General features: G+C 57.2%; 43 protein-coding genes and 1 pseudogene. 20 read left to right on the top strand and 24 right to left on the bottom strand.

Translation table 11 applies throughout. The features are described 5' to 3' along the window. Window positions 1-439 precede the first annotated feature (439 nt). Entirely contained in the window at window positions 440-1,930 is a 1,491-nt protein-coding gene (locus EC9_RS23430) for an SGNH/GDSL hydrolase family protein (RefSeq protein ID WP_145348459.1), read from the top strand. Between the two features lie 243 nt (window positions 1,931-2,173). On the opposite strand, the gene EC9_RS23425 is transcribed toward EC9_RS23430, so the two are convergent. Further along, window positions 2,174-2,569 carry a VOC family protein gene (locus EC9_RS23425; protein WP_145348458.1) on the bottom strand — a complete coding sequence of 132 codons (396 nt, stop codon included), beginning with the start codon at window positions 2,567-2,569 and terminating at the stop codon, window positions 2,174-2,176. A 485-nt stretch (window positions 2,570-3,054) separates the two neighbouring features. Next, window positions 3,055-3,366: pseudogene (locus tag EC9_RS27415) on the bottom strand (VOC family protein); the annotation flags it as partial. A gap of 1,038 nt (window positions 3,367-4,404) precedes the next feature. On the opposite strand from EC9_RS27415, the gene EC9_RS23415 reads away from it, so the two are divergent. Continuing rightward, window positions 4,405-5,241 (top strand): 3-keto-disaccharide hydrolase, encoded by an 837-nt coding sequence (locus tag EC9_RS23415; protein ID WP_246105842.1) that lies wholly within the window; start codon window positions 4,405-4,407, stop codon window positions 5,239-5,241. Between the two features lie 56 nt (window positions 5,242-5,297). Here the strand turns inward: EC9_RS23415 and EC9_RS23410 are convergent, their stop codons facing one another. Together EC9_RS23410 and EC9_RS23405 are read right to left on the bottom strand one after the other, a co-directional pair. Continuing rightward, window positions 5,298-6,107, bottom strand: coding sequence for a HugZ family pyridoxamine 5'-phosphate oxidase (locus EC9_RS23410; RefSeq protein ID WP_145348457.1), 810 nt, complete (start codon window positions 6,105-6,107; stop codon window positions 5,298-5,300). Between the two features lie 492 nt (window positions 6,108-6,599). Further along, window positions 6,600-7,556, bottom strand: coding sequence for a Gfo/Idh/MocA family protein (locus tag EC9_RS23405; protein ID WP_145348456.1), 957 nt, complete (start codon window positions 7,554-7,556; stop codon window positions 6,600-6,602). A 396-nt stretch (window positions 7,557-7,952) separates the two neighbouring features. Here EC9_RS23405 and EC9_RS23400 point away from each other — a divergent pair, with 396 nt between their 5' ends. The 4 genes from EC9_RS23400 to EC9_RS23390 all read left to right on the top strand — a co-directional run bounded on the left by EC9_RS23400 (window position 7,953) and on the right by EC9_RS23390 (window position 12,419). Next, complete coding sequence (locus EC9_RS23400; protein WP_145348455.1) at window positions 7,953-10,076, top strand: FAD-dependent oxidoreductase; 2,124 nt, start codon at window positions 7,953-7,955, stop codon at window positions 10,074-10,076. 163 nt (window positions 10,077-10,239) lie between these two features. Next, window positions 10,240-10,413 (top strand): hypothetical protein, encoded by a 174-nt coding sequence (locus EC9_RS26750; RefSeq protein ID WP_218934378.1) that lies wholly within the window; start codon window positions 10,240-10,242, stop codon window positions 10,411-10,413. 185 nt (window positions 10,414-10,598) lie between these two features. After that, window positions 10,599-11,141, top strand: coding sequence for an SGNH/GDSL hydrolase family protein (locus EC9_RS23395; protein ID WP_246105841.1), 543 nt, complete (start codon window positions 10,599-10,601; stop codon window positions 11,139-11,141). A 402-nt stretch (window positions 11,142-11,543) separates the two neighbouring features. Then, window positions 11,544-12,419 carry a transposase gene (locus EC9_RS23390; protein ID WP_145348453.1) on the top strand — a complete coding sequence of 292 codons (876 nt, stop codon included), beginning with the start codon at window positions 11,544-11,546 and terminating at the stop codon, window positions 12,417-12,419. Window positions 12,420-12,445: 26 nt separating this feature from the next. On the opposite strand, the gene EC9_RS23385 is transcribed toward EC9_RS23390, so the two are convergent. Further along, on the bottom strand, window positions 12,446-14,017 hold the full coding sequence (locus tag EC9_RS23385) for a peptide MFS transporter (RefSeq protein ID WP_145348452.1): 1,572 nt from the start codon (window positions 14,015-14,017) through the stop codon (window positions 12,446-12,448). Between the two features lie 134 nt (window positions 14,018-14,151). On the opposite strand from EC9_RS23385, the gene EC9_RS23380 reads away from it, so the two are divergent. After that, the gene (locus EC9_RS23380; RefSeq protein ID WP_145348451.1) at window positions 14,152-14,895 is read left to right on the top strand and encodes an IclR family transcriptional regulator; all 744 of its coding nucleotides are present in this window, start codon (window positions 14,152-14,154) and stop codon (window positions 14,893-14,895) included. A gap of 45 nt (window positions 14,896-14,940) precedes the next feature. On the opposite strand, the gene EC9_RS23375 is transcribed toward EC9_RS23380, so the two are convergent. From EC9_RS23375 to EC9_RS23345, 6 genes are all read right to left on the bottom strand, one after another. Beyond that, window positions 14,941-16,155: a mandelate racemase/muconate lactonizing enzyme family protein gene (locus EC9_RS23375; RefSeq protein ID WP_145348450.1), complete on the bottom strand. Its 1,215-nt coding sequence runs from the start codon at window positions 16,153-16,155 to the stop codon at window positions 14,941-14,943. Between the two features lie 31 nt (window positions 16,156-16,186). Next, window positions 16,187-17,578, bottom strand: a complete 1,392-nt coding sequence (locus tag EC9_RS23370; RefSeq protein WP_246105840.1) for a DUF1501 domain-containing protein — start codon at window positions 17,576-17,578, stop codon at window positions 16,187-16,189. A gap of 33 nt (window positions 17,579-17,611) precedes the next feature. After that, entirely contained in the window at window positions 17,612-20,701 is a 3,090-nt protein-coding gene (locus EC9_RS23365) for a DUF1549 domain-containing protein (RefSeq protein ID WP_145348449.1), read from the bottom strand. Between the two features lie 21 nt (window positions 20,702-20,722). Beyond that, window positions 20,723-21,106 carry a hypothetical protein gene (locus EC9_RS23360; RefSeq protein WP_145348448.1) on the bottom strand — a complete coding sequence of 128 codons (384 nt, stop codon included), beginning with the start codon at window positions 21,104-21,106 and terminating at the stop codon, window positions 20,723-20,725. Between the two features lie 117 nt (window positions 21,107-21,223). Beyond that, entirely contained in the window at window positions 21,224-22,192 is a 969-nt protein-coding gene (locus tag EC9_RS23355) for a DUF1559 domain-containing protein (protein ID WP_145348447.1), read from the bottom strand. A 1,161-nt stretch (window positions 22,193-23,353) separates the two neighbouring features. Beyond that, entirely contained in the window at window positions 23,354-24,238 is an 885-nt protein-coding gene (locus EC9_RS23345) for an MYG1 family protein (protein WP_145348446.1), read from the bottom strand. Between the two features lie 467 nt (window positions 24,239-24,705). Between EC9_RS23345 and EC9_RS23340 the strand changes: the two genes are divergently transcribed. Further along, window positions 24,706-25,698 (top strand): YncE family protein, encoded by a 993-nt coding sequence (locus EC9_RS23340; protein ID WP_145348445.1) that lies wholly within the window; start codon window positions 24,706-24,708, stop codon window positions 25,696-25,698. Window positions 25,699-25,707: 9 nt separating this feature from the next. On the opposite strand, the gene EC9_RS23335 is transcribed toward EC9_RS23340, so the two are convergent. Together EC9_RS23335 and EC9_RS23330 are read right to left on the bottom strand one after the other, a co-directional pair. After that, the gene (locus EC9_RS23335; RefSeq protein ID WP_145348444.1) at window positions 25,708-25,923 is read right to left on the bottom strand and encodes a hypothetical protein; all 216 of its coding nucleotides are present in this window, start codon (window positions 25,921-25,923) and stop codon (window positions 25,708-25,710) included. 74 nt (window positions 25,924-25,997) lie between these two features. After that, a complete protein-coding gene (locus EC9_RS23330) occupies window positions 25,998-27,479 on the bottom strand; it encodes a TMEM43 family protein (protein WP_145348443.1) in 1,482 nt (493 codons plus the stop codon). Between the two features lie 458 nt (window positions 27,480-27,937). Between EC9_RS23330 and EC9_RS23325 the strand changes: the two genes are divergently transcribed. Further along, on the top strand, window positions 27,938-29,509 hold the full coding sequence (locus EC9_RS23325) for a TMEM43 family protein (RefSeq protein WP_145348442.1): 1,572 nt from the start codon (window positions 27,938-27,940) through the stop codon (window positions 29,507-29,509). 317 nt (window positions 29,510-29,826) lie between these two features. On the opposite strand, the gene EC9_RS23320 is transcribed toward EC9_RS23325, so the two are convergent. Further along, on the bottom strand, window positions 29,827-30,702 hold the full coding sequence (locus tag EC9_RS23320; protein WP_246105839.1) for a phosphatidylinositol-specific phospholipase C/glycerophosphodiester phosphodiesterase family protein: 876 nt from the start codon (window positions 30,700-30,702) through the stop codon (window positions 29,827-29,829). A 363-nt stretch (window positions 30,703-31,065) separates the two neighbouring features. Here EC9_RS23320 and EC9_RS26745 point away from each other — a divergent pair, with 363 nt between their 5' ends. From EC9_RS26745 to EC9_RS23295, 5 genes are all read left to right on the top strand, one after another. Then, entirely contained in the window at window positions 31,066-32,019 is a 954-nt protein-coding gene (locus tag EC9_RS26745; RefSeq protein WP_218934377.1) for a MotA/TolQ/ExbB proton channel family protein, read from the top strand. After that, window positions 32,012-33,013 carry a hypothetical protein gene (locus EC9_RS23310; protein WP_145348439.1) on the top strand — a complete coding sequence of 334 codons (1,002 nt, stop codon included), beginning with the start codon at window positions 32,012-32,014 and terminating at the stop codon, window positions 33,011-33,013. Before EC9_RS26745 ends, EC9_RS23310 begins: the two co-directional genes overlap by 8 nt. A 778-nt stretch (window positions 33,014-33,791) precedes the next feature. Continuing rightward, window positions 33,792-34,727, top strand: coding sequence for a DUF1559 domain-containing protein (locus EC9_RS23305; protein WP_246105838.1), 936 nt, complete (start codon window positions 33,792-33,794; stop codon window positions 34,725-34,727). Window positions 34,728-35,290: 563 nt separating this feature from the next. Then, window positions 35,291-36,226: a DUF1559 domain-containing protein gene (locus tag EC9_RS23300; RefSeq protein ID WP_145348437.1), complete on the top strand. Its 936-nt coding sequence runs from the start codon at window positions 35,291-35,293 to the stop codon at window positions 36,224-36,226. A gap of 40 nt (window positions 36,227-36,266) precedes the next feature. Next, complete coding sequence (locus EC9_RS23295; protein ID WP_145348436.1) at window positions 36,267-36,728, top strand: hypothetical protein; 462 nt, start codon at window positions 36,267-36,269, stop codon at window positions 36,726-36,728. A gap of 382 nt (window positions 36,729-37,110) precedes the next feature. Here EC9_RS23295 and hisA read toward each other — a convergent pair whose 3' ends face one another. The 3 genes from hisA to trxA all read right to left on the bottom strand — a co-directional run bounded on the left by hisA (window position 37,111) and on the right by trxA (window position 39,896). Then, window positions 37,111-37,872, bottom strand: coding sequence for a 1-(5-phosphoribosyl)-5-[(5-phosphoribosylamino)methylideneamino]imidazole-4-carboxamide isomerase (gene hisA, locus EC9_RS23290; RefSeq protein ID WP_145348435.1), 762 nt, complete (start codon window positions 37,870-37,872; stop codon window positions 37,111-37,113). A 172-nt stretch (window positions 37,873-38,044) separates the two neighbouring features. Continuing rightward, a complete protein-coding gene (locus EC9_RS23285; RefSeq protein WP_145348434.1) occupies window positions 38,045-39,253 on the bottom strand; it encodes a right-handed parallel beta-helix repeat-containing protein in 1,209 nt (402 codons plus the stop codon). A gap of 316 nt (window positions 39,254-39,569) precedes the next feature. Further along, complete coding sequence (gene trxA / locus EC9_RS23280; RefSeq protein ID WP_145101349.1) at window positions 39,570-39,896, bottom strand: thioredoxin; 327 nt, start codon at window positions 39,894-39,896, stop codon at window positions 39,570-39,572. Window positions 39,897-40,158: 262 nt separating this feature from the next. Here trxA and EC9_RS23275 point away from each other — a divergent pair, with 262 nt between their 5' ends. Beyond that, window positions 40,159-40,509 (top strand): 4a-hydroxytetrahydrobiopterin dehydratase, encoded by a 351-nt coding sequence (locus tag EC9_RS23275; RefSeq protein WP_145348433.1) that lies wholly within the window; start codon window positions 40,159-40,161, stop codon window positions 40,507-40,509. 58 nt (window positions 40,510-40,567) lie between these two features. On the opposite strand, the gene EC9_RS23270 is transcribed toward EC9_RS23275, so the two are convergent. Continuing rightward, window positions 40,568-42,220, bottom strand: a complete 1,653-nt coding sequence (locus tag EC9_RS23270; RefSeq protein ID WP_145348432.1) for a hypothetical protein — start codon at window positions 42,218-42,220, stop codon at window positions 40,568-40,570. A 510-nt stretch (window positions 42,221-42,730) separates the two neighbouring features. Between EC9_RS23270 and EC9_RS26740 the strand changes: the two genes are divergently transcribed. After that, a complete protein-coding gene (locus EC9_RS26740; RefSeq protein WP_218934376.1) occupies window positions 42,731-46,870 on the top strand; it encodes an alpha-amylase family protein in 4,140 nt (1,379 codons plus the stop codon). Between the two features lie 80 nt (window positions 46,871-46,950). Here the strand turns inward: EC9_RS26740 and EC9_RS23260 are convergent, their stop codons facing one another. Together EC9_RS23260 and EC9_RS23255 are read right to left on the bottom strand one after the other, a co-directional pair. Continuing rightward, window positions 46,951-47,799 carry a rhomboid family intramembrane serine protease gene (locus tag EC9_RS23260; RefSeq protein WP_145348431.1) on the bottom strand — a complete coding sequence of 283 codons (849 nt, stop codon included), beginning with the start codon at window positions 47,797-47,799 and terminating at the stop codon, window positions 46,951-46,953. Between the two features lie 96 nt (window positions 47,800-47,895). Further along, window positions 47,896-49,344 carry a DUF1501 domain-containing protein gene (locus EC9_RS23255; RefSeq protein WP_218934375.1) on the bottom strand — a complete coding sequence of 483 codons (1,449 nt, stop codon included), beginning with the start codon at window positions 49,342-49,344 and terminating at the stop codon, window positions 47,896-47,898. A 394-nt stretch (window positions 49,345-49,738) separates the two neighbouring features. Between EC9_RS23255 and EC9_RS23250 the strand changes: the two genes are divergently transcribed. Beyond that, window positions 49,739-50,341: a metallophosphoesterase family protein gene (locus tag EC9_RS23250; RefSeq protein WP_145348429.1), complete on the top strand. Its 603-nt coding sequence runs from the start codon at window positions 49,739-49,741 to the stop codon at window positions 50,339-50,341. A gap of 63 nt (window positions 50,342-50,404) precedes the next feature. Here EC9_RS23250 and EC9_RS23245 read toward each other — a convergent pair whose 3' ends face one another. The 3 genes from EC9_RS23245 to EC9_RS27410 form a co-directional block, all read right to left on the bottom strand. Further along, window positions 50,405-51,895, bottom strand: a complete 1,491-nt coding sequence (locus EC9_RS23245; protein WP_145348428.1) for a Do family serine endopeptidase — start codon at window positions 51,893-51,895, stop codon at window positions 50,405-50,407. Window positions 51,896-52,271: 376 nt separating this feature from the next. Further along, window positions 52,272-52,799 carry a 3-hydroxyacyl-ACP dehydratase FabZ family protein gene (locus tag EC9_RS23240; RefSeq protein ID WP_145348427.1) on the bottom strand — a complete coding sequence of 176 codons (528 nt, stop codon included), beginning with the start codon at window positions 52,797-52,799 and terminating at the stop codon, window positions 52,272-52,274. 69 nt (window positions 52,800-52,868) lie between these two features. Continuing rightward, the gene (locus EC9_RS27410; RefSeq protein ID WP_391556736.1) at window positions 52,869-52,967 is read right to left on the bottom strand and encodes a 50S ribosomal protein bL37; all 99 of its coding nucleotides are present in this window, start codon (window positions 52,965-52,967) and stop codon (window positions 52,869-52,871) included. Window positions 52,968-53,300: 333 nt separating this feature from the next. Between EC9_RS27410 and EC9_RS23230 the strand changes: the two genes are divergently transcribed. After that, window positions 53,301-54,392 (top strand): iron-containing alcohol dehydrogenase, encoded by a 1,092-nt coding sequence (locus EC9_RS23230; protein WP_246105837.1) that lies wholly within the window; start codon window positions 53,301-53,303, stop codon window positions 54,390-54,392. A gap of 11 nt (window positions 54,393-54,403) precedes the next feature. Here EC9_RS23230 and EC9_RS23225 read toward each other — a convergent pair whose 3' ends face one another. Beyond that, window positions 54,404-55,273 (bottom strand): DUF1559 family PulG-like putative transporter, encoded by an 870-nt coding sequence (locus EC9_RS23225; protein WP_218934374.1) that lies wholly within the window; start codon window positions 55,271-55,273, stop codon window positions 54,404-54,406. Between the two features lie 336 nt (window positions 55,274-55,609). On the opposite strand from EC9_RS23225, the gene EC9_RS23220 reads away from it, so the two are divergent. Together EC9_RS23220 and EC9_RS23215 are read left to right on the top strand one after the other, a co-directional pair. After that, entirely contained in the window at window positions 55,610-55,918 is a 309-nt protein-coding gene (locus EC9_RS23220; RefSeq protein WP_145348423.1) for a hypothetical protein, read from the top strand. A 193-nt stretch (window positions 55,919-56,111) separates the two neighbouring features. After that, window positions 56,112-57,566, top strand: a complete 1,455-nt coding sequence (locus tag EC9_RS23215; RefSeq protein ID WP_145348422.1) for a hypothetical protein — start codon at window positions 56,112-56,114, stop codon at window positions 57,564-57,566. The last annotated feature ends 105 nt before the right edge of the window (window positions 57,567-57,671 follow it).

Raw genomic sequence — 57,671 nt, 5'->3', positions numbered from 1 at the left:
GCATCCTTTTGCCCGGGTTGAAAGTCCACAAATGATCGCCGCCAGCATGGCAGCTAAAGAATGGCGTCGTCCCTTTCGCCCGCGATAGTCGGGATTGCTGCCGAAACAGACAGCAAACTCTCTGCAGCGGGAACTTTCACAGTCGTCTCTCCGTAGGTTGAGTCCAACTCCGTTAACCTCGACGGAGACTACTACGCTGCAAGTCCTACGAATTCAAACACTTTGTAGGTCTGCTCAAGCTCGGGAACGCGTCACCCGCTCCGAATGAAAACCGTCAAAAAATAGTTCTCCCCGGGAATTACTATATATTGGGTAATTCGAAACTCGCAACTTGAATGATGGTTACAGCTAGCTGCCAAAACCGCCGTCGCCAGTCCGTCGCAAATATCCCAAGCAATCGCACAGGTTCCACGCAAGAGACAATCACCTAGGGCAAATAATGAAGAATACAGTTATCGTTTTCACAACATTGCTTTGCATGTCATCGCTACTGTCGGATGTGCATGCAGACGAGTATGCCAACGAACCCAGTAGCCAAAAACAGCTCGATGCCGGGAGTAAATCTAGCGTCGATGATTCGATTGTCGGTGAAATGTCAGTCGAGCAACGGAAGTGGGAAAACGTCCTGAAGGACAATCTGGGCGGCTTCTATTATCCGCGTTACTTGGCTGACAAGAAAGCGGGGAGATCAACAGCATGGGACTACGTCGAAGACGTCCCTGGATTGCCGCGAGTGCTCATTATTGGGGATTCAGTGTCTCGGGGTTGCACGATGCCTGTACGTCGTATATTGGACGGTAAAGTCAACGTGCATCGTGCACCCGCCAATTGCGGACCAACGAAGGTGGGGGTCGACAAACTCAACACTTGGCTGGGGGACGGGCATTGGGATTTGATCACGTTCAATTTCGGCATTCATGATCGAGGAACGCCCGACGAGGAGTATCGAAAACGTTTAACACAAATCACCACGCGACTTGAGCAGACAGACGCTAAGATTGTCTGGGTCAATACCACGCCCGTGCCGCCTGGTGCAAATGAATACGTCAAAGGTGCTTCGGAACGAACCAACGCGATTGCGGCGAAACTGATGCAACAACGCGAGATTCCGATCGTCGATTTGTACGCAGGCGTGTTTCCAGAACTAGGGAAGTACCAGCTTCCGAAAAACTGTCACTTTAATAACGAAGGCTATGAATTTCTGGGCGGGATCGTAGCGGACGCAATACTTGCACATCTCAAGCAGGAGCAAGAGTTCACTCGCGTCTTCTTCGCAGGTGGTCAGTCGAACGCAAAGCCACGATGGGCTGCGAAGATTCAGCAGGAACTAGAGAAGGCTTATGGTGATCGGGCATTGTTGGTACACAGCTACCATCCAGGAGCTTGGTTGAGCGGCTGGATTAAGGATGGCCAGGTGCAGAACAACTATCGGGTGGACTTTTTGAATCCCGAGGGCACGGGCGCTTTGCAGAAAGCGATCAATCGTTTGGAAGCGAACGGAAAGGCATGGAAGTTCGGCGGGTTCTTCTGGTTCCAAGGAGAAGGTGATTCTGGATCTGTGGCAGCGATGGACCAGTACACTGATTCTTTCAATGCGATGCTAGGGAAGATTAAGAATGACTTTGGAATCGTGGATGACTTTCCTCAGGTCATCGCTGTAATTGACGGGAATCATGCGGCGAAGTACGACGATCCAAAGAACCTCGCCGGCCGCAGTCGGGCGGCGGTGGATCAAATGCGAGGTGTTCTGATTTCGCTCGGATCTGCGGATGGATGCGGTTATGTTGATACACGCGGGATGCCACGGGGCGATGCCTGGCATCTAAGCCAGCCAGCACTTGCCGAGCTTGGTGCGGCGATGGGCACAAAATGTGTCGAGCTTGGTGCGTCGCCTTCCGTCTCGTCAAACGTAGATGCCGAAGCGAAGTAGCCGCTTGCCATGGTCGTGTCCATGTGTTGGGAGTTGTGGGGCTGTCGACCAACTCGGGAAGTAAAAAACGGTCAGGAGCGAATGGCACGGGCATCGTTCCTGAGCTGCCGTGGCGTGGCGTGACGGTTTCGGTTTGGTATTCCTCATTTCTACTCGCCGACTTCTGTAGCCGAATGGCGAGAACAAAACTTTCATTGCAAATCCGGCGGCCAGCACAATGCCGGTGCATGGCAGGGTTGGAGACTATTCCATCGAGTGGAAACCAATTGTGTTGCCTTCGGTGTCTTGGACAAGAGTGAAGAATCCATGTTCACCGATAGAGGTTTTTTCCTTGCTTACGCTTCCACCAAGTTGAGCGGCACGTGCGGCGTTTACAGCGCAGTCTTCACAACCAAAATAGACAAGAGTGCCGCTCCCGCCAGAGGGCATGCCTTCCATTCTTACCAGCATGCCGCCTGCACCATACGTGCTCATCCCTGATTCTTCGTCCATGGGGAAAAGACACATGTCGATGTCCGTTTCCGATGTCGGAGATGGCATATTTTCCAGCTTGCTTCCCAGTATCGCTTCGTAGAATGCTTTGGCGCGGTCCATGTCTTGGACATAAATTTCGAAATGAACGACGGGATTACTATTCAATTTATTGCTCCAATTGCAAGTCAGTTTTTATTGATTCGAACGCCCGGGTCATCGGGCAAGCGGCGTAAACTTAACCGTTGCAAAGCCGCCTGCAAACCTCGCGAGGGTGCATCTCGTGGTTGCCAAGCCTTCAGCGCTCGCGTCACGATTGCAGAGGAGGGGCTTTGCAACAGTTGTCGCAAACCGCCTGCCTTCACGGAATCTGCCCATCTGCCCATCTGCCCATCTGCCCATCTGCCCGATGCGAAGGCCGGGTAGTTCCTGGAGATCCCGAGTTCTGCGGATCTTGATTTCAGCCTTGAATTGCCGCCTCAATTTTCGCGATGTCGATCTTCTGCATCGTCATCATCGCGTCGAAGGCACGTTTGGCGGCGGCACGGTCCGGGCCGATGAACGCTTTTGTCAAAGCAGGCGGCGTAATCTGCCCAGCTCACACCCCACTTGTCCTTGCGCCAGCCGCACTGGCTCACCTCGCCGCCGTTGCCGACGATTGCGTTCCAGTAGCGGTCGGTTTCGGATTGGTCTTCCGTTGCGACCTGAAACGAAAATGCCCAGTTGTGTTCGACACCGGCCCCGCCGTTTAAACCGATGCAGGGAATTCCCATCAAGGTAAATTCGACGGTCAACACGTCACCTTCTTTGCGCGATGGGTTGTCGGTCGGTGCTCGATGGACCGCCCCGACGGAAGACTTAGGAAAAGTCTCGGCGCCCCGCCGGAGTTTTCCAGTTGTGCGTAGACAAAAGCTTTTCCAGTGGGATAACGCCAGGATCGACGGGCATCGGCGTTTGACTAACAATTACGAAACGGTGGCCAACAATGCTCGGTTGGATTCAGTCGTTATCTGATTCTACACGGACCGTGCGGGGGCAGCGCATGTTTTCATTGAACGGACGCAAGCGGGGGGCGGGCCTTGCAGTGCCATGAGGTTGGGAGCGGAATGATGGTGTGCGAATCATTGTTCTGCCTCCCATCATTCTGCTAATCCACCAAACGAGGCCAGAGCATGTCTTCAGGCGGTGCCAGCATCGCTTGCTGGATGTGGATGGTGGGTATCAACCTCGCCGGGAATTGTGCCTGTCCCCGATTGGCTCTGTCGCAAAGCCCATCGCCCCAAGTGGGGCAGTTCTACGTCAGCCCAGGGCAACGCCCTGGGGACGCGAATGCGGTGCGCGGTAACAAAGCCCCAACGGGGCGGCCCTACATCGCCTTGAGGTTGAGACGCAATGATGGCGCGCGAAGCCTATGATTCTGCCATTTGAATGATTGTCGTTGATGCCTGGTGCTCGTCGACCGCCGCCAGCGCGAACTGTGGTCGCGGCATGTGTTTAGGTGATTCTAGCACTTCATGTTGGGGGGGCGGTGATGGTGGAGGTCGTCCTACCAGGGAAAGTTGAAAAGTGCCTGTCCCCGAGTTGCTCCCGAAAAGTGCCTGTCCCCGAGTTGCTCTGTGGCCACTCAACTCCGTCGAGTGAGCGTGCTCCGCTGTGCCAGCCCGCTATATCCCGCAACGTCCATCGCCCCAAGTGGGGCAGTTCTACGTCAGCCCAGGGCAACGCCCTGGGGACGCGAATGCGGTGCGCGGCAACAAAGCCCCAACGGGGCGGCCCTACATCGCGTCGTTATTGAGGCGGAATTGGCCGCGCGCAACATCATTCTGCCAATCCACTGAACGGCGCTACGGCATGTCCTCGGCGCGGAAGCTCCGAGATGAATGCATGACCGGTGAAACAGCTGCTTCGTTGCCACACCTGTCCTGTTGGCTGTCGCGCGTCCAGGCGTGGTACAATCTCACGCTGTCGAGAGCTGCCAGGCTCCATGGAATCGACGATTGTGCTTGCCTCCGATCGTTCTATCGATCGCTAATTTAACTCCTAGAACTTACGAGCCACCAATGAGAATGACTTCACGAATTGACGTTTTGGGAATGATCCCTTGTATGATTGCGGGGCTGCTTGTGTCGCTGGTAGGCGTGTCCGACTTGGGGGCCGAGCCACCCGCTGCGGAAGCGTCTTCCGAAATCCCACAGTGGGTCGATCTGTTTAACGGCCGCGATTTGTCGGGATGGGCGAACGTCAACACCGATCCAGATACCTGGTCGGTCAAGGACGGGCTGCTGGTATGCAGCGGTAAGCCTATCGGTGTGATGCGGTCGGAGAAGCAGTACGAGAACTTTGTTCTGCATATCGAGTGGCGGCACATGCAGGCTGGGGGCAATTCCGGGGTCTTTGCGTGGAGCGAAGGATTCGTCCCGGAGGGGAGCCGGCTTCCCAAAGGAATGGAAGTCCAGATGCTCGAGTTGGATTGGGTCAATCGGCATCCATTGAAGAATGGTGAGCCGAACCATATCGGCTACGTTTCCGGCGAATTGTTTGGTGCCGGCGGGCTCACCGCCACGCCCGACAACCCGCGTGGCAGACGCAGCATGTCGGTGGAACTGCGTTGCAAGGGTGTGGGGCAATGGAATGTCTACGATGTTGTTTGCGTCGACGGCACGGTCAAGCTGGCGATCAATGGTAAGTTCGTCAATTCCATTCGCGATTCGTCGGTCCGCAAGGGCTATCTTTGCCTGGAGTCCGAAGGCTCGGAAATTCACTTCCGCAATATCCGAATCCTCGAACTGCCCCCAGGCATCACCACGCCAGAACAGACGGCAAAAGTTATCGAGGAGTAGAATCCTCTGCACCGGTGTCGATCGCACGCGGGGGCGCTCATCACGCCCCCGAGCGATCAACCGTCGTTTCTGGATTCCTTGTCGCTGCGCGCCTGCTTCACCATCGCAACAAGCGCTTGACGGCATTCATCGTAACTCCGGACTTCGTGTGGGAATCCAATCCGAACCGATTGGACACGCTCGGGTGTTTTGAGCCGCAAATGAAAACCGAGGCGGTCGACTGCTGTCATCTTTGCTTCGGAGGCGACGATCTCTTTTTCCGCGTAAGCGATATCGAGCATCGCAGCGGCATGGTCGTCGTTCATGTGTTGCAGGATACCCGCCGCAGCTTCAGCCAGTGGATCCGCAACTGCGTGCTGGAAATCATCCGCCTGAATCCAGCCCATCACTCCAAATCCTCCGACATAATAGAGCTCACTAGGATTGAGACGCCAGAACGAGAAATCGGCAAAGTCGACGTAGTAACTCGCGTTCTCATGGCGGCTGAGATACAGAGCACGGGCTTCATCGAGATCTTCCTCGGGCACCGGTTCGGCGCTTCCGACCAGCGTTAAACGCCCTGCACCCAGCGGATCGAAAGCCGCTGTCGGATCGGTGACAAATAACGAAGCGCGAGGATCCTCACGCAGGTTCTTGGTGTGCATCGCCATCGCGCTGATCAGAAACAGCGGCCGCCCGATCGCATCCAATGCGTACGGCATCGTCGACCCAAACGGAAACCCTTCGCAGTGGACCGAGTGAGTGGAGATGACACCCACCTGACTCAGCGACAGCATCGTTCGAGCTCGCTCGGCAAACGTCGTCTCCGCCGCAGGATTGGGATCTTGGGGAGCTGTTGTGTAAGCGTGTTTTCGCGGTTGAGCCATTGCCTGAATGCTTTCTGTTGACTGAGATGCAAGAGATGAAAATGCGATCCCGACCGCATCGCTTGATCAAGCATCCTAACGCAAAACCAACCACCCCCGAAACGCTAGGCAGATTCCGAATCAGAGCAAAGGTGGAAGCAGTCTTAACGAAACGACCGATCACCCCAAACACAAGTCGGGGCCAGAGTATGTTTTCAGGTGGTGTCGGCATCGCCTGCTAGACGTGGACGGTGGGAAGCGGCCTCCCCGGAAATGGTGACTGTCCCCGTTTTGCGTAACGAAACGACCGATCACCCCAAACACAAGTCGGGGCCAGAGTATGTTTTCAGGTGGTGTCGGCATCGCCTGCTAGACGTGGATGGTGGGAAGCGGCCTCCCCGGAAATGGTGACTGTCCCCGATTTGCGCTCTGGACTTCAATTATCGTTCCTTGATTTAAGTCCGTACGTTAGAACCTCAGATTCAACTGTGAGGCAAAACGCATCACCTGTCGCTACTGGGCGTCCTCGTATGCCAGACGGATGAGATCGTTGGTTCGTTTCCCGACGGGGCCGCTGATTGTGGGCGAGCGATGCTCCAGCACCGCTGCGGAAAAATCGGAGATCAGTGGAGCGTGCAGGTTGTCTGCCGGTGGATGCGATTCCAACTGTTGCCCTTCGGACGTGGAGAGCATTAGGTCGCCATGGTTCAGGTCTTCGACGGTGATCCGTCCTTCGGTTCCGATGATCTCCAATCGATCTGGCGTCTCCACGGTGCCGAAGTAGCACTGCAGGATTCCATGGGCGCCCGACTTGAATTGCACCAGCAGCGTTGCCGCCTGTTCAGCTTCGTAGTCGGGTGAATCGATCACGCTCGCTTTGACTGTCGCGACATCTCCCAGTAGTTGCAGGAAGACATCCAATCGATGACTTCCGATATCCATCAACGGCCCTCCGCCTCCGCGCGTTCGGATCACTCGCCAATCATCCGCCGGGAATCGGTTGGGATTCCCGGTCACACACCCGATGGAAAGGATTCGGCCCAATTGCTTCGCTTCGATCAGTTGCTGGATTCGCAGCACGACGGGATAGAATCGTCGGTAATAAGCGACACCAAGAGAGACGCCTGCCTGGTCGCACGCGGAGATCATCCGATCGCACTCGGCGGGATTGAGAGCCATTGGCTTTTCGACGAGAACGTGCTTGCCAGCTCGGGCAGCCGCGATCGTTTGAGGGCAATGGCAGTCGACTGGTGTTGCGATGTAGACGGCATCCAAATTGGGTGAAGCGATCAAGTCATCTGCATTGGTAAATCGGCGCGGCACACCAAATTGATCCGCAAACTGATCTAATTGCGGTTCACTGCGACGGCAAACCGCGACTAGTTCCGAATTTGGATCACTCTGAATCGCCGCGGCAACACGTTTATTGGCAATGTCACCGACACCTACCAGTCCCCATCGAATCGTCAAATTTGCTACTCCATCGTTGTGAAAGGGGGCCAGAGCATGTTTTCAGGTTGTGACAGCATCCCCTGCCTCAAAAGTTGTGCCTGTCCCCAATTGGCATCGATGGATTTGCACCTCACCCCAGCGGCCGCGACGCAAACAGATCGCGTTAGCTCCGAATCGGAAACCGCCGCCGTGTCTCGCACTTTGCCCCCAGGCAAATCCCGTATTTGAGTTTAAACGAATCAGCCGCCACGCTCCAGTGTCCGGTTCCCTTGGACAACCGGACGCCGGCGCGTAGCGGCTGATGACTCAGTTTGAAAAACGGAATCGTCCTGCACCTCGCCTGATGAACAATGGCGTCGCGATAGGTTAATATTTATACAACAACGCTCGATAGTTCCCTGTTCAGGATCCCCCATGAATCGCCGTCGCTTACTGCCGCTACTTGCTGTTTTTGCCCTTATTAGTCTTCCGTTTCCATCGACCTCCGCCGCGGAGCCGGAGGAGAAATCGTACGACGTTGTGATCTATGGCGGTTCGTCGGCGGGGATCGCTGCGGCGGTGCAGGTGCGGCGGATGGGAGGATCGGTCATCGTGATCGAACCGAGTCGCAGGATCGGCGGTTTGACGACCGGCGGACTGGGGCAGACCGACATCGGCAACAAAGCCGCGATCGGCGGCATCGCGCGGGAGTTCTATCAACGAGTGCGCGCCTATTACGATCAACCCAAGGCTTGGAAATGGCAAGAACCGACCTCCTATCGAGACAGCGGACAAACGCGTACGAGTTCCGCTGAAGCAACCATGTGGACCTTCGAGCCCTCGGCGGCGCTGGCGATCATGCGCGATCTGGTTCGCGAGTACGAGATCCCCGTCGTCTTTGAACAGCGACTGGATCGGACCCCGTTGGCAGATGCCGGTCATCGTGCCCGCGGCGCGACGCTTGAGAACGGACGGATCGTGGCAATCGCGATGGAAGGGGGCCAGAGTTATCGAGGCCGGATGTTCATCGATGCTACTTATGAAGGAGACCTGTTGGCCGCCGCTGGCGTCTCGTTCACCGTCGGCCGTGAAGCGAATGCGGTCTATGACGAAACGCTCAACGGCGTCCAGACACGGCATGCGAAGTACCATCAATTTGTGCCGGGAGTCGATCCGTTTGTGGTCCCAGGGGACAAGTCCAGCGGCTTGTTGCCAGGCATCGATGCCGACGGCCCCGGCGAAGAGGGGAGCGGCGACGCCCGCGCACAAGCTTTCTGTTTTCGGATGTGCCTGACAGATCACCCGGAAAATCGTATCCCGTTTGCGAAACCCGACGGCTATGACCCCCTCGTCTTCGAATTGCTGCTACGCAATTTCGAAGCGGGCGAGAAGGGGATGCCTTGGATCAATTCCAGCATGCCCAATCGTAAAACCGATACCAACAACCGAACCGCCTTCTCGACCGATTTTATCGGCCAGAACTACGACTATGCCGAGGCGAGCTATGACCAGCGGGAATCGATTGTCGCACGCCACCGGACCTATCAACAGGGATTGATGTGGACGCTAGCCAATCACCCCCGCGTGCCCGATCACATTCGGAACGAAGTTGCGCGATGGGGCATGTGCCGGGATGAGTTTGAGCGCGCCGATGGTTGGCAACAGCAGCTGTATATTCGCGAAGCCCGGCGGATGGTGGGCCCTACCGTGATGACGCAACATCACTGCCAAGGACGCCAGACGGTCGACGACGCCATCGGATTGGCCGCCTACACGATGGATTCCCACAACACCCAACGGTATGTCGACGCCAACGGACACGTCCGCAACGAAGGCGATGTCGAAGTCGGAGGTTTCTCGCCTTATGCGATCTCGTATGGCGCGTTGACTCCGAAAGCGGAGCAATGCGAAAACCTGCTCGTTCCGGTTTGCTTGAGCGCATCGCACATCGCCTTTGGCTCCATCCGCATGGAACCTGTCTTTATGGTTCTGGGCCAGTCGTCGGCCACGGCCGCGATGCAAGCGATTAGGACCGATCGCGCCGTGCAAGCGATCGACTACGACGCGCTGCGGCAGAAACTACTGGACGACAGCCAAGTGCTAACGTGGACGGGGCCAGCAAAGAAGCCGGCGGCATCGATTGATCCCAAGGCGTTAAAGGGAATCGTCGTCGACGATGAAGCGGCTGCTCGCACCGGCTTTGACGCAATCAGCCAAGTTGTTGGTCCGTTTGTTGGAACCGGCTATCGTCATGACGGCGACAACGACAAGGGATATCAGAGCATTCGCTTTCCGGTGAAGATCAAAACACCAGGCAGCTATGACGTGCGAATCGCATATACCGCAAACGCCAATCGAGCGACCAATGTCCCGATCACGATTCGTGCGGGTGGGAAAACCCACTCAGCCACCTGCAACCAAAAGAAAGCTCCCCCGCACGGATCATTCACTTCCGTCGGCGAGTTTGAATTTCCCGCGGGCGACGCCACCATCGAGATCGGCAACAAGGGAACCGACGGCCATGTGATCGTCGACGCGATCCAGTTGTTGCCACAATAAAATGCCTGGCCCTGTCGTCTGGCATTTTTACAAAGCAGCAGTTATTGCAGCGTCTCGGTTTGGCAAAAAACAAAAGCTGGGATGTCATCGGATCGCGAGTCCGGCGAAACGGATGCCAGACAGCAAGTGCCTGCGAGGGTAAAACCTTTTTTCAAGAAGTGCTATGGACACCGTTGCAGCGACCCAATGGCTGATGGGCTTTACACGGCTGCTGTTTGCTTTTGCCTGGCAAATTGACTTCGACAATCCGGTCTACGAGACTGGGGGCGTCGTGGAATTCGAAGAAGCGGTTTCGCGATACCCTCTCGCTCTGTCTCTGCTCAGGATCTCACCATGAAATATCTTTGCTCGCTCGTCTTATTTACTTTCGCTGTTGTCGTTGGCCCTGTCGCGGCCGCAGCGGATTCGGATGTTGTGAAGCCAACGGTTGGTTCGTTGACGGTGGGCAGGGTGTTGTACCTTGGGAACAGCATCACACTGCACGGACCCGCTCCCAAGATCGGCTGGACCGGGAACTGGGGAATGGCCGCCAGTGCTGCGGAGCTGGACTACGTTCATTTATTGACCGCAGACATTGCCAAGGCGAGTGGTTCGCAGCCGGAGATCAAGGTTCGCAACCTCGCTTCGTTTGAACGCGAGTACGAAACGTTCGAGCTCGCAAAAGGACTCAAGGACGTGCTGGACTTTCAGGCTGACTTGGTGATCGTAGCGATCGGGGAAAATGTGACCACACCAGCTACCGATGCCGCCAAAGCTGCGTTTGCGGCAGCGTTCGGGCAGTTGCTCGCAACCCTTCAGCAGGCTGGCGATCCGGTGATCTTCGTGCGCAGTTCGTTCTGGCCGAGTCCGGTCAAGGATGGCATCATGCGCCAGGTCAGCTCAGATGCCGGGGCGAAGTTCGTCGACATTTCTGCGCTGGGGAATGACAAGTCGTATCAAGCGAGTGCGGAGCAGGATTTCCAGCACGCCGGAGTCGCAGCCCATCCGGGCGACAAAGGGATGCGTGCGATTGCCGATGCGATCTTTGCCGCCATGAAAGCGAAGGCTGGCCTGGCAGGAAAGTGAACCGACAAAATTAAAATTACGGTCCCAATAGCCCGAGATAGAGCCAGCATATTTTTAGTTTTAGGTGGTGCAAGCATCGCCAGTTGGACGTGGAGGGTGAGTGGCGACCCGCTCGGCAATGATGGCCTGTCCCCGATTTGGGTTCGGAATGAAGGGAACAGAATGAAATGGTGCCTGTACCGAATGGCACTGCCGGACCTTTATGACATTTTCGCCTCAGCATCGAAAACCACGAGACCCTCGTGGGATCGAAATGCAAAAATTTTGTCTCGCCAATTCATTTTGATATTTTGACGTGGCTACTGTGCCTATATCATTCGTCTCGACGTGGCCTTCCTTGGCATCGGTCCTTGTAAAACTTTGGTCAAGGAAGGCCCATGTCGTTCTACTCGACGTGTCCGCGTGACGCATCGTCATTTCGCGTCTTCAGCGATTCCATGCTGCAAGATTCATCGCTTCCGCTTAGAGATGATTGATCAATCCGTTTTCGACGAGGCGTTTGAACTCTTCGAGGTCGATTTCTCTTGCGGCGAAGATGCCGTCTATACACCCGCGCTGGTGCTGTGGGCCTTGCTCTCGCAATCGCTGTTCAAAGAGGAACTGCGAAGCTGCAACGCCGCCGTGACACGAATCGCTGCTTGGTGGGTGGCTCAGGGTCGTGTCGTTGACAACAACAGTGGTGCGTATTGTCGCGCGAGACAGAAGGTCCCCGACGAGCTCGTCGCGCACTTGGTCCGCACCATCGCGGGGCGTGCCGAGCAGTCAAGCGACCTTGCCGAATCACTCGATGACGAGCAAGCTGAAGAGATGCTCACACCAAGAGCGATCGCCGAAGTGAAGTCAAAGCCTGTCACGGGCCGCGTCTTGATGGTTGATGGCTTTACCGTCGATGCCGCTGACACGCCAGAGAACCAACAAGAGTATCCTCAGAATCCGGCTCAAGAGGAGGGACTTGGCTTTCCAATCTTCCGATGCGTTTCGCTCATTTCAATGGCAACGGGCATGTTGGTAGATTTGGCGATCACGCCGTACTGTGGCAAAGAAACTAGAGAGACAGCACTCCTGCGACAGATGATTGATTCTCTTCGACCCGGTGACATCTTGGTGGCCGACTCGTACTACTGCACGTACTGGCTACTGGCGATGTGCAAGGCTCGAGGTGTTGAGGTCGTGATGAAGAACCATCACAAGCGTGAGGGTCACCCAGACGATGCGGTGCGAATTTGTAGAGGTCAGCGCAAGGTGGTTTGGTCGAGACCGCAGCACCAAAGTTGGTGATCGAAGCGACAAAGACTCACTGGCAATTAATGGACGCCATGCATGCGTCGGGCCATCAAGGGAGTTGCCGCAAATAGCGCGAGTGCAAATAGGATGGCTGCGACCGATAACCCGAAGAACAACTGGTGGTAGGCTGCGAGTGAGTCTTGCATCGAATAGGCACTGAGATCGGCATTCTTATTGGCGACAGTAACCACCGCAGCCACTTGAGCGGCCAAATAGTTTGCCGCTGAGATTGCGAGCATCGATGTCCCCATCATCATCCCAACAATCCTGGGGATCGATAATGCGGTGACCGTTGAATAGCTGACTGAAACGATCAGCAGGTCGGCCACTCCAAACAACACGTATGCCGACACGAGCCAGGCTAGGTCGATCTGCCCATCCCGATCGAATGCAAAGGTGGCCCAAGCCAACAGGCCGAAGCCAAGTCCCATGAAGACCATCGTTAATCCATATTTCACTGGCGATCGAGGATCGCGTCCCACGCGCGACAGCGCGGGCCAAAGCCACGCAAATAATGGGGCCAGCAGCACAATCGTCATCGGCATGATGCTTTGCAACTGGGACGCACGCACTTCGCTCCCCCAGAATTGTCGATCGACATTCCGGTCGGCAAATAAGTTCAGCGCACCACCAGCTTGTTCGAACAGTGTTGCAAAGAAGGTCATCGCCAACTGGAACGCTAACAAAACAAGCATGCGATCGCGTTGGACGGGAGTGCATTGGTAAAAGGAAACGAACAAGACGTATCCAACAACAGCGATCGAAAACGCCGCCAGCATGTAACCGACCAGCGTCGTTTGTTGCACAAAGAACCAGAACATTCCCACTGCGGCAAGCGATCCGACATAGATAACGGGGGCGGCAGTGATCGGTCCCAGCAATGGTTTCCGGTAGGCGGGCGGCGGTTCAGCCACGCCGTGCAAGTGTTTTTGGCCCGTCAAAAACACGATCAATCCAACGAGCATCCCGATGCCAGCGGTTCCAAAGCCATAGGCCCATCCGTAGGTTTCGCCCAGGTAGCCACAGATCCCCGCTGAAAGGGCAGCGCCCAACATGATCCCCATCTGGAACAGTGTATAAGCAGACGCGCGTCGCGGATCTTCTGGCGGATACAGTGAGCTGACAATCGTGGCGATGTTCGGCTTCAGAAAACCAATCCCAACGATCAACAGCGCTAACGAAAAATAGAAGATTTGCAGCGCGGGTTCATCGCGAACGATGGTGGAGGTGCCATCGGCGTTCTCCAACACTTGGGCGCCTGCGCCTTCGACCGCCATTCCAAGATGACCCAAGCACATCAAGATCGCACCAAACGTGACCGAGACTCGTTGGCCGAGATAGCGATCGGCGATCAGGCCGCCGATGACTGGGGTTGCGTAGCCCAATGCAACATAGGCGCCGTAGATCCCCAGCGCCACCTGATCGCCGAAGAGAAAGTGCTTTGTTAGATAGAAGACCAGCAAAGCACGCATGCCATAGAAACTGAACCGTTCCCACATCTCGGTTAGGAACAGAACATAAAGTCCCTTGGGATGTCCGAAGAGCTCGTCCGGCGCGGCCAACGTCGAGGGCGTTTTGAGGGGCTGATGCATCGTAGCGTTGTGTCCTTAGTTGAGATCCCCCCTCCGCCAAGGGACTGATCGAAAGTCTATGCGTTTGTGGCTAGAATGGGGTCTACCCGGCAGGCGATACAGGATGTGCCGGCACTCGAATTACGTAGGCAAACATGCAAACATCTTCTTTGGGAAAAGCATTTCACGTGCTCGAAGTTTTGGCAGGAACCGACGGCGCGATGCCGCTGGTCGAAATTGTTGGTGAACTCGGGTACCACAAACCGACCGTGCATCGGTTGTTGCAAGATCTTTCGGAACTGGGGTATGTCGCTCGCGTTGGGAAAGGCAGGTATCAGCTGACGCATAAGTTACGTCGCATGACCATGGGTAAATTGCATGATCGGTTGCTCGACATCGCCGCCCCCTTTCTGCATGAGCTACACAAACAGACCGGCGAAACAGTGAACCTGGGGTGCGTACGAGGCACATCGGTTCGCTATCTGAAAGTCCTGGAAAGTCGGCATCCGTTTCGACGCGTTGTCGATGGCAACAGCCGAGATCCGCTTTACTCCACCGCCCTGGGGCGCGCTCTGACGTGCCAGTGGTCGGACAAGGATTGGGAAGCGTTGATCGAACGAACCAAGTTGGTGGCATTGACGCCACAAACAACGGTTGATCCGCAACAGTTGCTTGCGATTCATCAGCGTGCCAAACAGGAAGGGTATGTGGTGGAACAGGATCAGACCGATATCGGGATCACGTGTATCGGTGCTCCTGTTTACGAGCGGGAGGATGTCGTTGCAGCGGTCAGTGTCAGTCTGCCGACAGCTCGCGTGGATGTGGATTCGAAGCGGGACCTCATCGATGCGGTGGTACAGACGGCAAAGCAGGTGTCCGCCAAGTTGGCGGCTGAATAGCGGTCCGGTTCCAGCGTTCCTTACGCCGTTCCCAAAAAGCACTTCTTAAAGGTTCGTCACCCGATAATTGCGTCCGTCGGCTCGAAACAACTCGGGCAACCACGCCGCGCCGATTCCGGGCTGCGTAGGAATCGGGATCGCTCCGCCTGCGACCTCAACCTGGGCATCGATCAGTTTGGGGTACAGCATGGTGATATGAGCGCGAACGCTTTCTTGCCAAGGGACGTTGCCTGACGCGGCAGCGACTTGAACGCCTGAAAGCAATGTTAGCGGTCCAGTGCAATCGTGCATCACGACTGGGATGTTGTACAGTTGGGCCAGGCGCGTGAAGTTCTTGGTTTGCGTGATCCCGCCAACCCAAGTGGGATCGATCATCACATAGTCGGCCGCCCGCTTTTCCAACGTCAATCGGAAGTCGTCGGGGCCGGAGAACATCTCGCTGACCGCGACGGGAATTCCCGCCTTATCGCGGAAGTCGGCTAACGTATCGATCGAATCGACACGCAGCAGATCTTCGGCCCACAACAGGTCGCACTCCTGCAACCGCTTGGCGATCCGCAGGGCCACGGGCAATTGGAAGAAACCGTGCCCATCGAGCATCAGTTCCATTTTATTGCCAAGCGCTTCGCGAATTGCCACGAATGGCGCGACGCCTTTTTCCACATCGGCGTGGGAAACGTAAACCGGTCCGTTTTGTTTGTGGGCGGCGAAGTCAAACGACCAAGTTTTCATCGCCTTGTAGCCAGCTTCCAGTAATTCTTGAGCCAGTTCGACAGGTCGATGGATGACCGACCAATAATCGTTCATCGGTCCCGGGTTGCCCATCGGGCCATGCCCAGGCCAGATATGGCCCGACGCTGTATCAGTCTTCGCGCCGTACGATGGGCCGCCGCAACTGTTGTATGTGGGAATCGACTCCTGAACCGCTCCGCCTAATAATTGCCAAACCGGCACCTTCATAGCTTGGCCAAACAGATCCCACAGCGCTAGATCGATCGCTGAAATCGCCCGCAGTTCCGCACCACGAGAACCAAAGTTGGTAGTCCGTTCGTAGAGAAAACGCCAATGCTTTTCAATGTCCAGCGGATTCTTGCCCAGCAGGTAGTGATGCATCCAATCGTGCACCAACCCGGCGACAGCTTCTGGGGCGTAATAGGTTTCGCCACAACCGACGAGACCTTCATCGGTGTGGATCCGCAACAACAACAAACCCGGCATGATTTCGTCGGGAATGGCGGTTTCAATTTTTACAATTTTCATGGGACTTCTAAGGCTTCGGTCGGTTTGGCGATCACGCTAAGATATTCTGCACCACGCGCCCATGTACATCGGTCAAGCGGAAGTCGCGACCGGAGTAGTTGTAGGTCAACTGCTGGTGATCGATTCCCATCTGATGCAGGATCGTTGCGTGCAAATCATGAATGTGCACTTTGTCTTCGACGGCGCGGAAGCCAAATTCATCGGTCGCTCCGTGGATTGTGCCCCCTTTGATCCCACCGCCAGCCATCCACATCGAGAACCCAAACGGATTGTGATCGCGTCCGCTGCCCCCTTCCAAAGTCGGCGTGCGGCCAAATTCACCACCCCAAACGACAAGCGTTTCGTCCAACATGCCGGTCGATTTCAGATCGGTCAGCAATTGAGCGATCGGTTGATCGATGTCGCGGCACAACTTTTCATTTTGCTTGTGGTGATTGGAATGCGTATCCCAAGGCTGCCGATTTCCGTAATAGATCTGGACCATTCGCACGCCATGTTCGGTTAGCCGTCGCGCCAACAAACACGAATGCGCAAATTCGGTGGATCCGTAGGCGTCTCGAACATGCTGTGGCTCACGCGAAACATCGAACGCTTCCATCGCTTCGAACTGCATACGGTAGGCTAGCTCCATCGAATTGATGCGAGTTTCCAGAGCCATGTCGTTTGCATTAGCCGCTAAGTGCTGCTGGTTGATCGAGGTGATGAGTTCCAGTTGACGTTTCTGTTGGGCTGGGGAGAGCGCACTGTTGCGCAGATGGGGAATCATCGACTCAGGCGTGTTTTGTCGCGTATCGATGTAGGTACCCTGGTATTTTCCAGGTAGAAACGCATTCCCCCAAAGCTTCGGTCCAACCACAGGATTGCCTGGGCACAAGGCCAGATATCCAGGCAGATTGCTGTTCTCTGTGCCCAGCCCATAGGTTAACCACGACCCCATGCTAGGACGCGTTGGCGTCAACGTCCCCAGATTCATCATGCAAAGGGCGGGAGCATGGTTAGGAAAATCGGTGTGCATCGACCGAATGATCGCCATCTCGTCGGCATGCTGGGACAGCTTCGGCAGAAACTCAGGGAACGGAATCCCCGATTCGCCAGCCGGTTTAAATTTGACTGGTGACGCGGCCAGTCCCGAAGTCTTCCGTTCGGTCCGAATATCGACCATCGCAGGACGCTGACCCTCATACTTGGCCAGATCCGGCTTGGGGTCAAAAGTGTCGATCTGCGAAGGACCGCCGCTCATGAACAGGAAGATGATGTGTTTGGCCTTCGCAGGGAAATGGCCTGCCAAACCGCCAGCCTTGTCTCCCGCAGCTATCGCGTTTTCCGCCAACAGACTGTTCAGCCCCAGCAAGCCGAAACCGCTGCCAACCTGTTGCAGCATGTCGCGTCGCGACCACGACGGCATCGTGTTTGTACTGGACATCGAATTGCCTCTTGAAGGAACCATCTGGGGATTTCAGTTAACGAACAACAGTTCATTGCTGCATAGCAACGCGTGGCAATAGGCAACCCAATTCGAGAATTCGTCGTCCAACGACACCTTCCCTTCATAGGTCGCATGTCTTTCGTTCCCTGAACGATCCTGTAACTGCGTCGGAAGACTTGCGTGTTCATGTAAGGCCCAAGCAGCCACAGGTTGCGATTGAAGCATGGCGGCAAAGTGATCCGCAAATTGGACGCTATCGCCTTGCTGACCGGAGAGTTGAAAGTGTTGCGCAATTTCGGATATCGACAGTTTGCGATCGTAAACTGCCACGCCGCCGATCTTGCCCAGGAAATTTGCGAAGCGATCATTCCGTCCCCCCACAAACAACTGGCTTGCCGCCGGATCGAATGAAACCGAAGCGTTGCCGGTCACTTCGGGTTCGCCCTGACCGTCCAAGTGCAACCGTACTTCGGATCCGTCTCTGACGAACACCAAGTGATGCCAATGATCCAATTGCAACGTCGTGCGGCCGACCAGCGATGTAGGCTGCCTTGCACCGTTGAAAAACAACAACCGACCGGCTTGTTCGCTGCGGTAACTGCCAACGATCCCAATGTGATCACCACCAATCGGTATCGAGCTGTCCACGCCACGGGAAAACAGATATCCAGCGACGGGGCGTTTTGCGTACGGCACGGTATTTCGAAACCAAAACTCCACGGAATAGGACTCGCCCAGCTTGGCGGTATCGGCATGAATGCGATCACCTACAAAGCTTGGCAGCGCTGCGATCTGCTCCTTCTGCGGTGCGCCGGCCTTCTGGCTCAGATAGGCGATGCCGGCGCTGAGTTCGTTGGTCGTCGGCTCACGAGCGAACAACAACCGATAGACTTCCACGATACGTTTGCGGTCTGAACTCGCTTGGACGCGTTTTGATAAACGCTGAGCTTGTTTTAGGACGAACGGTGAATTCATCGTAAACAACTGTTGCAGCGCCGTGGTCGTGTTTCCCCGTCGTTCAGCGTGGATCGTTGGGTCGGGGAAATCGTGCACTTGCAGGTATTGGCTGGGCGATTGCCGAGAGATGGTGGCGTACACCGCGCGGCGATCGTAATCCGCGTTGTCGATGTCCTTCGACCGACCTCCCAGCTGCGGATCCAAACTTCCGCCTGCCACCAGTAATGCGTCGTGATAGGCTTCCGCATCCAATCGCATCCGTCGGAAATGGCTCAACAACCGATTGCCCGGATCCAATTGCCGAACGTTGTCGGGAGCGGAAGGGAAAGAGGATTGGCGGTAGGTTGCCGATAACATCATTTCACGATGGAGGTCTTTGATCGACCAGCCGTCACGCATGAACCGTGCGGCCAAATCATCCAATAGCAGAGGATGGCTAGCAGCGGAGCCTGTGGCGCCAAAATTGCTTGGCGTGTCGACCAGTCCTTCACCGAAATGGAGCAACCAAACGCGGTTAACAAAAACCCGCGAGGTCAATGGATTTTCGGTTGAGGCGATGGCATCGGCTAGGTCCAATCGACCACTTCCGGTTTGGAAAGGCTGCGGTTCTCCGGTCGATAACACTTCCAAAAATCGACGCGGAACAATCTCGCCAGGTGTGGTGACGTTGCCGCGAATGAACACTGGCAAATCACGCGGCTTATTGTCGTGGTAGACGATTTTTTGGTGGGTCTCTGTCTTTGGCTCGATTCGAACCTGAGCTTCCGTTACCGCTGCCGCCATGGGAATGTCGATGTTCGGCGTTGCGGCGCGAATTTGTGCGATCTTTTGCACGAACGAACGGCGTTTCTTCTGCAACGACGCAATCGCTGCTCGGTCGCCTTTGTTCGCTTTTAATTCCGCATCGATCTCCGCCATCTGCTTTTTCAACGCCGCGATTTCGTCGCGTGCAGGTTGCGAAGCGAGAATTGCTTCCTGCGAGATGATTGGCACATCGGTTTGTCGGGTCGATGCAAAGACGCCCGCCAGGGCATAATAGTCTTTGGCCGAGATGGGATCGTATTTATGGTCGTGACAGCGAGCACAGCTGACCGTTATCCCCATCAACCCACGCCCGATAACGTCGACGCGATCTTCCCATTCATCGGCGTAAACCGCTTCGAGCGCCGATGTCGAAAGCATCAATTCCTTGTGATACTCAGGCGACAGGCCCAGCAGTCCCAGTGCAGGAAGGTCTTCGGGACCGGTATGGTCCAGGAAGTCGGTGGCCAATTGACGTCGGATGAATTCATCGTAAGGGACGTTGGTATTCAAAGCCCCGATCACCCAATCACGGTACCGAAAAGCGTTGGGATAGGGACCGTTGTGCGGTCCCATATTTACGTTGTCTTCAGCGTAACGCACGATGTCTAACCAGTGCCGCCCCCATCGCTCGCCGTAGTGTGGTGACGCCAGCAGACGATCGATCAGTTTTTCATACGCCTGTGGATCCGGATCCGCGGCAAATTGCTCGACTTGCTCGTAGCTCGGCGGCAAACCTATCAGGTCCAAACTGGCCCGGCGAATCAAGGTCCTGCGGTCAGCTTCGGCCGCAGGCTGAAAGCCCGCTTTTTCCAGAGCGGCAAGAATGAAATAATCGATCTTTTGACGTGGCCAATCGCTTTGTTGAACCCGCGGCGCTGTGGACTCTTTTGGAGCTTGAAACGACCAAAACGAACGCCTCGAATCGATGTCGAAGCTTTGCTTGCCCGGCTTTGGATTGGTTTCGGTGCGTGGATCGGGCGCTCCGTCTCGAATCCATTGTTCGAAGTCAGCGATCACCGCGACGGGCAGCTTCCCATTCGGAGGCATCTGGTAGCCGTAGGGATCGTATCGCAGCGACTCCAACAGCAGGCTCTCATCTGGCTTGCCCGGAACGATCGCTGCTCCCGAGTCGCCGCCTTCTAACAGACCCTGCTGGGAATCGACCATCAGCCCCGCACTGAGCGACGCCGAATCGGCCGAATGGCATTCATAGCAATGCTCCACCAAGATCGGACGAATCTTCTGCTCGAAGAATCGAATGCCTTCGGCACTCGGATCGGCATTCGCTGCATTGCCGCTCAGGAACGCGATTGCAGCGAATGGAACGATCGCTATCGAGATTTTCAGTTGGTCGCTCATGAGCCGCATTCTGGTTTCGCCCTACGCGTCGGTTAGCTGGTATGTTAAAGGCTCCGCCAGCGGAAAAGTGACCGTGGACTTCAATTCCGATTCCGTATTGTACTTGGGAGGAATAAACGCCTCTTTGGCGGGAACCTTTTCACCGCTGGGGCCAATGCCAAACTTGCCGGGGACATCGCGTTCAGCTGTAATCTCGACAATCTTTTCGCCTGGTTGAATGTTCACGGTGAATGAACCGTCGCTGATCTGCGCTGCGACGTTTTTCGAAGAACTATCAGCAGCACGAAAAACAATCCAGCCGGTCTGCAGCGGTTCCCCATTCCATTGGACCGATCCTTCCGCATCGAAGAAGCCGTCCGGACTAACGTTCCCACCGCACCCGGAAAATAACAATGCCACGAACATCACAGTCGCTGAGCAATACCGCATCAAGTGGACCCTTAAGTGAATCATAACGAATTCAATCATTGAGAGAAAATGCCGAGATCGGATCCCGGCAAGGCAACGTTCATTCCGTTCGGGTTACCATTCCCCGACGACATTTCCGTCGGCTCGGTCGCCTAGATTGCGGAACACCGCGGTGTTGATCGTTTCGCCGACAAAGCGAACCGACGCGTCGCCGAGCACGACCTGCACGCCGCCGGGATGGTAGCTGCGGGTAAAGTTGTATTGCTCGCCGCGAGTCGACGATGTCGATTGGCAGGGAGCCTGCTTGACGGTCGTCGATTTGCAACTGTGCGGTCGATCGGGCAGGGAGGTATTGGGAGATTCGAAGGTCGTGAACCCCGAGCCACCCCAAGAAGCGCCGCCCCAGTATTGGCCCAAGTCGCCGTGAGCACCTACGTTGTCCATTGGCCGCGCGATCCCTTCACCTGCCATGATCGTGTTGGAGGTGCCATCGAGAATGTCGCGGAATTGAATCTTCGATTCCAAGAAGAACATTCCTGTTCCTTGCGTCGTGGATGTGGTCCACAACGTTTCCGATCCGCTGAGACAAACGCCGTAGGTCCCCTGGAATCCTTCGGCTTGGTTGGCCCCCGCACCGCCGTATCCAGGATTCGATGGGCAGACAAAAGCGCTGACCGTCGTCTTGATCAATGGTGTCAAAATCGGGCTATTGTTGATGAATAGTGCGTGATCGCTTTCGTAGACGTTCGACATCGCGTCCTGTTCGATGTACGGCAACAGGCGATGGAACCACGTGTCGCGGCAATGCGTCTGGCCAGCGGGGACCGTACCGGGAGTCGAGTCGAAGGTGCGCCAAGCATAAGGGAAGCGACGGTGCGTGTCGTGATAGTTATGCATCGCCAGCCCAATCTGCCTCATGTTGTTCGAACACTGCATCCGGCGAGCCGCTTCGCGTGCGGCCTGAACTGCGGGCAGCAGCAGCCCAACCAGGATGCCGATGATGGCGATCACAACAAGCAGTTCCACCAACGTGAAACCGCGACGGCGGAGATCGGGAGACTTGGATTTACGTAATCGATTCATGTAGCTCTCCAGGAGCAAAAAGATCTGTAAACAACGAGATAAAAAACAAACGTGTCAAAGTGAGCCGCAAAGTCTGAGGCCGTTCCCGCCTGCTCCGCAACATCCAGCAGACTGCACTTCCCAATCCGGATTCCTGCAGCCTGCATCGTTCCGGATTGCGGAACAATGCGTTCGCGTATTTAAAACAATCCTAATTGGAGAGGTGTTAACTGTCAATGAAAATTTTGCTTTATACGTTTCATGTTTGTCGGGTATGTATTGACTTGCGTGCTAAGCGGTGCTAGGACATGTTTTCAGGTGGTGCTAACATCGCCTGCTGGACGTGGAGGGTAGGTATCGAACTGTTCGGAATTGGTGTCTGTCCTCGATTTGCGAATCAACGCCCTGGGAGCACGAATGCGTTTCGCTGCACCACAGCCTCGACGGGGCGGTCCCTAATGACCGAGACAGAATGATGGTGCAAAACGGGGTCAGAGCATGTTTTCAGGTGGTGTCAGCATTGCCTGATGGACATGGATGGTGGGTATCGATCTACTCGCCAATGGTGCCTGTCCCCGAATTGCTCTGTTCGTTTTGGCCGAGTCCAGCCAAGGATGACATCATGCGTCGTGCGAGCGCCGACGCGGGGGCCACGTTCATCGACATTTCAGCTCTGGGGAGTGACAAGTCGAATCAGGCGAGTGCCGAACGGGAATTCTAGCACACCGGAGTCGCAGCCCCTCCGGGCGACAAAGGGATGCAGGCGATTGCCGATGCGATCTTTGCCGCCATGAAAGTGAAGGCTGGCCTGGCAGGAAAGTGAACCGACAACATTAATTTGCGTTCGGAATGACGTTGGCAGGATGATGGAGGCAGTGCGGGATGATGGTGTGGGAAAAACATAATTCTGCCCCCGTCATTCTGCCAGTCCTCGAGACCACAAGACCGAGGCAGAGCACGTTTTCGGGTGGTGCCAAAATCGCCTGCTGGATGTGGAGGGTTGGGATGGGCCTACTCGGAAATGATGTCTGCGCCGATTTGCGAGTCGTCACCTGTCGTGCCTTCGGCGCTTGCGCTGTTCGATTGGATTGTCACCATGGACTTGCGTCGATGGCTATCGTATGCCGTGCTTGCGGCACTGAGCAGACCAATGCGGAGCCAGGGTGTGAGTACAGCTGACGCCTACATCGCTTCGCTTTTCACGATCGCGTCTTTCAAAAGTTCCTTCAGCCGCGTCGGATCGTTGGTGGTGACTTTTGCGACGAAGCCACGTTTGTGGGCGAAGCGAACTTCTTCGTGGGTTTCAATTTGCGAAAAGTCCAACCGTTGGCTGTCGTTGTATCGCGACAGCCCGTATCCCTCGCCGCGACGGTCGGGAGTTACCATCGCCTGGATCGCGTCCTGTTTTCCTTCGCTCTCGATGAACGCGTAGACTCCAAACGACGGGTCGTTGGCAAGCGTGTCGCTCTTTTCAAGGAAGAGAGCTTGGATCGATTCGCCCTTGCCCTCGCTTTCGATCGTCCAGTACTGAGCGTGCGACTTCAGGTAGTCCAACCGTTGGCGCAGCGAGCGCAAGTAGTTGACGATATCCTCCCCGACCATGCACATGACCTGGTAGATCGGGTTTTCGGGCCGGAGCTCGGTTTGGCTGGAAAATCGGTTCAGCAGCGTGATGTCCAGCGGCGAGTTGAGCGCTCCCAGTGCCGCGCGTGGAATTCCGATCAGCTTGGCAGCTTCGTTGGGGCCAAGCGTATCGAGCCATTCCGCCGGACGCAGCCAGGCGCAGAACGAGAGGGCGTCGTCGTAGAGTCCCATACTCTGCAGCACCAGCGAGAGGGCGCACAGCGGCGGCGCATCTCGCGGGAACTGGTGGTGGTCGAAGTTGTTTTGTTCGGGATCGTGCACCTCGCCGACATCGACGACGCAGATCGAAGGGTCGGCCAAATCCTCCTCCGTCGGCTCGCGGCGTTGGATCGGAACACCGTGCAGATGAGCCAGCAGGCTGCAAGCAAGGAAGTCGTCTTTGTGGGCTCCGCCCGGATGGGTCACGATCAGCTGTATCGCCATAAGGTCGCGCTATTCAAGTCGTTTTGGGGAATGCAAATTGGAAATCAATAAGCAGATCACAAAACATACAGGCAAAGCCGACGGATGGAACCTGGTAGCTCGAGGAAGTAAGTCGGGCACGAGGCAGCGGCAGTCTTTGCCGTAGCGGAAGTCGTCAAGACTTTCGATCCATGGCGGTGGCGACGAAACTCTTGACGAGTTCCGCCACGCGGTATTGGACCTTGCTGGCAACCGGATGCTATCGCGTGGCGGCTGATTGGTGTGGAGACGAAGCGTTTGAATCTCTGCCGTAGCGGAAGTCGTCAAGACTTTCGATTCGCGGCAATTACCGGTTCCACGAAACTCTTGACGAGTTCCGCTACCGGATGCCTCTCCAATTTCCGTGTTTTTGTGGGGCATTGGCTTTGGGGTATGATGTCGATCTGTACGTCTGATTCCAATCCTGTTCCTTGTAAACCGTTTCCTCCATGAACATCTCTCAATCGATCGTTGCCATCGGGCTGCTTGGCTCCTTTTCTTGTTCTGTTCAGGCGGATGAAAAGGAGAGCTTGCTGGAGGGCGTTTCCATTAAAAGATATGTGCCGCAGAGTGGATCGTTGCCGGCTTGTACTCATATCGCTCGCCGCGGCGAGACCGAGATCGTGACCAGTGGCGATCGACTGTTCTTTCGGGCGGATCGTCAGTCGCCGCTGAGTCGATCGCCGATCGATGTTTTAGTCGACGCGCACAGTGTCGTTTTTAACCCTTTCGAAAAGCTGTTCTACGCGACCGATACGGGCAACCATCGGCTGATCACTTTTGCCGATCCGGCGAGCGCTGCGTGGGACACTTTTGCGACTTCGCTGGCCGGGATCAAGCTGCAACGACCGCACGATATCGTGCTGGACGATGCAACCGGTTGGATGTATTCCCTGAATCCCAACAGCAGCGAAGTGTTTCGGTTTAAGGGGAGCGGCGGGGACGTCGCGGTGTTGGATCTGTCGAAACAGTTGGGCTATTCCCGTGCACTGACGATTGCAGGCGGCACGTTGTATGTGATCGGTTCGAGCCATGGCGTGGTTGTCGAAGTGAGCGACTTTGAAAAACAAGCCTTCCAGATCCACACCAGCTTCGGCAAAAAAAAGAACGCCGTCGCCGGCAGTTGGCAAGCGACCGGCTTGGTGCTGAACGACGTCGACTATTATCAGGGGCGCTGGTACGCGACCAGCTACTTCTGTCCAGCGTATGCGGGGGGCGAAGATTGCGACGAAAACAAATTCATTCGCTTCAAGACCTGGGGCGATTTGAAGACGGGGAAGTGGGAGGATCTCAGTTCGCTGCTGCCCAGCAAAGTTGTCCCCTATTTCCTGACCCCTCACGCCGATGGATTGGACATCGCCATGTTCAGCCACGAAGCCCGGGGTACGGCCGATTGCGTCTATCGCTTAACACTCGCCGCTCCAGAATCCTCTGATCCGTAGCGTGCCCGCTCAACTCCGCCGAGCGATCCCATCGCGTCGAGCCCACACCTTGCTGAGTGTGTCGTTGGCGGAAATCTGCAGGATGATGAGTGGCAGGATGATGAGTGGCAGGATGATGAGTGGCAGGATGATGAGTGGCAGGATGATGAGTGGCAGGATGATGAGTGGCAGGATGATGAGTGGCAGGATGATGAGTGGCAGGATGATGAGGGCGCGAAACATCATTCTGCCCCTATCGTTCTGCCAAACTATGTTGCGAGGTCTCGATTGCTTACGGACTCCTGGGAGGAGCAGTTTGGTCACTGCGCCGGATGGCTTTGCGCCTCCGCTCTGTTGCGGGCGATGTCGCGTCGCACGCGATCGATCATCTTGCGGATTGTCGCGTCGTCGAATCCTAGCCGTTTGCTGACGGAGCGAATCGTGCGTATCTCATATCCAGTGAGCGTGCCATCGGCCATCGCCAAGCGGACCACGTTCCGCAGGTGCTCATCGTCGGCCGTGCCTGGATCGATCACCTCTCGCTCGCTTCGAGCTCGGGCAATCATCGCGTCGTACTTCGCTTGATCCCAGCGATGCTTCTTGGCCCATTTCTGGAGGATCTTCGTTTCGTTGTCATCCAGTTGAGCATCCGACATCGCCATCTGAGCTAACTCTAAGAACTCGAGTTCTTTCAGTTCATCGGTTCCCAGCGGGCTGCCATATTGCTGATTCAGATCGCGACGGAGCGCCTGTTGGGATGCCTTGCCACGCTTTCTCAGCAGATAGATTGTCGCCACGATTCCAGTCGCGATGATCGCTAACAGCAGCGGATGGGCAATCAGATAGGCGGCGGCGATGTTGAGTATTGCGATCGGCAGCCCGATCATCACGGCGGCAAGAAACGAACCCCATCCGGCAAGGGGACCGATCAGCGGAAGATGGTACATGAATCCGGTGATGCTTGAAAATAAGATCACAAACCCTGTGATAATCGACGCGGTCCCGAGCCCGCGTATGATCCACTTCAGTTGTTGCAGGTGCGACTTGATCTTCGCCAACGCGGCGGGTCGATCTCCAGCGACGATGCAGTGTAGATTGCCCGAGTCCTGAATCATCTGATAGACAATTCCTGACTGATGATGCGATTGATCGGCGACGCCGTGCCCCGATTCATATTTGCCGAAGTAGGTTGCGACACGTGGCACGGGAATTCCTGTGTAACGCACCCGTTCATCCCCCAGCCCATCGCTAGCCTTTTTAGTCAGGTGAAAGTACTCACTCCCAGGCTTTAGGTGCAGCTGCATTCCGGTCGGTTTAAGCCGGAGAGTTTTCGGAGCGATCGTGTCGTAATCGTCGAAGAATTCGATCAACGAGGTTTGGATCGGTAGTTCGCCAACTTGGTACTCCGCCCGGTAGAAGCTCTTGGATTTGCATTCCTGTTTGACTCCGGCGTTGTCGGCGCTGTTCTGGACGCTCGACTTCCATTTCATTTCGTAATGCGTGTTCCGGCTGAAATCTGGCTGATACCAGCTGTAGATCTCCGCCTCGCGATTGACCGTTAGGAAGCCAGGGAACGCTTCGACGTATTCCCCTGGGATTGCGGATCCCGACTCCATCGGGCCGGTCAAGGAGATCAGCGTTCCGGCTGCGACATCATCCAGTGAATCGACAGCCTGGGTCGCTGCAGCGGCACGATAATAGTCGAATCGCGTTTCGTTTTGCCACAGCACGGGGAGTGTGAGAAGGACCAAGGCGGGTCCCATTAGCATCATCGCCCAGCGGTCTTCTTGAGTGTGAGCCATGGTAGATCCGTCGCGGTTGGTCGTGGTGCTTCATGCAGGGGCCCGGTGGCAGGAGGGCAATTATGCCCATAACGACCGCTGCGCGACAACACCCAAGCACCCACCGTTCGAACCGCGCCCCGGTGCTCACTCCGTAGCTTCGCACCTCATTTCGGCCCCGATCACTCAGGCAATCGATTGCTCGGTGGCGCGGCCTGCGGGCGTCGTGGCTTCCGGGAAATCGGGAGTGCAGGAAACGTCGCGACGTTGCATCTAGGTTCTGCTGTTTGCCGAAAGCCAGCTCCGAGGCGTCCACTTTCCTCAGCTGGCTTCTCATGATTGCGTGGCCCTTTCTGGGGGAAGCTTTTCTTAAAGGTACTGGTTTTGGGCGTCGTCGTGGTTCAAAATCAATCCTCCGGCAATTCCCGATCTTCTACCACTCCTCACCTCGCGCCCGATTTTGAATGGCTCGTATCGAAATGAAACGTTTGCTGCGCCTGTTGACCGGAACTGTGCTTGTCTTGCTTGCTTTGATCATCCTGTGGCGCAACGAAACGCGGTTTAATCTCTACCGCGCGGCGGCTGCGACGTCGGAGGTCGCGTCACTGGATGCGGTCTCCTCCGGCTCGCTGATCTCCTGGACCGGGCCGATGGATCCTGGGCTGACGATCCCTGGAGAGTTCATCGATCGGTTCAACGGCTTCTTGGCTGTCTCTCGAAAGACCGACATCTATTGTTGGCGGCGGAAGACGTACAGTGGGAGGCGGGGGACAATTTGGGACGTCTGGCACGGGCGGGTGGAGCGGAAAAGAGGGTTGCTGGGGCGGCGATACGTCTGGCGGCTGGGCTGGTCAACCAAGCTCAACAACAATCGCCGTAACCAGGAGATCGAGCGACGCTGCAAGCCAAAAGAGATGTTGGCAGCAGAGTACCGCATTGGCGCGTTGCCGATTGAGAGTCGATCGATCCAATTCAGCGGCAGCCACCAAGCGATCAATCCTCGCAGCCTTCGGCTTTCCGAAACGGGATCCCAGTTGGGGATGGCGGTCCGAATGCCGGTATTCTATTTGTCCAAAGGGGAGCAAGATCGCGCGGGGGATGAGCGCGTGCGCTACACGGGAATCGTCGCGCCTCGTGTCGCGACCTATTTTGGGAAATTGCAAGCGGGGCGTGGCGTCGCCCATCGGTTCGAACCGCCAGCGGGCTTGCTTTATCAAATCTTCGCGGACCCGGGCACCCTGCATCTGATTGTTGCCGGCGATCGTGCGACGGCATTGGCATCGCTTCGGTTAAACGGTCAGATGCAGACGTGGACAACTCGTGGGCTCGGTACCGCGCTGTTTGTCCTTGGGGTGTATGTCTTGATTGGATGGATGACCGGCTTTTTGTTTCATCTTCCCACGCTCCGTTGGGTCGCTGAATCGGGGAGGTTTGTTTCCGCACTTGTCATCGGGTTGCCGGTCGCGATTCTGGTGATGGCTGCCGCCTATTTGATCGCCCATCCGTGGTTGTTGGTTGTGATTGCGATCGGGATCGCTGCGGCGATCGGACGCCTGTGGTGGCGCGCCCGATCCTCCCAACAGGCGTTGCAGCGCGACTTGACTCGCCAGTACGGTCATCCTTTGGAAGCTGGCGAACTGAAGGACCTTGAGTTCTTGCAGTTGGCTCAATTGGCGATATCCCATGAAGGCATCCATCAAGACGAATCGAAGGTGATGCGGAAGTGGGCCAAGAAGCATCGTTGGAATCAAGAAAAATACGACTCGATGATCGCTCGGGCTCGGGACAAACACGACAAAGCCCGCTCGGCGCCGCCAAGCGAAACCCAGTTGTGTAACTTGATCCGCTTGGCGATGGCCGATGGAACACTCGCCATCCACGAGATGCAATCGATTCTCAAGGTCAGCGAGCAGCTCGGGTACGACCGACGCACGATCGAAACCATTGTCAAACGCCTGCAACGAAGCACCACCGGAATCATCCCACGCCCTACCAAAAAACGGCGACGTCCACGCAATCCTTTGGCTTCGGCAGCTCGCCGGAAAAAATAGGAGGCTCCTGAAGACATCTGGTACCGACCGGGTGTTCTCGCAGGTTTCTCAGATTCGGTATCTCTGGGGAACGCGGCGCCTCAGCGGCCGCGCTCCGCCTTCTTGCGGGAACCCTCCTGAGGCTGTTTCAAATTCGCGATGCGGCCAGAGACGTTTTCTTCTGCAGGTTGATGTTGGCAGATTGATGTTCTGCGCTAAATCATTCTGCCCCCATCATTCTGCCACCCCAAAATTCAACCGTCCTCCTGCACAACCTGTTTAAGCTGTGATTCGAAGGTCGCTTTGGATGAATAGAGCCGCTGATCCGTTTCTACGAATCATTCCTGCAACATTTGGCTCAGGCCTTTTAGATCGTCGGTATTGATCAGGTCGACGCCAGCGGCTTGCATCGCTCGCCAGCTGCGCGGGTTATCGGGGATCGCCCAGACACGTAGCACTCGGCCTTTGGCGTGAACCTTCGCCACGATCGCAGCCAGCTTGGCCTGTTCTTCACCACTCATCTCCCCTTCACCACGCCACTTAAAATGTTTGCCCCAGCGGTCGCTGATCATCGGCATCAGGTGAGCCGGCATGTCGCTGTCCAAGTCGCTCAAACGTCCATCGAGGCCGGCTAAGCGTTCTTTGTCCGACGCGACCGCTGCAAACGGTCGATCGCCACTGATGACAACGTTCACCGCTTTTTCGGTTCGCTGGCCGTCGCGGATCACGGAGATGACGTCGGGATATTGGCTCAGCAGCTTGTCTAGTGCCGCGTAGGTCGCGGCACCGTCGGCTTTAAAATCGATCAACAGCGTGACGACGGGACCGCCCAGGTAGACCCGTCCGCCGCCTCGCTGCACTCGTTCGCGGAGGGGATCGAGGTAGAGTCGCTTGAGCGTTCGGTCGGGCGACAGCTCCGACCGCGAGTGAGCGACCAGCAATTCGCCATCGACAAGAAACACATCGGCTTCGACGCTACAGAATCCATGATCCAGTGCGTCCAGCAGCGGCCGGTCGTGCAGGTAATCGTTATGCGCATGGGCTTGGCGCAGCGGCGCGATCTCCGTCGCCGGTTGGTCGGCGTTGGCGATGTGCAGCATGGCGGAACAGGACAAGATCAGCAGCCCCGCCGTGCGCGACGCAGCAATCGCAGAGACGCGATATTTCGTTTGCAATGGAAGCTGAATCTTCGATGCGCTTGCTTTGTTTGTCATATCGACCCATGGGCGGAGGACTTCGTGCTGTCTGTTTTGGAAGAGGTGCCGGCGGCAATCGCGGTCATGTTAGGCGGACGCGCGGCGGTCGGCAAGCGAACGGAGGATCGAGATATTGCGAGTAGGCGAAGCAAGAAAGCGGGCGCTAGTTGCTTTGGTGGTTTGTTGTTAGCTAGACTTGCCTGTTTCATTGTTGGCAATCGCCCGGACGGCGCGCGGTATGGGCATGCGATAGTTGGAGGAAGCGGTTGCATGGGGAGCTTGATGAAACCAAATTCAAGGTATGTGTTGAAAAAAGCCGTGGGGGGGCATAGCGTTAAGTATGACTGTTTGGGGTGTCGCGTTCGTTTAACCTCCCCTTTGATGGATGCCGGAAATAACGACCATTGTCCGGACTGTGGCATCGCATTGATTGTGCCGGGGACTCGGGAGAAGTTGGCGGAAGCTCAACGCCAGTTGTTGGCTGGCAAGGAACGCGAGAAGCAGGCGCTGGTCAAAAAGGCGGAGACCCAAAAACTGCTTACCGAAAAGCTGGCCGAAGAAGCCAAGCGTCAGAAGGACTTGCAGTTGGACAGAGATCCGTTGCGAGAGTGGTTTATCTATGCGGCTGTGGTTGGTGTGCTGCTTGCCTTTGCCGCGGGCATCCATCTGGTTCGCGCGGTGGCAAGTGATAGTAGCGGTCTGTGCGCGATGATCTTCGGACTCTTCTTCTTTGGCATCGCTTTGAACTTTCGCGCCGTCAAGAATCTCAAGAGCGAGTTTGTTTGCGCTGCCTTCTTGGTGAAGAAGCTTAACGCGCCAGGAGGGTTCTCGGAGGTGGTGCGAGCAACACCAGCGGGTGTTTTTCATCAGCATATCCAGGATCTGGCAAAGATCGCCAAGCACGATCCTAATGTTTCCCAAGACAGCCTAATCACCTTGTTGTACAGCAAGATGATGGCTCGCTCCAAAATCATCGATGTGTTAGCGGGCGTGCTTGTTTCGCTCGGCCTGATCGGGACGATTGTGGGATTGATCTCGATGACCAACGGGCTCAGCAGCACGTTGGATTCCTTAGGGGACGCCGGTGATGCAACCGAGTTGATGGTCGGAATGCGAACCACGATGCAAGGTTTGGGGACCGCGTTCTACACGACGCTTGTGGGGGCCATTCTGGGAAGCGTTGTGTTGAGGGTCTTAAACAATGTTTACACCTCCAACGTCGATCATTTTGTCTCGTACATCGCTGCATTAACCGAAGTCCGCATCGCTCCGCAGTTGCGTAAATCGTCTCGAAGCAGCAAGCAGGAGGTGCTGGTCGGTGAAATCGTTGAGTGAACGCTATTCCGGTAGCCAATCGAACGTCTATGAGACCTTTGCCGATCTGATCTTTTGTGCCTTGATCGTATTGGTGTTGTTTGTACTAACGCTTGCCGTCGAAGTCAGCCAGCGCGTCCGCGCTAAGATTCCGGAAGTTGCGGAGGTGACTGTGGTGGAAGACATTCACCAGTTGTCGGTTGATGAAGTGGCCGAGCTATCGGAGAAGCTACAGAAGCAGCGAGCAGAAATGAATGCGCAACGCGAACAGATGCTTCGGCAGCAGGAGCAGATTGAGACACTCAGGGCCAATGCATCGAAACAGGCGGACGCCGTCGCCAGCAAGATGGCAGCTTTGGATGGAGAGCAGCGATTTACAGGGGCGACGGAACCGGCAAGTGTTCTATTGGCGTATGAATACGAGCGAGAAAAGTTGGTCTTTATTCGACGGAAAGAATTCGACCACGCGACAACGCGGCGGGGTGGAGAAACAACGGTCGAATTCTTGACGAGGCAGGTTCGTGAGATGGTAGATCTCGCGCTCGCGTCGCGTAAGCAACGGTTCTATACGATCGAGGAAGCGAATGCGATATACGCCGCTTTTTCAGAGTATCAGCAGATTAACCCTTCCGATGATAGCTACTCGATTTCCTCTGAACGGATAGGCGTGATTTACGCAAGCAAGCTTTCCGGGTACATCGCTGGTGACAAAACGCTTTCGGATTCGGCAGTCGCCGTGATTGAACGCGTGATTAATTCGAACTTTGATCAGACCAGCGGAGAGTCGGATGCTATGTATCCTGCGGCAACCGTCATCGTCGGTGACCAACAGCTCATGCTCAATGGAGTTGCCCTGACGGCGAAAGACTTCAAGGACATCCTGCTTGCGTTTGGTGGCCGCGGCGTGATGCTCGATTTCGAGGGTTACACTGGCAAGGCGCCCGATTGGTTGGTCAAACAAGTCCTGGAGCCAACCGGTTACATCGGGAAAACTCCCAAGCTGCCTGGGAGTTGATCGCAATCTGTTACGCGGTTGAATCCGGTGTGAGAGGGGCTACGAGTAAAAAGTGTTTCCGAGTAGGTCGGCTGGCGTATTAAAACGGGTCGCTAACCGTCTTCGAATTGCACTCCACTCTCTGCAGGAGGGCATTCTTGCGTCGCTCAAGACAGCCGAATCGTAAACCACCCTTTTTGCGGCTTGTATCCACTCCTCGCTCCCGAACGTTGCCACGTCCGAAGTCGGGAATATCGCATGGCTTCGTAGCCTCGGGCATCCGCTCGATCGAGAGGATCGGTTATGGTCGAGCGGCTTGGAGTCGTCATGTGGTTCGGTGTGCTGGGGATGGTTGCTGGCATGGAGAAGAGAGGCTTGTTCAGACCGGCGCTCGAATCAATAAGGCTTCACGACCGTTTGCCACTATGTTGAGCAAGGGCACGGGGGGACCGCCACGATGGAAGGCATTTTGCTGTGGTTTCTGGAGAGGCGGTGCGGATGCGGAGCGGTTTTTTGGAAAACTGTCGCCTCGAATAGGTTCGCGTTATGGTCGGTGGATCTTCCCCGGAGGGGGGGCGAGTGTGCCGCTGAGGGGGGGGTAGGCTTGCAACGGTTGTTGGGTGGAGCTCACCTTGCCGAGGTGTTGGCTGGTGGCGGAGGGGAAATTGGCACGTCAGTCGCTATTCGTGACATCGATCTGATCTATGGTTGCGGGGTAGCGTCTTGCTCCATCGCACATCGATTCGGTTCACTAGATCTCGTTCCTCTTTCGTGCCTATCACATTTGGGAATCTGTTCCTTGTTCACATCAAAGAAACAACGCGCGTTTACTCTTGTCGAATTGTTGGTCGTGATTGCGATCATCGGCATTCTTGTCGGTCTGCTTTTGCCAGCGGTTCAAGCCGCTCGTGAAGCCGCTCGCCGGATGCAGTGCAGTAACAATATGAAGCAGCTCGGTTTGGCGATGCACAACTACCACGATGTGTATCTGAAGTTCCCGCCGGGAGGATTGGAGGTCGGCGGGTATCAGATTGGATGGCCGGGGCGGATCTTCGACTTTATCGAAGAGGGAAACCGGTTGGACACGATGAATGGGATGGCCCCCGACGCATTGGTGAAACTTTGGCCCTACCGCTATACGACGGCACCTCACAACGGGGGCGATCCGATTTTTGCCGATCCCATGCCGAGCTTCGCCTGTCCTTCCTCGCCGCTTGGAGATACGGTGAACGCGTCCTCCTATGCAGGAGTTCAGCACGGCACGCTGCACTATCGCGCCAACGCCGGTTCGGTGAATTACGACATGGTCAACGTCGCAACCAGCAGTCGCGATTACAGCACCTCGGGCGTGATCTACCCGACCAGCAAAACCAAGTTCGCCCACATCACCGATGGGACCAGCACCACGCTGTTGGTTGGCGAATGCTCCGACCGCCAGGGCTGGACCGATTCGATGCTCTCCAGTTGGGGCGGAATTCAGCCGTGGACCTGGGGCTATTACTACTACGGTGCCGGAGCGGGCTTCTTGCAGTTGGATAACAAGAACCTGCAATATCCAATCAACTTTGAGGGGACAACGACCACCAACGCGACCGCCTATCGAAGCGCGCATCCCGGCGGTGCTCAATTCTCGTTCTGCGATGGCAGCGCGCGTTTCTTGACCGAAACGATGGACATGCTGGAGTTGGACGCGATGGCAACGCGGGCGCGAGGCGAGGTGGTTACGACCCCGTAGCTTTTCAAATGATCTTGTTTGAGGACTCAGGGGGGGATGCCCTCCTATTTCCTGCCGCTGTCATCGCACTGTTCCCATTCAAGCCAAGTGGGAAACAGTGCGACGCCCCATGGGGCTCGGGCATTCCTTCCCCTCCTCTTTACCGGGCCTCTTTGTCTGGCGACGCTCGCTTATTGTGCTGTGAAGTTAGGCAACAATGCCTTGCATTGCACTTCCGCGAGGCACTCCTCTGGCGCGGTTATCTTTTGTTGCTCGGGGCGGTTTCTGGCGTTTCGGCGAGGATTTTCCACAAAACTCCCAGTTTCCGTGATGAAACATAAGGTGGGCGGATGCCGTCGCTAGGCAGTTTGCTGGGGGGGATGGTGCCCCATTCCTTGTCAGGCGATGGATTGTGGGGGCGGTGGGCGGAGGGATGAGCGAACGGGTGGGAGAAATTTGGCACGCCACTCGCTTTAACGCAGCAACAGTCTCGCTCGCCGTTCAGCTTGTTTTTAGGGCCGAGCGAAGCTTCCTACCTACATTCACTTTCCATCTTCCTAGCCTTGATTTCTGGAACATCAGCCTTGAGACCTCCCAAAAAACGAAGTGCGTTCACCCTTGTCGAATTGTTAGTCGTGATTGCGATCATCGGCATCCTTGTCGGGCTGCTGTTGCCGGCGGTACAAGCCGCTCGCGAAGCCGCTCGCCGGATGCAGTGCAGCAACAATATGAAGCAGCTTGGTTTGGCGATGCACAACTACCACGATGTGCATCTCAAATTTCCGCCAGGTGGTTTGGATGTCGGCGGTTACCGGATCGGCTGGCCCGCCCGAATCTTTGATTTTATCGAAGAGGGGAACCGTATCGACGCGATGGATGGATTGTCCCCCAACGCGTTGGTTACCATGCAACCGTATCGATTCACGACGGCTCCGCACTATGGTGATAATCAAATTTTCACCGATCCGATGCCGAGCTTCGCCTGTCCTTCTTCGCCGTTGGGCGGCACTGCGAAAGCGGCAGGTCAGATCGGCAGCATCGACCAAGGAACGCTGCACTACAACGCCAACGCCGGTTCGGTGAATTATGACATGGTCAACACTTCAAGTTCGAGCCAAGACTACAGCACCTCGGGTGTGATCTATCCGAAGAGCAAGGTCAAATTCGCTCACATCACCGACGGAACGAGTTCGACGATCTTGGTGGGCGAATGCTCCGACCGCCAGGGCTGGACCGATTCGATGCTCAACAGTTGGGGCGGGATTCTGCCTTGGACTTGGGGCTATTATTCCTACTCGTCAGGTGGCTTCCTGCAGATGGACAACAAGAACCTTCAGTATCCGATCAACTTCGAAGGGACGACGTCAACGAACGTGACGCCTTATCGCAGTGCACATCCCGGTGGTGCCCAGTTCTCGCTTTGTGATGGCAGTGTGCGTTTCTTGACCGAAACGATGGACTACGTCGTGTTGGACGCCATGGCGACCCGAGCTCGTGGTGAAGTTGTTTCGTTCGAGTAGTTTCTCGTTTACCCGTCTTTAAGAGTTTGGAAGCTATCCAATGAAGTCCATGAACTATTTCGCCGGCCGATCCTCGCTGCTTCGCTTTGCCGCAAGCGGTGCCGCGATCGCTCTGCTGTGCATCGTCGGCTGTGGGCCTGCTGAAAAGCGGGTTGCGACGGCACCGGTAAAAGGAAAGGTTGTCTATAAGGGGGCCCCGGTGACAACTGGGACCGTGATGTTTATCCCCAGCGGCGGTGGACCGCCTGCGACGGGAGAGATCCAGCCCGATGGCAGCTATAGCCTGAAGACCTATGATCCCGAAGATGGAGCGGTTGTCGGCCGACATGCCGTGACGATCTCCGCGATCGAACTGGCGACCGGGTCTCCCGAAGATCCCGCCTCGGATCCAAAGCTTTTGGTTCCGACGAAATACAGCAGTTCCAAGATGTCGGGCCTAACCGCCGAAGTCAGCGATGGCGAAAACGCTGTCGATTTTGAACTAGAAGGGCCGTTGAAGTAATCGGTGATATCGCTTGATCCATCAGTTGCCCATGTTTGAATCACTCCCTCCCGAGATGCGGCTGTTCTGGTCGCATCGCCAGTTAACTTTCCCACCTTTGTTCGAATCCCACCTCACTACGATGCGATCGTCCTGATCGCATTCCCGCCCTTATCTTTCCCGCCTGGGCTCATACCCTTTGAGTCTGCAAAGCGCGGCACGTCATCTAAGGCGTGCCGCCTTTTCTTTTTTATAGACGTCGCCGATGCGTTGGTTCATCGAGATGTTAGAAGCCGCCACGGTTTCCGAAATGAAAACCGTGGCTGTTTCCCGATGTTTTGCGTAGTGCGTTTGGTACGCGACCGCCGGAGCGGTCTCGCGAACCTGGAGTGTTAACGCAACGTTAGGCGTTTGCAGAGTCGCCGCCGGATGCTTGCAGAACTTCCGTAACAGCGGCGAGAGCCGCCGGCAGATCCAAGCAGCCGTCGTAGAGAGCCCGACCGATGATGCAGGCGTGCGTGTTTTGCGCCGTCAGTTGACGAACGTCTTCGACAGTCGTCACGCCACCGCTGGCGATCACGGGGATGTCGGTCGCGGCCCGCATCTCCGCCAGAGCTTCCAAGTTGGGGCCCGAGAGCATTCCGTCTTTGGCGATGTCGGTGTAGATGATCGCCGCGATGTTTTCGGTCTTACTGCGAAGATCCTTCGCCAGATCGACAGCAGATCGTTGGCTTGTTTCCAACCAGCCATCGGTAGCGACCATGCCGTCGCGGGCATCGATCCCAGCGGCCAGTCGTTTTGGATAACGATCGCACATCCGCGCGAACCAATCGGGCTGCTTCAGCGCCGCACTGCCGACGATCAGACGCGACAGTCCGAGACCAAACAGGTCATCGATCGCCGCGTCATCGCGAACGCCGCCGCCCAGTTGGCAGGGAACATCGACAGCGTGCAGGATGTCGGCGATCGCTTGTCGGTTTTCGGGGATCGGTGCGCCGCGAGCGGCGTCCAGATCGACCAGGTGCAGGAACTGGGCGCCTCGGCTGACCCACTGCCGCGCCATCGTGGCCGGCTCGTCGCTGAAGACGGTCTCGCGGGCGTAATCACCCTGTTTCAAACGAACGCATTTGCCACCACGCAAATCAATCGCTGGCCAAATCTCCACTCGCGGCTCCTCGCTGCTTGCAATATCTCGAATTCAGAAGGTCCCTTCTGAACGCATTGTCGCACACCCTGGAAAGACCGACAACTTGGGGTGTTGGGGAATCAGGGCTAATAAGTGTTTGCGCTTCGGCTGATACCTAAGATTAAAACACTGGATAACCCTGTTGGGGATTTCAGGGGGTCTCGATGACCATGTTTTCCGCGATCCGATTCCCCTCGCCCCCCAGCTGCCGAATCGCTTTGGCGGCTGCATTTTCTTCGGTGACGATACAGTTGTTGACGATCGATTGGACGCATTCGTCCAACAGGACCCCCGCTTTCGGGAAGCCGCGGACCGTCGATTGACTGAAGACAATCTGGCTGCAGCGGTGCAGTTCGATCGCTCCGTCGACATCGCCCACGCCATTGATCGCGTTGGCGACCAGCAGGCATCCGCTGCACTGGGTCAGCCGGATGCCAAGTTTGGCGTCGGAGGCATCGCCGTAACCGTATCGCGGGTTGCGGTCGAAGGTGTTCCCCGAGACGACAACCGCTTCGCAGTTTTTCAGCAGGATGTTGCGGTCGTATCCCTTCCAAATCGTGTTGCCGGTGATCGCCACGCCACGGGTGTTCTGGACGTAGATATTGTGCTGGACGTCGGACAGGATGTTGCCGGAGATCGTGACGTTGCCGTGCCGCAGTTCTTCGGTGAACTTCTGCCGGTTGCTTTGTAAGTCGATCCAGATGTTGGCCGAATCCTTGCCGTGGTGGGTGTGTTGGATCGTGCAGCCAGTGATCGCCACCTCACCGATGCTTCCCTCTTCGGAATCCAGCAGCACGTTGGCGGCTGCCGGAGCGTCGGGAGTCCCCATGTTCGCTTCGATGTCACAGCCGGCAATGTGGACGTTGCGGACATCGCCGCCGCGGATCACGACGCCTCCCGCAGCGTTGTAACTGATGTGCGAACCGACGATGTTGGCTTGGTGCAAACTGACGTGGTCGAAGTAGACGCCGGCGCCGCTGTTTTCATACAGGTGGCAATCGCTGACGATCAGATTGCGGTTCCGCGAGGTCAGTCGGATCGCGTGCCGCGATTTGCGAATCGTCAGATCGCGGATCGTCGGCTGCATCACACCGACCAGTTCGATCCCGTCGGCTTCGGGGTGATTGCCGATGATTTCGAAACCGGCGATCAGCGGTGCGTTCTCTTTTTCAAAGACCTGCGGCTTGATCGTTTTCGGGGCGGCGGTTCCTTTGAGCGTCCCAGTGATCCGGATTGCGGGGCCGGGGCCATTCATCACGATCCGCGAATGACCTTGGCCAACGATATGCAGCGGCCCCGTCTTCGACAGATCGATCTCCAGCGGTTGGTCGATCTCCAGCGTTCCAGCTGGCAACAGCATGCGACCTTCAGAGATCAGTTTATCGGCGGGGTTGTCCTGTGCCGCAGAGAAATTGGGCAGGCAGATGAGGGTGAGTATCGCAACACGCAGCGAGGCAGAGAACGGTGCGGAGCGAAACGATAGGAGGGAGGGGAAGGCGGGGTGGGAGGTCACAGTCGGATACACCTGTGCAGGAGGAATCGAAAGCCCAACGTGAGCAGAGGACAGTCTAATCGGTGACGCCACGGAAGAAAGCAGCTTGCGGCCGTCTCTCTCCGTGGGATCACAATTATGTCACTCGGGTCACATTCCCGCTTAGCTATCGATTCCGCAGGCGTTACGCCTTGGCGGTATCCAGTGCCGCTTGCAGCGAACCCTTCGGGCGAACGCCGACGAAGCTTTCGGAGATCTCACCATTCTTGAAGACCAAGATGGTTGGGATGCTGCTGACGCCGTACTTCTGTGCAGCGCCGGGGTTTTCGTCGATGTTGACCTTACCGATTTTCAGATCGGGGTTTTCACCGGCCAGTTCTTCGATCATCGGCGCGATCTGACGGCAGGGACCGCACCAAGGCGCCCAGAAATCGACCAGAACAGGCGCATCCGACTGGAGCACTTCGGTGTCGAAATTTTGATCGGTGAATTCGGCTACGTTTCCAGCCATAACTACTACTCCAGTTTGGTGTGATCGAGGCAGCCGATGCCGCCTCTGAGAACATGCGTTTCAGAAATTCGATGCTTGGTCGAACTGTCCATCGAAGAACAAAATTGTAGCGCAACGGTGGAAAGTGTCAATTTGGCATGCGGATTTCAAACCGCCCAGATTCATGAGCGAATCTCGTGCCGAGATCCTTGCCAAGGCTTTCCGGATCGCCGTACAGTGAGATATAGGTCGGTTCATCTCTCACAATCGAAAGGTTCCCTCGATGGATATCAGTTCAATGGATCAATTGGCGAAGAAAAAATGCAAGCCGTGCGAGGGGGGAGTGGACCCTTGTTCGGCGGCCGAAGCCCAGAAGCAGTTGCAAAACCTTCCGGGCTGGCAGTTGTCCGACGACGAGAAATGGATTCGCAAGCAGTGGAATGTGAAGCACTTTGTGCAGGGGATGGAGTTCCTGAACCGCGTGGCGGAAGTGGCCGAGCAGGACGGGCACCATCCCGACGTCCACCTGATCGGCTACCGAAAGGTCAACATCGAACTGAGCACCCACGCGATCGGCGGGCTGAGCGAAAACGATTTCATCCTGGCGGCGAAGATCGATCAGGTCGCTCCGTAGGGTAGAGGTAGTCCGTTGCGAGACTCTTTTCCGGCCGTTGGCACCCCACAACGTTCGGTTACGTCGGTCCGTTCGGATCGACAAGGGGCATCTGCATCGCGGGCTGATCGGGTTGATCCCAGCGATGTTGCGCGAGCTGTCCGTCGCCGCGGGCCATCAGGCGCCGAGGATCGATGTCGATCTCATCATCGGGCTGTAGATCGCGAAGCAGTCCTTCGGCGACAAAGTTCCCGGCGTCATCTAGATGGCCATATAAAAATCCCGAACCCTTGGCGGTATCGGATTCGTGTTGCTCGATAAACATCCCGACGCGATCGCGCGCCGCGTCGATCGAGTGCAGCGCGGGGTGGGGCAGCGTGTTGGAAAGGTTGCCAAGCGGACTGATGGCGACGAGTTTTGCATCGTCCAGAGAAATCGTTAGCAACAACGCCGCTGTCCCTTGGTCGCCATCGATCGATAGATCGCGCAAGCGGTCGATTGGATCGACGTGCAGGGGGCGTGTGGCGAGGACAACAACGCGATTGTTCGACATCCGTAGCCCTTCGGGATGCAAGGTCCAATCGGAATCGAGTTCGATCTGGCGAACGGGCTGGGCCGTTCCGGGGTGCTGCGATTGGATGTCGACCAAAACCAACCACTCGGGAGTTGCTTGGTCATATAACAAGACAAAATCGGGCTGGGCGGCGATTGCGTAGCCGGCGAAGTTTGCCACCGTCAACGAATCGAATAAACGGATCGAATCGCCCGATAGATCCAAGATGTCGATCGACGTGGCGATTCCCGAACCGTCGGATTGAACGGTGCGAACGGCGGTTGCCGTTTGGTCGTTGGCGATTTGGAAACTGCCGATCCATCCGCTGCCCAAATCGATCTCGGCAACTGGAGCGATCGCCCCCGCGCCGACCGCGTATTGGGTGAGCCAGTTGTGCAGCGGGACACCGACGTTTTCGGAGTCCTGCATGTTGAAGGGCTCCGTCGTGTCGTCGCGCGTAGTCAGGGTCAGCAAGCGATCGCCCAACGGTCGTGTGATCCCGGCGGAGATCGGCTGCGACGCGATCTCGCGGAGGCCGTCGTCGGTGATCGCAAACGAATGGACGGTTTCAGGTGCTGGTTGCCGATCGATCGTCGCGATCGTTGGTAGTTCGGAGTGCATCACCAGGATCAAATGCCGGTCCGCAAGATGCAGCTCTTTGAGAAGGCCTGGCACGGTTTGTTGGATCGCTTGCCGCGGCGATGGGGATGGCGTTTGCAGGTCGATCGTCGCGACCAATGTTTGCAGGGGAACGCCGTCCAACGATGCCGATTCGGAAGTCCCCTGTTGCCACGTCCACTGAGTCCCAAAGACGATCGCGCGATCACCGTCGATCAGCATTCGGTCGACATGAAAACCAGGATCGATGACATCGCGAGCCGGCCTCAAGCCGCCATGATCGTCGCGGTCGAAGATCCACAGCCGGCTGGCAAAGCCTGTCTGTTGTGAACTGTCGACGACGACGACACGCCCCTCCGATTCGTGAATCAAACCGTCGGTTGCATGGCCTGGGGATACGGCGATTTCGACAGCAGCGGCGTGCAGCGGTGCCAATAGCGGTTGGTTGCGATGATCGATCGCGTTCGAATCGCTGGGGAATCCTGGAACAATCGTGATGTCGCTGGCCAGCAGACGGCGGGCTTCGAGCGATTCGTAGCGAAGCTTTCGTTGCGATGTCATGCGTCGGGAACCCGTGGTTTTCGCGTGGCCGATCCGCCCGTGTGGAATGCTGCCTGGGACCGTGCTGCTGGGCCCGCCGGTGTTGCCCTCGGGCGCTGCTCCCCGTTTTGCGAAATGGTTGCGGGGGAACAAGTTGCCATTATCGGTGCGATAGCACGGCGGTTGCAAGGTGTCCGCAGTCTGTTCCAAGGGGAAGTCTGTTTTTGCGTGAGGCAAATCAGCCGGACGCTGTCGTGTGGCGGCTGAGCCTTCTATTGAGACATGGACTGGGGCTGCCGCTTGGCTGCGGGGGAGGGACAAGGTCTGCCGCTGGTGCGACGCTAGCAAAGTACAGATTGCCTGACCCGAACGACCCACACCACCGGGAGTAGGGATCGTATCGAGCATGCCGACTTCGCCTGATTTACCACCGATTGTGCCGACGATACCGATTCGTGGATGCGCCCGTTGTCGGGCCTTTGCCGATGCGGCCGTATTGGCAATCGAAAACGCCATAGTGGTGGAAACGCGATGAACCGATTAAATCAAATCACCCGAACGCTATTAATCGCGATGCTGATCGGACACGCGGCGGCGCGTGCCGAAGAGGTTCAGCCGTTTTCGAAGCGAACCGACGTTGGGCAGCGGACGCCGCCGCTGCCGCCATTCCAGAACAAACGTGGAGAACCGCAGCGCCCCGTCGACGCCGAGAGTCGCGCCGTCGGTTTCAAACGGGTGTGGGTGGAATGGGAAAGCGAGCGGCCGCAACGGATCACCGGCAAGATGGCGCTGCGCGGAAGCGAGATTCTGAACTTCCAGCGGTTGGGGACAGTGGGGGATGAAGTCGCGTCGGTCCAATGGTCGGTCGACGAGATCGACATCTTCGCTGGGCTTCCTCAAACGCACGGCGGGTTCGTCTTTGAAGCGGATCTAACCGAGACGACCGTCCTGTTGTTTGGGGTGCAGGGAGAGAGTGCGATCGGTTCCACCGCGGAGACACATCAGATCGATTTGGCGACGCTTGCTCGCAAGCAAGCGGTCTATGAACTTCCTGGGGATATTCGTGTTGTTGCGCGAGTGGAACCGATGCCGACAAAGTTGATCTACCCGCGGCGACATTTGATCTTCAGTCCTGGAGAGACCTTCCGGTTTGAAGTTCTGTTGGACGAAGTTCCAACCCGCGCAAATACTGAGATGAAATTGACCGCCACCCTGAAGCCAGCGCGAGGCGGTGCCCCATTGTCGGAGGTGGTTCAAGATGTGATGACCGATGCTTTGGGACAGTTTCAGGATTTGCGTGACTTTGCGATTCCGTTGCCTGCAACCGAAGGGGCGTATGAGATCGACTTGCAGATCCGATCGTCGGTCAATACCGCCGGCAGTAGTCGATCGCTGTTGCACAGTCGTCGCCAAGTGCAGGTGCTGGTGGTAGATGAAAGCAACCCGCAGCAAGATTCCGTCGATACGACGGCCTGGGAACTGTTGCAGGATGTCGAAGTGGATCAGTTGGCTGAGGTCGTCAATTCACCTCGCCGCAGCGGTGGGCAGCGAGCCGAGGGGGACAAAACCTCTGTCACGCGAGCGGTTCAATTGGAAGGTGCGGTCGCTGGCCGGCCCCATATTTTGGAGCTGGTGTGTTCGGGGGACGAAACGGCCGAGTATCATGTGTCGGTGCTTCGCGACGCGGGATCGGTCGTCGAAACGATGATCGAATCGACGTTTTCTGTCGATCCGCGAGCAGGTGAAACCGCGACGCACCAGTTGGTCTTTTGGCCAAGTGCCGATGACATCGCAGTCCTGGTAACGCGGCAGAGTGTGTCGCCGCAGCCATCGTCGACGCGGATGCGAATCTATGCCGGTCCGAAATCGCTGCCCGCGGTCAGTTTGCGTGGGGTCACTGGTCAGCGGGTTGTGGCCGCTCATCTCGATTCGCCCGCGTTGGACTTGCGATTGGGAGGGACGCATCTGCAATCGCCGCTGGACAAGGATTTGAAAGACTGGCAGTTCTACCTTGATTCGACAGCGCGGCAGGCACAATTGTTGAACAATGCTGGCTATTCGGCCGCGATGGTCACTGTGGCTGGTGGTGGCGGTTCGATCTACCCGAGCAGCTTCATCGAGCCATCGATGCTGTTCGACAATGGCGAACGGATTCCCCACGGCGGCGGTTCGCCGCGCAAAGACGTTTTGGAATTGATGTTCCGAATGTACGATCGCCATCAGATGGTGTTGATCCCAACCGTTCGATTTGATTTCCCGCTGGCAGCGTTGGAGAGTCAGATCCTTCGCGGCAATCGCAGTCTGCGCATGCGCAACGACCAGCAGCAGACTTGGTGGGAAGCGAGTCCCAAAGCGCCGCCGCAGGGCCCCTATTACAACCCCGCGCATCCCGCGGTCCAGGCAGAGATGCATCGGATCGTGCAAGAGTTGGTCGATGCATATTCGCATCACATCTCGTTTGGCGGAGTGGCGATCGTCGTCGATGATCAGACCTACGTCCAATTCCCCGGCGAGCATTGGGGTGCCGATCCGGAGGCTCACGCGGCCTTCGTTGCTCAGCAAAATCAAACGAATCGCGATTCGGAAACCAGTTCACTGGTGGGGGATGAGCTGCGCGAATGGCGCGACGCCCGTCTGGGGGCGATGTTTTTGGGCTTGGGGAAAACGCTGGCCGACGGCCAATCGAACCACAAGCTGTACGTGATCGATCGACTGACCCAGCCGACCGCCGGGCATCGCGCACTGCGAGACGCGTTCTCGGACGCGCCGTCCGCTGAGACAAGTGTCGTTTGGGTCGATGCTTTGCAGGTCGATATCGACGGCCAAGCGTCGTCACCGATTCACGCGGAGGAAGCGGAGGATGTGACGAGCCCCGCGCCGGTCGTGACGCTAGCCAAGCAGGCAGGCTTGCTGTTGCCGGAGGATGCGTTGGTGCAGGCGATTGGGCCGGCGGGGCGTTCGGGGGTGATAGAACAAATCGCCGCTAGCGATGCTGACCTGATCGTGCATCCGTTGCGGGATCTCAGCTTGGGGCAGATCGAAGCGCGGCGGAACCTTTTTACCGCGATCGGATCGCTGCCCAGCGGCCGGTTTGAACCGGTCGTCAGTTCGCAGACCGATGATCCGATGATGATGCTGCGGTCGGCCGCGTCGTCGGTGGCCCGTTACGGATACGTGGTCAACAACTCCGCTTGGGCAACCGATGTGCAGATCCGCTTCAACGACCTCGCCGGACTGGAAGTGCAGACCGTTTCGGATGCGGCCACCTCAAGACCAAGCGATCACGTGTGGCAGGTTCGGGTTGAACCGTACGATATGGTTGCGTTCCGGGTGCCGAAATCGGATTGCCAGATCGTCGACTGGAGCATTCAACGAGACCGTGCTATCGCGGCGCAGATGCGCGACTGGTTGGCGACGCTGAATCAGCATCTCGATGCCGCGATGAATCTGCAGTTGGAAGAATCGACGCTGTTGCCAAACGCTGATTTTTCAGAGGTCGATACGGAGGGCCAGATTGCCCATTGGGAACTGGCTCATGGCGCAGGGATGAAGTTGCGGTTGGACGACGACGATTCGCAAGTCGACAAAACGCTGTGCATCGAGACCGAGTCGCCGCTCGGTTGGCCAACGCCTCCGGTCGCATGGGCGCGCTCGGCATGGATTGGGATTCCCGAATCGAAGCGAGTGTTGTTCGTTGGTCGGATGCGAGCCGAAGACGATTTTGCAACCACGCGGGTGAAGATGGTTGTTGCCGGCCAGACCGGCGGTCAAGCGTATGAAGAGTCGATTTGGATCGATGGCTCGCTACCCGAAAGCGTCCGCGTCGAGCACGATGTGGCGACCGACACTCCCTATCGTCAGGCGGGAATCCAGATCTTGGACCTTCCAGATGATCCAGGTGATCGGCTGCAGGTCCGTTTTGAAGTCTACAATGGCGGCAAAGTTTGGATCGACCAGGTCGCCGTTTACGATCGCTTTCTGACCAGTGAGGAAGTGGACGAAGTTGGAGCGATGCACGACGATGCGGTGGCGGGGATCGATGCAAACGATTTCGGGCCGTATCTGCAGCTGCGGAAGCTGCCGCTGGCCGATACGCTGATGAATCAGACCGCCGTGGTGCTTTCGGAAATCGAAGCGTCCCAGGGGGAAAAGGCCGGCGAAACGATCGCCTCGATCGATGATGCCGGTTCCGATGCGGACAAGGCTTTGCCGCAGTTAGCCGCCGCGGAGCCAGCCGATCCGCCGGCTGCAAAGCCCTCGCCGCGGCAGACTGCTGCAACGACGGTGGAGCGAGCCGCCGCCGCACCATCGCGCGATTCGGTCGATCGCCGAGCGTCGATCGCGGCGTTGGACGCTTTGGGATTTGGGATGATCGGTTCAGAACCCGCTCCGGAATCGCCGGGGCAGCTGCAGGTCGCCTCGCGGGCAATGCTGGAAGCCGAACTTGCGAAGCAGACTCGGCCTGCCCGAACCGCCGCCGCTCCAAAACAGGATCCAAAACCGGCCGCCAAGCCAAGTCTAGGTCAGCGGATCGTGGGCTGGTTCCGGGGTGGGACGGATCAGCAAGCGACCGACGAGGCCGTCGCGGATGGGAGCGATCGGCCGTCCGATCAGGCGGAACAGACCGAGCGTGTTTCCGGATTCCAGATTTGGAAGAGCCGGCGAAAGTAGGTCGTCAGCAACAGGCATCGGATGGTGCCCCAGTCGGCCTGTCGAGATCGCGATATGTTGTCGGACGAGAACGGTCGCCGTTAGCGACGGTCGCGAAGGTGGCGGCTGTGGCGTTCGAGCACTTTTCGCTCGGCGTTGGTTAGGCTCTCTTCGCCATGTTCGTGGATCTTTTGCAGGATCCGTTCCGCTTCGTCGGCATCGCGAATCTCCTGACGCGATTTGCGATCGGGGTCGTGCAATTTCAATCGCGTGCTGCGTTGGGTCAGCTTGGAAAGCGACGCGGGAGAGAGCATCCCGAGGTTCCAGTGAAAGTAGAAGTAGGCGCTGGCAAAGGCGATGCCGACTAGATGGACATCGAAGGCCGTCGTTTCGGACCCCATGCCAAACAGGTTACCGGCGATCATCAACACGCCGACGATCCAGGCTTTCACCGGTAGAACCATCATCAGATAGATCTCGGTCTGCGGATACCAGAAGATGAACAGCATCGTCACGGCGATGACGCCCCCCGAAGCGCCGATCACGCCAGGGACGGGCGAACCGGTCAGGTTGGCTCGCAGCGACCAGACGATTCCGCCCAGGATGATCGCGACCAGATAGAACCGCAGGAATTCGAATTTCCCCAGTCGCTGTTCGACGATCCGCCCGAAGAAGAACAGCCCGATCATGTTGAACAGGATGTGGTTCATGTTGCCGTGGGCGAACCCGTAGGTCACGAACTGCCACCACATCCACGGTTTGACGATCGTCTGCGGCGTGACTTCCATTGCCGTCCGCAGCGCGAAACCTTCACCGCCGAAGATGAAGTCGGCGAAAAATACCGCGACGTTGACAACGATCAACACGATCGCAAAAGATTGTGTCGCTAGCGAGGGGGGCAGGTGCGAGCGTTCTTCGTCCTGGTAATACGGTCGATCGTAAAGACCCATTGCGCGGGTGTCCTTGGGGAGCGGTCAGGAAAGAGATTCTTTCCACTGAGTGTATCGCAAGGCGATGCCACCTCAAGTAGCGTCAGTGCCCAATGGTCAAGCAAACAGCGGCAGCGGCCGGCCGTCGCAGGCAGTCAGCGGACGCCCCAATGTGTCGTAGAGCGTGAAGTGGTCGGAAATTCCCAGCGAATGAAAGATCGTCGCGTGCAGATCGGCCGGCCCGCAAGGCTGATCCAGCGGTTCGGCTCCGTTGCGGTCGCTCTTGCCGTAGACCAAGCCCCCCGCGATGCCAGCGCCAGCAAATGCAACCGAATAGACGTTCGGGTAGTGGTCGCGACCGCCGCCGGGATTGACCCGTGGGGTGCGGCCAAATTCGGTCAGCCAGACAACCAGGGTTTCGTCCAATCGACCGCTGGCGGACAGGTCGTCCAACAGCGCCGCCGAAGCTTGATCCCAGGGTGGAATCATCTGGTTCTTGAGCCGGTTGAAGCCATTGCCGTGCGTGTCCCAATGGGCTCCAACGCTGCCGTTGAGGTCGCCGGCGCTGCAGTAGACGGTCACCAGTGGGACTCCCGCCTCGGTCAATTTCCTCGCCGTCAGAACGCTTTGCCCGCAGACGTGCATTCCGTAGCGTTCTCGAACCGCCGCCGGTTCGCTGTTCAGATCGAACGTTCGCTGCACCCGTTCGCTCAACAGCATGTCGAGCGCTTGGGTTTGGTGCCGCGCCATTCCTTGCATCCCTTCGGTCGACTGCAAATCGCGGCTGGTATCGATCTGCGACAGCAGTTTGCGGCGAGCCGACAAGCGGTCGCGGTCGAGCCCTTCGACGAGTTCCAAGTCGATGTGGCCGGAACTGGGGCTGACACCGTCGTAGGGTTTCCCTTCGCGCGGCTTGATGATCATCGGGTCGCGTTGCATCCCCAGGAATCCGCCGTCCTGGCCGTTGGCGCGGCCACCATCGTACATCGAATAGGGCAGACAGACGGCTCCCGAGAGACCGTCGCGGGAGAGTCGCTGTTCCAGGTCGCTGCCGGGCTGTTGGCTCTTGGCGTCCCAGACCATCGATCCCAGGCTGGGCCAGTCGTCGCGCGATGCTTCCCAGTTGCCGCTGAGGTTGGGGGGCTCGTGCCCGGTCAAATTCCAATACGCTCCCGAACGATGCGACGGCGCGTTGTGATGCACGCTGCGAACGATCGCCATCCGGTGCGTCTGTTGAGCAATTTTGGGCAGGTGTTCGGAAACGTAGTAGCCCGGCGTGCGAGTCGCGATCGGATGGAAGATGCTGCGGATGTCCGACGACGCGTCGGGCTTCACGTCCAACGTATCGATGTGGCTCATCCCGCCCCAGGCGAACAGCACGATACACGATTTCGCCCGGCCAAACGCGTTGGTGGTTGCTGTTGTTGGCGGAGCTTGTTCCGTTTTCGTGGCGGCTGCCGACGATCGGATCTGCAACAGGCTCGACGCGGAGAGTCCAGCGGCACCGAAGCGAAGCAGTTGGCGACGCGATAGCCGATTGCTACGGTGGGGGTGGGAAGGCAACATCGTGGACATGCTCCCGCTGTGGAGGAATGGCGAGGGGGCTGTGCTGTTTGGGGGGATGTTCATCGTAGCCGGTAACGCCTTGTTACGCTACATTAGACGCCCGTATTTCCGGGGCAAATCACCGTTTGTGTTTAGGCACTCTTGGTAACCCGACGCGTACGGCTCGTTGGTTTAATCAGCCGATTGGGCGTTAGCCCCGGTTCCGCTGCCACTGAACCGGGGCTAACGCCCAAACGGCTAATGCAAGGAAGCTGGTTGTGACTGAACCGACAGGCCGCGTAAGCAAGGCACGGTCTGAATTCCTCGCTTACGCGTCGGGTTGCCGTTTCCTGAGACGCTTCAGTTTGAAAAAGTGAATAGCCCCTGCCCGCTTAGCAACGATTGAGATACCGCGATGAAATTACTTCTGTTCAGCGATCTGCACCGCGATCGCGACGCCGCCACCGCGTTGGTTGAATTGGCCAAAGACGCCGACGTTATGATCGGTGCGGGGGACTTTGCTATCAAACGCAAAGGATTGGCCGACACGATCGAGATCCTACAAACCGCCGACTGTCCCGCGATCCTGGTTCCCGGCAACGGCGAATCGGTCGAAGAGTTGACGCTGGCGTGTCGCGATTGGCCACAAGCTCACGTTTTGCATGGCACCGCGGCGAGCGTAGCCGGAGTCTCGTTCTTCGGTATCGGCGGCGGGATCCCAACGACTCCCTTCGGCGATTGGAGCTACGACTTCAGCGAAGAAGAGGCGGCTGAGCTGCTGCGACCGATGGCGGAACAGGACGTCTTGGTGACGCATTCGCCTCCGTGGAACTGCGTCGATATCGACGGTTCGGGAACGCACCGCGGCAGCCCCACGATCCGCCAAGCGATCGAAGCGAACAAGCCGCGATTGGTTGTTTGCGGGCATGTGCACGACAGTTGGGAACGGACCGATCGCGTCGGCGATTCGGTCGTCATTAACGCCGGCCCGCGAGGCGTTTGGCATACGATCGATTAAGCCAACGAACAGCCGGTTTCGGCTGCCCGCTGGCTAGCGATCATTCTCTGCGTTGTCGCCGCTCTATTGGATTGTCACCAATCCGCGGCTGTTGCCTCGCTTGACGACCAACTGCAACGGTCGCCCGGCCTGCTCGGCTTGAGCGATCGTCTGTTTCAGTTGATCGATGCTGCCGATCGGTTGCCCGTTGGCACGCAGGATCACATCGCCCGCATCGAGTCCAGAGGCTGCCGCGACGCTATCCTCGGTGACGTTGGTGACCAGCAAACCGGTTGTGCTTCGCATTCCCAGTTGCTGCGCTGTCTCTTCGGTCAGCGGTTCCAAGTCGGCTCCCCAAAGTTCGCCGGCGGGATTGAACCGCGCCAGCGCCGCGTTGGTTCGTTCGCCCAACACGATCGTTAGCATGACCGGCTTAGAGGCGCGGATCACTTTGAACTTCAGCGTCCCGTTGGGAGGCGTCAGCGCGACGATGTTCCGCAGTTGCAGCAGGTCGCGAATCTCGCGGCCGTTGACTTCGACGACCACGTCGCCAGGTTGCAAGCCGCCGAGGTGAGCCGGTTGCCCCTCGAGCACTTGGTCGATGTAGGCACCCACCATATTAGGCAGCCCCAGTTGTTCCATTCGCTTTTCATCGATCGGTCCCAGTTTGGCCCCCAGGAATCCGCGGCGAACCGAACCCGATTCGATCAAGCTGTCGACGATCGGGCGAGCCAGCGAGGTGGGGATCGTAAACCCGATCCCGTTGTATCCGCCGCTGCGCGATGCGATCGCTGTGTTGATGCCGATCACTTCGCCGCGCAGGTTCACCAGCGGGCCACCGCTGTTGCCGGGATTGATCGCCGCGTCGGTCTGCAAGAAATCTTCAAAGCCTTCGCCTTGACCAACGATTCCCTGAACGCGGTTCTTGGCGCTGATGATGCCAGCGGTGACGGTTTGGTCCAGACCGAAGGGGCTGCCCATCGCCAACACCCAATCGCCAACCTGCATCGCATCGGAATCGCCCAGTGGCGCCGGTTCGAGGTTGGGGGCATCGATCTTGATCACCGCCAAGTCGGTTTGCGGGTCGGTGCCGACGATGGTGGCTTCGATTCGGCGGCGGTCGGAGAGTTCGACCTCCAACGCATCCGCTCCTTCGACGACGTGGTTGTTGGTCAGGATGTAGCCGTCGGCGCGAATGATCACCCCGCTACCGACTCCCGATTTTTGAGGCTGAGCCGATCCGCTGTCACCAAATCCGTTGCCAAACAGTTGGTCGCGGATCTCCGGCGGCAAGCCTTCCAAGATTCCGTCGGGGATCCCGCGGGTACCGCCGCGGACGACGCGAGCCTTCTGCATCGAATTGATGCTGACGACGCTCGGCCGCATCGAATTGGCGACCTGGCGAAAAGCGGTGGAGAGGTCGTTTGCCGTCTGCAAATTTTGCGGATTGATGTCGCGTTGAGCCAATACGTTGGACTGCAAGCCCGATGGCAAGCTCAACAACACGCCGCTCAACAGCGTCCCGACCAACAGGCTGCCCAATATAAATGACACACCCTTCCACATTCTTTCCATCGGATGTTACTCCTCATTCGTTTGTAGAATTGTAAACCCCGTGTCGTTTTTACATGAGATTCTGCCAAATCTGCAACGTCACAGCGAACAGAGTCAGGCTATGCAAATCTCAGGCCAATAGCGATCTGCGGCGCGGCAAGTCGCCGCGGGGCAATGACTTGCGATTTGCATCGGCGGGGCGGTTACTGTCGCCGCCGCGATCGGTCACCAATCCATGATAGAGCGCTCGGCGAGGCGAGTGTTAGCCAGTACCGGGGGCGGGATTGCGGCAACGCTAACGCGGCCGAAAAGAGATCCCACCGAGAGCGGCGAGATTTCGAGCGCGCGGCGGAAGAAAATGGCCAGCGCGCGGTAGAGTGAATTTGCCGAGAGCGAGCTAGCTGTTGCTGCGCGCCGCGAGCGTCTCTTTCAGAGCGCTGATCGGGATCGGAATCCCCTTGATGATCCCTTCGACAGCCAAGCCGCCGCGAACGACACCTTGGAAGCGAGCAACGATCATCCGGCCGCGGCGAATGCGTGTTAGTTCGCACATCAGCACCAAGCGGTCACCGGGGAGGACGGGGTCGCGGAAGCGGACTTCATCGACGCCACCGAAACCGACCATATCGGCTCCCAGCAGATCGTGCTTCTGGGTGAAGTAGCTGCACAATTGAGCGGCAGCTTCCAGCATCACAACGCCGGGCATCAGCGGCATGCCAGGCATGTGCCCGCGTACCCAGAACTCATCTTCGGTGAGGTCTTTGTAAGCTGCGCAAGCATTTCGCTGCATGTCTTCCCCGACGATTGCTGTCAATTGCAGCATCTCGTGTCGTTGGGGATTGACCTTGCAGATATCGTCGATATCGCCAATCGGTGCGTCAAAATCGAGATCGGCCAGGTTGAAAATGAGATCTTTGGCAGCCAAAGGAAATACGCTTTTCGAAAGAGTTTGGCAGACGGACGAGCAAGAGAACCTACGGGCGTCGATTATCGACTAGGTACGCAGCTTTTTACGTTTTGCTTTGCGAGCCTTTGCATTGGCGGGACGCTTGCCGTGGTTCGCTTTCTTCAATTTTCGGTGTGGTTTTGCCATGATTTGATTCGTTTCAAGATGCGGTGAGATCGGAATATATTCGAGTGCGAGCGCCCTGCGGCTCAGCAGATCTTGTTTTGAGCCTCGCAGAATACCAAAAAAGGGTTCCGCCCGAAAGCCTAGACTTCCCGTCGAACCATTTATCGAATTCGCCCAATGTCCTACATCGGCAACTGGAGCCGGTTCCCTGACCTTTCCCGGGCGGTAAGATTTACTGTAGTCTGAAAAATGAAACGCGACGCGCTGCGTCATCATTTCCCCTCCTAAAATCCCCGCCTGCCGATGCAACCTTTTGACTTCCAGCTGCGCCCTCGGATCGTCTTTGGCGCTGGCGTGATCGAGCAACTTGGAACCCTTGCCGTCGAACTCGGCGCTAGGACCGTGTTGGTGGTTTCGGACCCCGGCGTCGTCAAAGCGGGGCACTTCGGTACCGGCCTGCAATCGCTCGAAGCGGCCGGTCTGGTGGTTCATTCGTTTCATGAATTCACCGAAAACCCGACAACCGCATTTATCGATGCAGGGGTCGAAGTCGCCCGGCGGGTTAAGCCTGACCTGATCGTGGGGCTCGGCGGCGGCAGCTCGATGGACTGTGCCAAAGGGATTAATTTCGTCTACAGCTGTGGCGGCGAGATCAAAGATTATTGGGGCGTTGGCAAAGCGACAGCCGACATGCTGCCGATGATCGCTGTCCCGACCACTGCGGGGACCGGCAGCGAGGCGCAGTCGTTTGCATTGATCAGCGATGCGGAGACCCATGTGAAAATGGCTTGCGGCGATCCGCGAGCCGCCTGTGCGGTGGCGTTATTGGATCCGGCGCTGACGCTAACGCAGCCCTACGCGGTCACGGCGCTGACCGGAATCGACGCCTTGTCGCACGCGTTGGAGACCCATGTCACGACGCGACGCAACGCCGTCTCTTCGACCTTCAGCCGCCAAGCCTTCCGCATGATCGCCGGCAATCTGGCGCGGGTGTTGGAAGTCGGCGACGACCTCGAAGCCCGCGGTGAGATGCAATTTGGTGCATGCCTGGCCGGGATCGCGATCGAAACCTCGATGCTTGGTGCGGCGCACGCCACTGCAAACCCGCTGACTGCCCGCTTTGGCATCACGCACGGCCAAGCCGTCGGCCTGATGTTGCCCCACGTCGTCCTTTTTAACGGCCGCGACTATCCCGAACTCTATGCGGAACTGCTGGCGGAAATCGATCCCGGCGAGAGCCAGCACGATGCGCCACAGCAGATCGCCCAGCGGGTGACCGAACTGGTTGGCAAGGCGGGGCTGAAGACAAAGCTCAGCGAATTGGAGATCCCACGCGATGCCCTGCCTCAATTGGCCGAAGATGCCACGCAGCAGTGGACCGGAACGTTTAATCCGATTCCGGTGAACGCCGAGAACCTGTTGTCGATTTATCAGGCGGCGTATTAGCCATCCGGTGTTTACTCGCTCGTCTCGACAGCGATCTCAGTGTCGTCAGTCTCGGCTAGCTCTTTCGATCGCCGCGCCATCTGCTGCAACACCTCTTGGTCGCCGCTTGCCGAATAGAATCGCACGCGGCCGCTTCCCAGCAGCAGGTTGACGCCCCCAGGGTGCCGGCTCGCCAGCCCGCCGACCCACAGTCGGTTTGGTTCGCCGTTGGCATCGGTCGGGATCGAGTCGATGTTCGATCCATCCCCCAGCGGATGGTCGACGTTGCGGATCGTCGCCCGCGTACCGCTCATCCAGCCCAGGTCTTCGGCCGGATCGCTCAACTTCTCACCGACGAACAGCGTGTATTCCAGTCCACCGTCGATCTCTTCGGGCATCACCCCTCGGTTCAAGAAAAGCATCCCGTCGTTCTGTTCGTCGATCGGTACTTCTTGCGAGGAATAGATGCCCGCATAGTTGCTGGTCGTTGGCAGCGCGGTGCTGGCAGCCGAGGGGCAGCGGACGATTGACAGGGGAGTCTCGCGCGGTGCCGCGTTGGCGGCGGCGTAGACGCTTGCGTCGGGATCGATCTGATCAGCGAGAGCCTGTTGGTCCAAGTCGGCCAGCAACGCGATGATCCAGTTTTGATGAAAGCCCTCGGCGACGTTTTGAATTGGCGATTGCGAATCGATCGTGCCGGCGGGATAGTGTTCGTTGGTCAGTTGGTATTCAGCCATCGCAACGCCGATTTGAGTCAGGCGGTACTCGCAGGTCATCCGCCGCGAATTCTCGCGCATCGACAGCAGCATCGGCAGGGCCAAGGTCAGCAGAACGGCTGCGGCGACGATCACCACCAGCACCTCGGTTAAGGTGAATCCGTGTCGTAGAGAAAACCGTTTCATATCAATCCTTCGACTTCGCTTTTGTGGGGAGAGTCGCTGAGGCGTGTGGGGTAAAACTGGGGGAACTGTCGGAGCCGAAAGGGCTTTGGCCGCTAAGTGTCTTCTAGGCGAGCTGGAACCGCCGAGTTGTCGGCGCATTTTTTTCGAGCGATTGACGCGCTCGATGGCGGCGGTCTGTAGAATAATTGGCGAATTCACAACTCGGCGCGCCAACTCGCTTTGCGGAAGCGTAAAATTGGAACTGACACAACGCTAGCCGCGGCGATCGAATTCGTCAGCAGAGCTTACTTTAAAACAGAAACAACTTTCAGCAAACCGATTCTTGAGGGGAAAACAATGTTCAAACGGCTCTTACTATTGATCGCGGCCGTTGCAATTCTGTCGGCCAGTTCAACGGCGATGGCTCGCTATCCCTATCGCATGGGGTACCGCGGCTATTATGTACCGGCGCCGGTTGTCCGCGCCTATCGACCCGCTTACTCCTACAGCTATCGTGCGCCATACACGAGCTACTATGCTCCGCGCCCTAGCTACTACGTCGCGCCACCCGTCCGACGCTACTACGCACCAGTCCCCGTTTACGCTGCACCTTATGGTGGCGTTTCGGTCCGTAGTCCTGGCATGTCGCTGCGGATTGGATTCTAGGCTTATCGCCAGGGATTCGGCGCCCCGATTTGGGCCCATTGTTTCATCGACGCTGCAAATGCTGTTATTGGCTTTGCAGCGTTTTTTATTGGGTGGGGCGAATTGTTGGGGGGAGTGGAGGGAGATCCCGCGCCGATCGGGGTTGTTCCTCCCGGGGTAGATTCTGTAATACGCAGCATCAAGGAGATCTCTTATGCTGCGGACACTTTGCGTCACCATTCTATCGACGACAGTTTCGATCCTCACCTCGGCTGCCTTTGCCGCCGGTCCGGTCGATGAACCCTACACCGTGTATGTCAGCGAAGCTGGCAGCTACGCCCGCTGCGGACCATCGGGCGAGCACTATCGAACCGATCGGTTGATCGAGGGCGAAGCGTTGGAGGTTTATTTGGAGACCGACGATGGTTGGTTGGGGATCCGGCCACCGGAGACGAGTTTCTGCTGGGTGCCAGCGGATCAGGTGGAGATCGATGCCGATGGGACGACGGGGACGATCACCGATCCCGATGCGGTCGCGTGGATCGGGACCAATCTGGGGCGTGCTCGCAAGTACCGTTGGCAGGTCCAGTTCCAAGTCGGTGAAACGGTTGCGTTGATCGGCAACAGCAGTCGCGAAACGGAGTCCGGCGATCAAGAGACTTGGCTGCGGATCGTTCCGCCACCGGGAGAGTTTCGCTGGATCCACGACAGCCAAATCGTCAAGAGTCGCGAGGCGATGGCTCAATTGCAGTTGGATCGTAAGAACAATCAAGTGGCTGCGGTGGTGCGTCAACCAGCTGGCGAATCGGCCGATACGCCACGCGTCGAAGATCCACCGCCAGCCCCGTTTAATGTGCAAGCGGCACAGCAGCAGGTGGCAACGGTTGGTGGAAGCATCCTGGGGGAAGACGTTCCGGTCACTCAGGTTGGCCATGCCGAAGTCGAGCCACAGAGTCATTTTCAGAGCCGGATGAGTGTTGCCGACAACGTTCGGATGCAAGACATGGAGGCCCAGGAATCGGGGGCCGCGATGGTGCAGGAGGAGGGTTCGTCTTGGACTCAAGCGTTGCGGTCGGCGCCGCCACGCGATCGACCAACAAACCAAAATTTGCAAGCTTCGGCAACCTTTCCCAGCGATCGCCCCCGTGCCGCATCGAGCCAGTTGCAGCAGATGCAGATGGAACTTGCTCGCTTGATGGCATCGGAGGGTTCGGTGCAGCAGGCCCAGGCGTTGCGAACCCAAGTCGAATCGTTGATTCAAACGGCAAGCGATCCGGTCGATCGAGGCCGCGCTCGGTTGCTGGTCGATCGGATCGACCAGTATCAAGAAATCGCCAGTCGCCACAGCGAACAGCCAATGGTCCAGTCCGCTCCAGCGTCTGCCCCGCCCCAGGCCCCGGCAGTCGCTGCCGCGCCGCGAGCGTCCGCCCCGGTTCGTTACGATCGGCAAGGCTGGTTGGTGCAAGTCTTTTCCGCTCGCCCAGACGCCCCGCCGTTTGCGTTGACCGATCGCGACGGTCAGACAATTGCCTACCTCTCCCCTGCGGCGGGGATCAATGCGCGTCGGATGCTTAACAAAGAGGTCGGGATCGTCGGTCGGGTCGACCCGCGTTCCGAGAGTGCCACACCTCACTATCTTGCTGAGCAAATCGTTCGTCTGAAACGCTAATCGGATCGTCGCCACGACCGCACCGCGGTCGCAGATGGTAGCCGGTGGTTTGAGCGCAGCGAACGCCACCGGATTCGAACGGCGCAACAACGATACCACCGCAGT

The sequence above is a fragment of the Rosistilla ulvae genome, from assembly GCF_007741475.1.
GTDB classification, from domain to species: domain Bacteria; phylum Planctomycetota; class Planctomycetia; order Pirellulales; family Pirellulaceae; genus Rosistilla; species Rosistilla ulvae.
Note: the sequence above shows the minus strand (reverse complement) of the source record. Positions and strands in the feature narration are given on the sequence as shown.

Bases quoted from the DNA above. Each gene is read 5' to 3' on its own strand.
- EC9_RS23430 (WP_145348459.1), top strand. From the start codon at position 440: ATGAAGAATACAGTTATCGTTTTCACAACATTGCTTTGCATGTCATCG.
- EC9_RS23410 (WP_145348457.1), bottom strand. From the start codon at position 6,107: ATGGCTCAACCGCGAAAACACGCTTACACAACAGCTCCCCAAGATCCC.
- EC9_RS23400 (WP_145348455.1), top strand. From the start codon at position 7,953: ATGAATCGCCGTCGCTTACTGCCGCTACTTGCTGTTTTTGCCCTTATT.
- EC9_RS26750 (WP_218934378.1), top strand. From the start codon at position 10,240: ATGGACACCGTTGCAGCGACCCAATGGCTGATGGGCTTTACACGGCTG.
- EC9_RS23395 (WP_246105841.1), top strand. From the start codon at position 10,599: ATGGCCGCCAGTGCTGCGGAGCTGGACTACGTTCATTTATTGACCGCA.
- EC9_RS23385 (WP_145348452.1), bottom strand. From the start codon at position 14,017: ATGCATCAGCCCCTCAAAACGCCCTCGACGTTGGCCGCGCCGGACGAG.
- EC9_RS23380 (WP_145348451.1), top strand. From the start codon at position 14,152: ATGCAAACATCTTCTTTGGGAAAAGCATTTCACGTGCTCGAAGTTTTG.
- EC9_RS23375 (WP_145348450.1), bottom strand. From the start codon at position 16,155: ATGAAAATTGTAAAAATTGAAACCGCCATTCCCGACGAAATCATGCCG.
- EC9_RS23370 (WP_246105840.1), bottom strand. From the start codon at position 17,578: ATGTCCAGTACAAACACGATGCCGTCGTGGTCGCGACGCGACATGCTG.
- EC9_RS23365 (WP_145348449.1), bottom strand. From the start codon at position 20,701: ATGAGCGACCAACTGAAAATCTCGATAGCGATCGTTCCATTCGCTGCA.
- EC9_RS23360 (WP_145348448.1), bottom strand. From the start codon at position 21,106: ATGTTCGTGGCATTGTTATTTTCCGGGTGCGGTGGGAACGTTAGTCCG.
- EC9_RS23355 (WP_145348447.1), bottom strand. From the start codon at position 22,192: ATGAATCGATTACGTAAATCCAAGTCTCCCGATCTCCGCCGTCGCGGT.
- EC9_RS23345 (WP_145348446.1), bottom strand. From the start codon at position 24,238: ATGGCGATACAGCTGATCGTGACCCATCCGGGCGGAGCCCACAAAGAC.
- EC9_RS23340 (WP_145348445.1), top strand. From the start codon at position 24,706: ATGAACATCTCTCAATCGATCGTTGCCATCGGGCTGCTTGGCTCCTTT.
- EC9_RS23335 (WP_145348444.1), bottom strand. From the start codon at position 25,923: ATGATGTTTCGCGCCCTCATCATCCTGCCACTCATCATCCTGCCACTC.
- EC9_RS23330 (WP_145348443.1), bottom strand. From the start codon at position 27,479: ATGGCTCACACTCAAGAAGACCGCTGGGCGATGATGCTAATGGGACCC.
- EC9_RS23325 (WP_145348442.1), top strand. From the start codon at position 27,938: ATGAAACGTTTGCTGCGCCTGTTGACCGGAACTGTGCTTGTCTTGCTT.
- EC9_RS23320 (WP_246105839.1), bottom strand. From the start codon at position 30,702: ATGACAAACAAAGCAAGCGCATCGAAGATTCAGCTTCCATTGCAAACG.
- EC9_RS26745 (WP_218934377.1), top strand. From the start codon at position 31,066: ATGGATGCCGGAAATAACGACCATTGTCCGGACTGTGGCATCGCATTG.
- EC9_RS23295 (WP_145348436.1), top strand. From the start codon at position 36,267: ATGAAGTCCATGAACTATTTCGCCGGCCGATCCTCGCTGCTTCGCTTT.
- EC9_RS23285 (WP_145348434.1), bottom strand. From the start codon at position 39,253: ATGCTGTTGCCAGCTGGAACGCTGGAGATCGACCAACCGCTGGAGATC.
- trxA (WP_145101349.1), bottom strand. From the start codon at position 39,896: ATGGCTGGAAACGTAGCCGAATTCACCGATCAAAATTTCGACACCGAA.
- EC9_RS23275 (WP_145348433.1), top strand. From the start codon at position 40,159: ATGGATATCAGTTCAATGGATCAATTGGCGAAGAAAAAATGCAAGCCG.
- EC9_RS23270 (WP_145348432.1), bottom strand. From the start codon at position 42,220: ATGACATCGCAACGAAAGCTTCGCTACGAATCGCTCGAAGCCCGCCGT.
- EC9_RS26740 (WP_218934376.1), top strand. From the start codon at position 42,731: ATGAACCGATTAAATCAAATCACCCGAACGCTATTAATCGCGATGCTG.
- EC9_RS23260 (WP_145348431.1), bottom strand. From the start codon at position 47,799: ATGGGTCTTTACGATCGACCGTATTACCAGGACGAAGAACGCTCGCAC.
- EC9_RS23255 (WP_218934375.1), bottom strand. From the start codon at position 49,344: ATGTTGCCTTCCCACCCCCACCGTAGCAATCGGCTATCGCGTCGCCAA.
- EC9_RS23250 (WP_145348429.1), top strand. From the start codon at position 49,739: ATGAAATTACTTCTGTTCAGCGATCTGCACCGCGATCGCGACGCCGCC.
- EC9_RS23245 (WP_145348428.1), bottom strand. From the start codon at position 51,895: ATGGAAAGAATGTGGAAGGGTGTGTCATTTATATTGGGCAGCCTGTTG.
- EC9_RS27410 (WP_391556736.1), bottom strand. From the start codon at position 52,967: ATGGCAAAACCACACCGAAAATTGAAGAAAGCGAACCACGGCAAGCGT.
- EC9_RS23225 (WP_218934374.1), bottom strand. From the start codon at position 55,273: ATGAAACGGTTTTCTCTACGACACGGATTCACCTTAACCGAGGTGCTG.
- EC9_RS23220 (WP_145348423.1), top strand. From the start codon at position 55,610: ATGTTCAAACGGCTCTTACTATTGATCGCGGCCGTTGCAATTCTGTCG.
- EC9_RS23215 (WP_145348422.1), top strand. From the start codon at position 56,112: ATGCTGCGGACACTTTGCGTCACCATTCTATCGACGACAGTTTCGATC.